Origin of the sequence: Psychrobacter sp. 1044 (assembly GCF_904846525.1) — a bacterium.
Taxonomy (GTDB): domain Bacteria; phylum Pseudomonadota; class Gammaproteobacteria; order Pseudomonadales; family Moraxellaceae; genus Psychrobacter.
This window is the reverse complement of the sequence record NZ_CAJHAZ010000018.1, coordinates 1-57,671: the sequence shown is the minus strand read 5'-3', so window position 1 is coordinate 57,671 and position 57,671 is coordinate 1. Positions and strand designations below refer to the sequence as shown.

The 57,671-nt window shown below is 42.8% G+C and carries 49 protein-coding genes, 1 tRNA gene and 1 pseudogene (1 of these 51 running past the window's edge); 28 read left to right on the top strand and 23 right to left on the bottom strand.

Annotation, left to right across the window (positions count from 1 at the left end; all coding sequences use genetic code 11):
- From thrS to rnr, 4 genes are all read left to right on the top strand, one after another.
- On the top strand, positions 1 to 1,801 hold the 3' portion of the coding sequence (gene thrS, locus JMX82_RS12060; protein ID WP_201540712.1) for a threonine--tRNA ligase. The gene continues 134 nt to the left of window position 1, outside the view; 1,801 of the gene's 1,935 nt are visible here — the last part of the coding sequence; the start codon falls outside the window, past its left edge; its stop codon occupies positions 1,799 to 1,801.
- Positions 1,802 to 1,824: 23 nt separating this feature from the next.
- The gene (infC, locus tag JMX82_RS12055) at positions 1,825 to 2,328 is read left to right on the top strand and encodes a translation initiation factor IF-3 (RefSeq protein WP_045447656.1); all 504 of its coding nucleotides are present in this window, start codon (positions 1,825 to 1,827) and stop codon (positions 2,326 to 2,328) included.
- A 321-nt stretch (positions 2,329 to 2,649) separates the two neighbouring features.
- Positions 2,650 to 3,894 (top strand): toxic anion resistance protein, encoded by a 1,245-nt coding sequence (locus JMX82_RS12050; protein WP_045453830.1) that lies wholly within the window; start codon positions 2,650 to 2,652, stop codon positions 3,892 to 3,894.
- Between the two features lie 141 nt (positions 3,895 to 4,035).
- Positions 4,036 to 6,330: a ribonuclease R gene (rnr, locus tag JMX82_RS12045; protein ID WP_201540711.1), complete on the top strand. Its 2,295-nt coding sequence runs from the start codon at positions 4,036 to 4,038 to the stop codon at positions 6,328 to 6,330.
- Positions 6,331 to 6,417: 87 nt separating this feature from the next.
- Here rnr and JMX82_RS12040 read toward each other — a convergent pair whose 3' ends face one another.
- The 3 genes from JMX82_RS12040 to hisA form a co-directional block, all read right to left on the bottom strand.
- Positions 6,418 to 6,720, bottom strand: a complete 303-nt coding sequence (locus JMX82_RS12040; RefSeq protein ID WP_201540710.1) for a hypothetical protein — start codon at positions 6,718 to 6,720, stop codon at positions 6,418 to 6,420.
- 83 nt (positions 6,721 to 6,803) lie between these two features.
- Positions 6,804 to 8,444 (bottom strand): mechanosensitive ion channel family protein, encoded by a 1,641-nt coding sequence (locus JMX82_RS12035; RefSeq protein ID WP_201540709.1) that lies wholly within the window; start codon positions 8,442 to 8,444, stop codon positions 6,804 to 6,806.
- Positions 8,445 to 8,507: 63 nt separating this feature from the next.
- Positions 8,508 to 9,245 carry a 1-(5-phosphoribosyl)-5-[(5-phosphoribosylamino)methylideneamino]imidazole-4-carboxamide isomerase gene (gene hisA / locus JMX82_RS12030; RefSeq protein ID WP_201540708.1) on the bottom strand — a complete coding sequence of 246 codons (738 nt, stop codon included), beginning with the start codon at positions 9,243 to 9,245 and terminating at the stop codon, positions 8,508 to 8,510.
- Positions 9,246 to 10,357: 1,112 nt separating this feature from the next.
- Here hisA and JMX82_RS12025 point away from each other — a divergent pair.
- The 13 genes from JMX82_RS12025 (at position 10,358) to JMX82_RS11965 (ending at position 25,142) form a co-directional block, all read left to right on the top strand.
- Entirely contained in the window at positions 10,358 to 11,710 is a 1,353-nt protein-coding gene (locus JMX82_RS12025; RefSeq protein WP_201540707.1) for a Na(+)-translocating NADH-quinone reductase subunit A, read from the top strand.
- 5 nt (positions 11,711 to 11,715) lie between these two features.
- Positions 11,716 to 12,951, top strand: coding sequence for an NADH:ubiquinone reductase (Na(+)-transporting) subunit B (locus tag JMX82_RS12020; RefSeq protein ID WP_055125672.1), 1,236 nt, complete (start codon positions 11,716 to 11,718; stop codon positions 12,949 to 12,951).
- The gene (locus tag JMX82_RS12015; RefSeq protein ID WP_201540706.1) at positions 12,932 to 13,828 is read left to right on the top strand and encodes a Na(+)-translocating NADH-quinone reductase subunit C; all 897 of its coding nucleotides are present in this window, start codon (positions 12,932 to 12,934) and stop codon (positions 13,826 to 13,828) included. The genes JMX82_RS12020 and JMX82_RS12015 overlap by 20 nt, the downstream gene beginning before the upstream one ends.
- 1 nt (position 13,829) lies before the next feature.
- The gene (locus JMX82_RS12010) at positions 13,830 to 14,501 is read left to right on the top strand and encodes an NADH:ubiquinone reductase (Na(+)-transporting) subunit D (RefSeq protein WP_055125671.1); all 672 of its coding nucleotides are present in this window, start codon (positions 13,830 to 13,832) and stop codon (positions 14,499 to 14,501) included.
- The gene (gene nqrE, locus JMX82_RS12005; RefSeq protein ID WP_011281361.1) at positions 14,501 to 15,109 is read left to right on the top strand and encodes an NADH:ubiquinone reductase (Na(+)-transporting) subunit E; all 609 of its coding nucleotides are present in this window, start codon (positions 14,501 to 14,503) and stop codon (positions 15,107 to 15,109) included. The genes JMX82_RS12010 and nqrE overlap by 1 nt, the downstream gene beginning before the upstream one ends.
- Positions 15,110 to 15,232: 123 nt before the next feature.
- A complete protein-coding gene (gene nqrF, locus JMX82_RS12000) occupies positions 15,233 to 16,468 on the top strand; it encodes an NADH:ubiquinone reductase (Na(+)-transporting) subunit F (protein WP_055125670.1) in 1,236 nt (411 codons plus the stop codon).
- A 190-nt stretch (positions 16,469 to 16,658) separates the two neighbouring features.
- Positions 16,659 to 17,459, top strand: coding sequence for an SDR family NAD(P)-dependent oxidoreductase (locus tag JMX82_RS11995; RefSeq protein ID WP_201540705.1), 801 nt, complete (start codon positions 16,659 to 16,661; stop codon positions 17,457 to 17,459).
- 142 nt (positions 17,460 to 17,601) lie between these two features.
- The gene (locus JMX82_RS11990) at positions 17,602 to 18,732 is read left to right on the top strand and encodes an FAD:protein FMN transferase (RefSeq protein ID WP_227676725.1); all 1,131 of its coding nucleotides are present in this window, start codon (positions 17,602 to 17,604) and stop codon (positions 18,730 to 18,732) included.
- Positions 18,733 to 18,885: 153 nt separating this feature from the next.
- Positions 18,886 to 19,131 carry a (Na+)-NQR maturation NqrM gene (gene nqrM, locus JMX82_RS11985; protein WP_045453840.1) on the top strand — a complete coding sequence of 82 codons (246 nt, stop codon included), beginning with the start codon at positions 18,886 to 18,888 and terminating at the stop codon, positions 19,129 to 19,131.
- A 433-nt stretch (positions 19,132 to 19,564) separates the two neighbouring features.
- Positions 19,565 to 20,833 carry a CynX/NimT family MFS transporter gene (locus JMX82_RS11980; RefSeq protein ID WP_227676722.1) on the top strand — a complete coding sequence of 423 codons (1,269 nt, stop codon included), beginning with the start codon at positions 19,565 to 19,567 and terminating at the stop codon, positions 20,831 to 20,833.
- Positions 20,834 to 20,920: 87 nt separating this feature from the next.
- Positions 20,921 to 21,745 (top strand): arylesterase, encoded by an 825-nt coding sequence (locus JMX82_RS11975; RefSeq protein ID WP_201540702.1) that lies wholly within the window; start codon positions 20,921 to 20,923, stop codon positions 21,743 to 21,745.
- 12 nt (positions 21,746 to 21,757) lie between these two features.
- Positions 21,758 to 22,477, top strand: coding sequence for an ABC transporter ATP-binding protein (locus JMX82_RS11970; RefSeq protein ID WP_201540701.1), 720 nt, complete (start codon positions 21,758 to 21,760; stop codon positions 22,475 to 22,477).
- A 19-nt stretch (positions 22,478 to 22,496) separates the two neighbouring features.
- The gene (locus JMX82_RS11965; protein ID WP_201540700.1) at positions 22,497 to 25,142 is read left to right on the top strand and encodes an ABC transporter permease; all 2,646 of its coding nucleotides are present in this window, start codon (positions 22,497 to 22,499) and stop codon (positions 25,140 to 25,142) included.
- Positions 25,143 to 25,372: 230 nt separating this feature from the next.
- On the opposite strand, the gene JMX82_RS14390 is transcribed toward JMX82_RS11965, so the two are convergent.
- The 4 genes and pseudogenes from JMX82_RS14390 to JMX82_RS11950 form a co-directional block, all read right to left on the bottom strand.
- Positions 25,373 to 25,666 (bottom strand): tetratricopeptide repeat protein, encoded by a 294-nt coding sequence (locus JMX82_RS14390; protein WP_265089324.1) that lies wholly within the window; start codon positions 25,664 to 25,666, stop codon positions 25,373 to 25,375.
- A 66-nt stretch (positions 25,667 to 25,732) separates the two neighbouring features.
- Positions 25,733 to 25,921, bottom strand: a pseudogene (locus tag JMX82_RS14385) (tetratricopeptide repeat protein); the annotation flags it as partial.
- A 301-nt stretch (positions 25,922 to 26,222) separates the two neighbouring features.
- Entirely contained in the window at positions 26,223 to 27,392 is a 1,170-nt protein-coding gene (locus JMX82_RS11955) for an NB-ARC domain-containing protein (protein ID WP_201540698.1), read from the bottom strand.
- A gap of 47 nt (positions 27,393 to 27,439) precedes the next feature.
- Positions 27,440 to 27,871 carry a hypothetical protein gene (locus JMX82_RS11950; protein ID WP_201540697.1) on the bottom strand — a complete coding sequence of 144 codons (432 nt, stop codon included), beginning with the start codon at positions 27,869 to 27,871 and terminating at the stop codon, positions 27,440 to 27,442.
- Positions 27,872 to 28,332: 461 nt separating this feature from the next.
- Here JMX82_RS11950 and JMX82_RS11945 point away from each other — a divergent pair, with 461 nt between their 5' ends.
- Together JMX82_RS11945 and JMX82_RS11940 are read left to right on the top strand one after the other, a co-directional pair.
- Positions 28,333 to 29,649 carry a valine--pyruvate transaminase gene (locus tag JMX82_RS11945; protein ID WP_201540696.1) on the top strand — a complete coding sequence of 439 codons (1,317 nt, stop codon included), beginning with the start codon at positions 28,333 to 28,335 and terminating at the stop codon, positions 29,647 to 29,649.
- Between the two features lie 109 nt (positions 29,650 to 29,758).
- Entirely contained in the window at positions 29,759 to 30,181 is a 423-nt protein-coding gene (locus JMX82_RS11940) for a hypothetical protein (RefSeq protein ID WP_201540695.1), read from the top strand.
- Between the two features lie 15 nt (positions 30,182 to 30,196).
- Here JMX82_RS11940 and JMX82_RS11935 read toward each other — a convergent pair whose 3' ends face one another.
- The 4 genes from JMX82_RS11935 to hisB all read right to left on the bottom strand — a co-directional run bounded on the left by JMX82_RS11935 (position 30,197) and on the right by hisB (position 33,425).
- Positions 30,197 to 31,309 carry a hypothetical protein gene (locus JMX82_RS11935; RefSeq protein WP_201540694.1) on the bottom strand — a complete coding sequence of 371 codons (1,113 nt, stop codon included), beginning with the start codon at positions 31,307 to 31,309 and terminating at the stop codon, positions 30,197 to 30,199.
- 98 nt (positions 31,310 to 31,407) lie between these two features.
- Positions 31,408 to 31,782 carry a hypothetical protein gene (locus JMX82_RS11930; protein WP_201540693.1) on the bottom strand — a complete coding sequence of 125 codons (375 nt, stop codon included), beginning with the start codon at positions 31,780 to 31,782 and terminating at the stop codon, positions 31,408 to 31,410.
- A 183-nt stretch (positions 31,783 to 31,965) separates the two neighbouring features.
- Positions 31,966 to 32,601 carry an imidazole glycerol phosphate synthase subunit HisH gene (hisH, locus tag JMX82_RS11925; protein WP_201540692.1) on the bottom strand — a complete coding sequence of 212 codons (636 nt, stop codon included), beginning with the start codon at positions 32,599 to 32,601 and terminating at the stop codon, positions 31,966 to 31,968.
- Between the two features lie 158 nt (positions 32,602 to 32,759).
- Positions 32,760 to 33,425, bottom strand: coding sequence for an imidazoleglycerol-phosphate dehydratase HisB (hisB, locus tag JMX82_RS11920; RefSeq protein ID WP_045453866.1), 666 nt, complete (start codon positions 33,423 to 33,425; stop codon positions 32,760 to 32,762).
- Between the two features lie 400 nt (positions 33,426 to 33,825).
- Between hisB and JMX82_RS11915 the strand changes: the two genes are divergently transcribed.
- Positions 33,826 to 34,248 carry a hypothetical protein gene (locus JMX82_RS11915; protein WP_201540691.1) on the top strand — a complete coding sequence of 141 codons (423 nt, stop codon included), beginning with the start codon at positions 33,826 to 33,828 and terminating at the stop codon, positions 34,246 to 34,248.
- A 112-nt stretch (positions 34,249 to 34,360) separates the two neighbouring features.
- Positions 34,361 to 34,436 (top strand) — tRNA-Phe (locus JMX82_RS11910).
- Positions 34,437 to 34,523: 87 nt separating this feature from the next.
- Here the strand turns inward: JMX82_RS11910 and JMX82_RS11905 are convergent.
- A complete protein-coding gene (locus JMX82_RS11905) occupies positions 34,524 to 34,892 on the bottom strand; it encodes a hypothetical protein (RefSeq protein ID WP_201540690.1) in 369 nt (122 codons plus the stop codon).
- A gap of 173 nt (positions 34,893 to 35,065) precedes the next feature.
- Between JMX82_RS11905 and JMX82_RS11900 the strand changes: the two genes are divergently transcribed.
- Positions 35,066 to 35,566 carry a DUF4385 domain-containing protein gene (locus JMX82_RS11900; RefSeq protein WP_060492083.1) on the top strand — a complete coding sequence of 167 codons (501 nt, stop codon included), beginning with the start codon at positions 35,066 to 35,068 and terminating at the stop codon, positions 35,564 to 35,566.
- 165 nt (positions 35,567 to 35,731) lie between these two features.
- Positions 35,732 to 36,433 (top strand): phosphoglycolate phosphatase, encoded by a 702-nt coding sequence (locus tag JMX82_RS11895; protein ID WP_201540689.1) that lies wholly within the window; start codon positions 35,732 to 35,734, stop codon positions 36,431 to 36,433.
- Between the two features lie 45 nt (positions 36,434 to 36,478).
- Here JMX82_RS11895 and JMX82_RS11890 read toward each other — a convergent pair whose 3' ends face one another.
- Positions 36,479 to 38,056 carry a YifB family Mg chelatase-like AAA ATPase gene (locus tag JMX82_RS11890; RefSeq protein ID WP_201540688.1) on the bottom strand — a complete coding sequence of 526 codons (1,578 nt, stop codon included), beginning with the start codon at positions 38,054 to 38,056 and terminating at the stop codon, positions 36,479 to 36,481.
- 370 nt (positions 38,057 to 38,426) lie between these two features.
- On the opposite strand from JMX82_RS11890, the gene JMX82_RS11885 reads away from it, so the two are divergent.
- Entirely contained in the window at positions 38,427 to 40,910 is a 2,484-nt protein-coding gene (locus JMX82_RS11885; RefSeq protein ID WP_201540687.1) for a penicillin acylase family protein, read from the top strand.
- 422 nt (positions 40,911 to 41,332) lie between these two features.
- A complete protein-coding gene (gene hemN, locus JMX82_RS11880) occupies positions 41,333 to 42,874 on the top strand; it encodes an oxygen-independent coproporphyrinogen III oxidase (RefSeq protein ID WP_201540686.1) in 1,542 nt (513 codons plus the stop codon).
- 278 nt (positions 42,875 to 43,152) lie between these two features.
- Here the strand turns inward: hemN and JMX82_RS11875 are convergent, their stop codons facing one another.
- From JMX82_RS11875 to JMX82_RS11850, 6 genes are all read right to left on the bottom strand, one after another.
- Positions 43,153 to 44,544: an esterase-like activity of phytase family protein gene (locus JMX82_RS11875; protein ID WP_201540685.1), complete on the bottom strand. Its 1,392-nt coding sequence runs from the start codon at positions 44,542 to 44,544 to the stop codon at positions 43,153 to 43,155.
- A 164-nt stretch (positions 44,545 to 44,708) separates the two neighbouring features.
- Complete coding sequence (locus tag JMX82_RS11870; RefSeq protein ID WP_045447605.1) at positions 44,709 to 45,569, bottom strand: SPFH domain-containing protein; 861 nt, start codon at positions 45,567 to 45,569, stop codon at positions 44,709 to 44,711.
- A gap of 15 nt (positions 45,570 to 45,584) precedes the next feature.
- Complete coding sequence (locus JMX82_RS11865; RefSeq protein WP_201540684.1) at positions 45,585 to 46,082, bottom strand: NfeD family protein; 498 nt, start codon at positions 46,080 to 46,082, stop codon at positions 45,585 to 45,587.
- A gap of 184 nt (positions 46,083 to 46,266) precedes the next feature.
- A complete protein-coding gene (locus JMX82_RS11860) occupies positions 46,267 to 46,815 on the bottom strand; it encodes a porin family protein (RefSeq protein WP_201540683.1) in 549 nt (182 codons plus the stop codon).
- Positions 46,816 to 47,024: 209 nt separating this feature from the next.
- A complete protein-coding gene (locus tag JMX82_RS11855) occupies positions 47,025 to 47,567 on the bottom strand; it encodes a porin family protein (RefSeq protein WP_045447596.1) in 543 nt (180 codons plus the stop codon).
- A 111-nt stretch (positions 47,568 to 47,678) separates the two neighbouring features.
- The gene (locus tag JMX82_RS11850) at positions 47,679 to 48,224 is read right to left on the bottom strand and encodes a porin family protein (RefSeq protein ID WP_201540682.1); all 546 of its coding nucleotides are present in this window, start codon (positions 48,222 to 48,224) and stop codon (positions 47,679 to 47,681) included.
- 307 nt (positions 48,225 to 48,531) lie between these two features.
- On the opposite strand from JMX82_RS11850, the gene JMX82_RS11845 reads away from it, so the two are divergent.
- The gene (locus tag JMX82_RS11845; RefSeq protein ID WP_201540681.1) at positions 48,532 to 49,764 is read left to right on the top strand and encodes an 8-amino-7-oxononanoate synthase; all 1,233 of its coding nucleotides are present in this window, start codon (positions 48,532 to 48,534) and stop codon (positions 49,762 to 49,764) included.
- Between the two features lie 74 nt (positions 49,765 to 49,838).
- Positions 49,839 to 50,648: a methyltransferase domain-containing protein gene (locus JMX82_RS11840; RefSeq protein WP_201540680.1), complete on the top strand. Its 810-nt coding sequence runs from the start codon at positions 49,839 to 49,841 to the stop codon at positions 50,646 to 50,648.
- 108 nt (positions 50,649 to 50,756) lie between these two features.
- Here JMX82_RS11840 and dnaK read toward each other — a convergent pair whose 3' ends face one another.
- Positions 50,757 to 52,700, bottom strand: a complete 1,944-nt coding sequence (gene dnaK / locus JMX82_RS11835; RefSeq protein ID WP_045447587.1) for a molecular chaperone DnaK — start codon at positions 52,698 to 52,700, stop codon at positions 50,757 to 50,759.
- A gap of 192 nt (positions 52,701 to 52,892) precedes the next feature.
- Entirely contained in the window at positions 52,893 to 53,492 is a 600-nt protein-coding gene (gene grpE / locus JMX82_RS11830) for a nucleotide exchange factor GrpE (protein ID WP_045447584.1), read from the bottom strand.
- A 456-nt stretch (positions 53,493 to 53,948) separates the two neighbouring features.
- Here grpE and JMX82_RS11825 point away from each other — a divergent pair, with 456 nt between their 5' ends.
- Entirely contained in the window at positions 53,949 to 55,352 is a 1,404-nt protein-coding gene (locus JMX82_RS11825; protein WP_201540679.1) for an alpha/beta hydrolase, read from the top strand.
- A 109-nt stretch (positions 55,353 to 55,461) separates the two neighbouring features.
- On the opposite strand, the gene JMX82_RS11820 is transcribed toward JMX82_RS11825, so the two are convergent.
- Both JMX82_RS11820 and JMX82_RS11815 read right to left on the bottom strand, forming a co-directional pair.
- Complete coding sequence (locus tag JMX82_RS11820) at positions 55,462 to 56,604, bottom strand: metallophosphoesterase (RefSeq protein ID WP_201540678.1); 1,143 nt, start codon at positions 56,602 to 56,604, stop codon at positions 55,462 to 55,464.
- A gap of 156 nt (positions 56,605 to 56,760) precedes the next feature.
- A complete protein-coding gene (locus JMX82_RS11815; RefSeq protein WP_227676713.1) occupies positions 56,761 to 57,543 on the bottom strand; it encodes a metallophosphoesterase in 783 nt (260 codons plus the stop codon).
- Positions 57,544 to 57,671 lie beyond the last annotated feature (128 nt).

The window sequence follows — 57,671 nt, the reverse complement described above, 5'->3', positions numbered from 1 at the left end:
TGATGCGCACGACCCTATTGCTCATGATGCTAAGGTTGAAATCGTGACACCAAAAGATGATGACGGTGTCGATATCATTCGCCATTCTTGTGCTCACCTATTAGGTCATGCCGTTAAGCAGTTATATCCTGATGTAAAAATGGTGATTGGTCCCGTTATCGATGATGGTTTTTATTATGACATCTATAGCGAAACACCATTTACGCCTGAGCATATGGCAGCCATTGAAAAACGCATGATGGAGCTAATCAAGCAAGATTATGACGTTATCAAAAAAATAACGCCACGCGATGAAGTCATTAAAATCTTTGAAGAACGTGGTGAAGACTATAAGCTTAAGCTGATTAATGATATGCCAGGCGAAGAAGCGTTTGGCTTATATCATCATCAAGAATATGTCGATATGTGCCGTGGTCCACACGTGCCGAACACCAAATTTTTAAAAGTATTCAAACTGACCAAAATGTCTGGTGCATATTGGCGCGGTGATGCCAAGAACGAGCAACTGCAACGTATCTATGGTACAGCATGGGCGGATAAAAAAGATTTAAAAGCCTATATTCAGCGTATCGAAGAAGCTGAAAAACGTGACCATCGTAAAATTGGTAAAGCGTTAAATCTATTCCATATGCAAGAGCAAGCGCCAGGTATGGTGTTTTGGCATGCGAATGGTTGGACGATATATCAAGTACTTGAGCAGTATATGCGTAAAGTACAGCACGATAACGGTTATGAAGAAATTAAAACACCGCAAATCGTTGATCGTAGTCTGTGGGAGCGTTCGGGACATTGGGGCAACTATGCTACCAATATGTTCACGACTGCCAGCGAAAATCGTGATTATGCGGTAAAACCAATGAACTGCCCTTGTCACGTGCAAGTCTTTAACCAAGGCTTGAAATCTTACCGTGACTTACCATTACGTATGGCGGAGTTTGGTTCTTGTCATCGAAACGAGCCATCAGGTTCACTACATGGTTTGATGCGCGTTCGTGGCTTTACCCAAGATGATGCTCATATCTTCTGTACACAGTCGCAAATCCAGCAAGAAGTTGCTGACTTTATCAAGCTAACTCTTGCCGTTTATGAAGACTTTGGTTTTGATAATATCATTATGAAACTCTCAACCCGCCCTGAAAAACGGGTTGGTAGTGATGAGTCTTGGGATTTTGCCGAAAAAGCTTTGGCCGATGCCTTAGATAGCTCAGGTCTTGATTGGGCTTATCTGCCAGGTGAAGGCGCATTTTATGGTCCGAAGATTGAATTTAGTTTAAAAGATTCTTTAGGTCGCGTCTGGCAGTGCGGTACGATTCAGGTTGACCCAAACATGCCTGAGCGCCTAGATGCCGAATTCGTCAATGAGCAAAATGAGCGTGAAGTACCTATCATGTTGCACCGTGCCATCCTAGGTTCATTCGAGCGCTTCATCGGTATATTGATTGAAAACTATGCCGGTTGGATGCCTGTTTGGCTAGCGCCGCAGCAAGTGGTGGTGATGAATATCACTGATAAACAGGCAGATGCTTGTGAAAATGTGGTCAGCGAACTCAAAAAGTCAGGTTTGCGAGCTATTAGTGACTTGCGTAACGAAAAGATTGGATTTAAGATACGAGAGAAAACATTAGAACGCGTTCCCTATATGCTAGTATTAGGGGATAAAGAAGTCGAATCGGGCAGTGTCAATGTCCGTACTCGTGAAGGTGAAAACCTTGGCGTGATGAGTGTTCCAGAATTTATTACATTAGTACAGACCGCTGTCAGCGACAAAGGCCGACAGACCCCAAAAACAGATGAGGAGTAATACCTATTAAACAGTCAAACCGTTTGAACATCAACGAAGATATCACAGCCAAAGAAGTCCGTCTCGTTAAAGAAGACGGCGAACAGATGGGCGTGGTCGATATCGAAACCGCGATGAAAGCGGCACGTGAAGACAGTCTAGATTTGGTCGAATTGGTTCCTGAAGCCAAACCGCCAGTATGCAAAATCATGGATTATAAGCATTTCCTCTATGATCAAAAGCAAAAGGCGAAAGAAGCTAAAAAGAACCAAAAGCAAACTCAGCTAAAAGAGATGAAGCTGCGTCCTAGTACTGAAGAAGCTGATTATCAGGTTAAACTGAAAAAAATCGTCAGCTTTTTGGAAGACCAAGACAAAGTTAAAATCAGTATTCGCTTTCGTGGCCGTGAAATGGCGCACCAAGAGATTGGTCGCAAGCAGCTAGATCGTATTATCGAAGATACTGCTGAGATTGCTAACGTTGAGCAATATCCTAAGATGGAAGGTCGTCAGATGGGTATGCTGCTTGGGCCAACTAAGAAAAAGTAATCTGTTTATTAGATGGCTGTTAGTCAATATAGATATGTATAACCTTAACCATCAATATACTGCGGGATATTGATGGTTTTTTATTGTGTACATAGATACATATCTCTTTTAAATATGTTTAGTCAGATATAATTGGCTGACTCTATTTTACAAAACCTACCTTCTCAACCATTTGATTACGCGGTAATCTAAAGGTCTATTTTATATTTGCTAATCAGCATTTATTAAAAATTTCTAGTAAGTGTATAAAAATAACGTATATCACGGCCATCAGAGTCGTTGACAAAAACACTACTTTTATCCAATATTGAAGGAAATTTCATGCAAGAATTGACCCCACCAGAAAACGCAACGACGCCAAGTATTTCTCTAACCGCGCCTGAACCTGTGAGAGAAATACAAAAAAGCGAAGCAGATCAAATGGTCAAATTGGATGACAGCCAAATCCCCGAGCTTGATGCCAAGGTCGATGCCTTTGTTGATCATGTGATTAATAATTCTGTGCACAGCGCTGAATTTCAGCAAAATGTGCAATCGATTCATAATCTCGGTACTAAAGAGATTCGTGAATCAGCCCAAGTGTCTAATCGTATGCTCGATTTACCCGCCAAAAGCCTCAATGACAGCTTGTTTGATAATTCCCCTATCGCCAAGTCATTGACTGAGTTGCGCGGCATCGTCGAAGATTTAGATCCCAGTAAAAAAGAGCTGACCAGCTCGCGTAAGTTATTCGGTCTCATCCCATTTGGCAATAAAGTACAGGATTACTTCCGTCAATACGAATCTGCACAGTCGCATATTAATGCGGTGGTTACCAGTCTATATAATGGTAAGGATGAGCTGCTCAAAGACAATGCGATGATTGAGCAAGAAAAAGTCAATATGTGGGAGCTGATGCAATCCATACGCCAATACGTTTATGTCGGCAAAAAGATTGATGAGCAGTTAGAACAAAAGGTTTATGCGATAGAAGCGACCGACCCAGAAAAAGCACGCATTATTAAAGAAGAGATGTTGTTTTATGTGCGTCAAAAAAACACCGACTTTTTAACTCAGTTAGCCGTGAACGTGCAAGGCTATTTAGCGCTCGATACCATTCGCCGCAATAACTTAGAATTGATAAAAGGCGTTGATCGAGCCACCACAACCACCGTATCTGCACTACGGACAGCGGTCGTGGTTGCACAAGCAATGACCAATCAAAAACTGGTACTTGATCAAATTACTGCTTTAAATAAAACCACCAGTAGCTTGATTGAATCGACCTCAGCGATGCTAAAACGCCAGTCAGGTGAAATCCATGAGCAAGCAACCAGTAGCAGCATTGAGCTTGATAAATTACAAAACGCTTTCAATAACGTCTATGATACGATGGATATGATTAGCAATTATAAAATTGAAGCGCTAGAGAACATGAAACAGACGGTCAATACTTTGACCACTGAAGTCGATAAGGCTCAGAAATACTTGGATAAGTCTAATCAAACAACAGTATTAGAAGTGTCGAAAGAGATAGACAGTAAAAAGATAACAAATAGATCAAGTACAGTCGATATCGACATTTGATTTGTTTTAATAGTTGTTGCCTATTAAAGGTGGCCACTTCCTGCTACCAAATACACTTAAGACAATTGACGCAAGATATTGCAACGTCGTTCGTGTTAAGATAGCCATTATTAATAATTTTAAAAATAGATACGGTAATTTATGAGTTGGAACGATCCAAACGCCTCAAGTGAGGCAAAAAGATATGACAATCCTATCCCTAGTCGCGAACTGATACTCAGTACGATTAATGAGCATGGTGAAGTCACGCATCAACAATTGGCAAAAGCCTTTAATATTGATGACCCAGACCAGTTTGACGCTTTAGGCAATCGCCTAAAAGCGATGGCACGTGATGGACAAGTAAACCGCGACGGTCGTCCTTATCGCTATCGCACGGTGACCAAACAAGATGTCGTCAGGGGTACAGTGTCTGCACATCCTAAAGGCTTTGGCTTTGTATTATTAAGCGATATGCCAGATTTATTTTTGCATGAAAAGCAAATGCGCTGGGTTTTCAACGGTGACACCGTAGATGCAGTCGGTACATCGACAGACAATCGTGGGCGCACAGAAGGACGTATCGTTGATGTCGTTGAACGTCGCCAAAATAACTTCATTGGTACATTAGCGCGTGATGAAGATGGCTACTGTGTCGAGCTTGGTAGTCCAAATAATCACCAGCCCATTACCGTTACTGAAGAAAATGTACAAGCGATGAATGCCAAGCAAGGCTCTCCTGTTAAGGTTGATGTTATTGATTGGCCAAATCAGCATGAATTTGCGACGGGTAAAATCACTGAAGTACTGTCTGACGACAATGATCGCGAACTGATTATTGAGACCACCTTACTCAATTATGACATCCCATCAGATTTTAGCGAAGCAGCACTGAAGCAAGCCAACGATTATCAAGAGCCGACTGAAAAAGATTTAAAAGGTCGTAAAGATTTGCGTGATTTGCCGTTGGTGACTATCGATGGTGAAGATGCACGTGATTTTGATGATGCCGTATTTGCCGAAAAACGCTCTGGTGGCAACTATCGTGTCTTAGTTGCGATTGCTGATGTCAGTTATTACGTCACACCAAACTCGCCACTTGATAAAGATGCCTACGAGCGCGGTACGTCCGTATATTTCCCGCATCGTGTGATTCCAATGTTGCCTGAAGTACTCTCTAATGGTCTGTGTTCATTGAATCCTGACCGTGACCGTCTTTGTATGGTCGCCGATATCAAAATATCGCGGGCAGGCAAAGTGACTGGTTATGAGTTCTATCCTGCTGTCATGCACTCACAAGCACGTTTAACCTATAATCAAGTGAACGCTTATCTTGAGAATCCAGAAGATAAGAGCGTACCTACCTCACTCACGGGTAATAAAGACGTCAAAAAATCTGTCGATACCTTACATCAATTGTATGAGCTACTGCTTAAAAAGCGTGAAGAGCGTCATGCAATGGAGTTTGAAACAGTTGAGACCTACATTAAGTTCAATGAGAAAGGTGGTATCGAAGCAATCCTACCGCGTACTCGCGGTGATGCTCAAAAACTCATTGAAGAATGTATGCTGCTGGCCAATACTTGTGCAGCGAACTTTGCACTCAAGCATGAGCTTCCTGTCTTATATCGTAACCATGACAAACCTGATGGCGAAAAATCAATGCGTATTCACGAATACGCAAAGAACTTTGGTTTAAGCTTCCCAGAAGAAAATCCAACGCAAGCCGATTATCAGCGTATTATTGAAGCCACCAAAGACAGACCCGATGCGATTAGTATCCACAGCATGCTGTTGCGCTCAATGATGCAAGCAAACTATGCACCTGACAATATCGGTCACTTTGGGCTAGCTTATGACGAATATAGCCACTTCACCTCGCCGATTCGTCGTTACCCTGATTTAATGCTGCATCGTGCCATCAAAGCAAAAGTGACCAATACCCAGCAGCCAGTGATGGACTTTTCTCTCGAAGCTGCTGGCACGCAAACCTCAGATACCGAGCGCCGTGCCGAAAAAGCCTCGCGCTATGTAGAGTCTTGGCTCAAGTGTCACTATATGAAAGATCATGTTGGTGAAGAGTTCGAAGGTGTGGTCACCACAGTTACAAGCTTCGGTTTGTTTGTCACGCTGACTGACTTATATATCGATGGTTTGGTTCACATCTCTAATGTCGGTGATGACTTCTTTGTTTACGATGAGCAGCAACAACAGCTGATTGGTAAAGACAAAGGGACATTGTTCGGACTGGGCGATCGCGTTAAAGTGAAAGTTGCTGGCGTCAATATGGATCTGCTACAAATTGACTTTGATTTAAAAGCTAAATTGCAATCTAGTGAAATGAATCAAACGAAGAGCGCGCCTTCTAAAAAAAGTACTGATAAGAAAAGTACTGATAGAAGAAGCACCGCTAAAAAGACTGGCAGCCGTAGTAAAGGCGCAAGTAAGAAAAGCTAGTGTTAGCAAACGCTTCGAATAATAAAAAGGCCAACGTCATCGTTGGCCTTTTTTGTGCGTGGTATTTTATAACGACTACTTAAATCATTATTGCGCATTACTCATCTGGTCTAGACGTTCCTTGTCTGCTTCCTGAGCCTGATCTATTTTCGCGGTAGCATTATCGAGAATGGCTTTAGGCTGTTTGCCAAGTGGCTGGCTTGCGACATCTGCTGAGCCACTTTCTACATCATCCGTATTTGGTAACGCTGTATCGGGAGATTGCTCAGATCCTGCGTCACTTATGACTATCTCTCTATTTTTATCACGTTGATTGCCATTAATGAGGTTGAAACCTAGTAACGCAACCATGCCCACTAGGGCGAATATAATCAAGTGTTTCATTTGCATAAAAAATGTCTCGTATTTGAATGATAATCAGATATACGTTTCGTTGCATTTTTTATGCCTAGTTTTTGGCAGGTTTTTGCAAATTATTCTTGCGGGCTATTATTATTCAGTAAATCAGTCTCGTCAGAGCTTTCTGCAATTTCCTGTTCAACTTTTTCCATGAGTTTGTCGTCAGGACGGGCGTTAAGCACCTCATCAGCATTGCGACCTTGTAAAATCAATTTGGCACGAGCCTTTGCTTGTTTTTTGTCCTTATCATCAACGCTATTATCTTCATTCTGGTTTTTATCGGTCACTTTGGGCGTGATTGGCGTAATTGTCATATTAGTATTAGCACTGCTGGCGTTACTGTCCTGCATATGCTCAAACGCTTTTTCTAAGTTACTATTAAAACGCAAACGATAAATCGGTTCAGGCAAGCTGAAGCCTTCATTTTCTAACGCATGCTTGGTCTCACGAATGGCAATACTGCGTGCTTTTGAGAAATCCGTATCTGATTGATCCACCCAAATTTGAAATTCTAAAATGATATTAGAGTCGCCAACATTGGTAATGACAGCCACTGCTTTTGGCTCATCTAAAACGAATGCTAACGTATGTATCGCATCCAGTCCGACTTTGATAGCCGCTAATGGATCATCATTGGCATCAACGCCTAACTCAAAGGTAAATCGACGTTCTGGATTTTTGGTGTAATTTAAAATCGTTGCTTTAAACACTTCAGCATTGGGAATGCGCAACTGGTTGCCATCTAAAGTCATCAGAATAGTCGCACGTGAGGTTAGCCGTACTACAATCCCCTCTTGATTATTAATCAAAATATGATCACGTGCGCGAAATGGTTGGCGAATACTGAGCATGAGCGAGGCAATGTAATTCTCAATAGTGTCTTTGACCGCAAAACCAACGGCAATACCGATAACGCCTGCACCGCCAAGCAAAGTGCCTAAGATGGTTTCGGCGCCTATCAAACTCAGTGCAAGAATCAAACCGAAAATAATAAAAATGACTTTAACGGTTTGTGACAGCAATTCGGCGACAAACGGATTGGGCGTGAGCCGTTGCCACATTTTTTTGCGATTAGACAGCCAACTACCAAACCATGTCACCAATGCAAATAGGACAATGCCGACCAATAGGAGCGGCAAGGCTTTGACCAGATTTTTGGCTTGTGCTTTAAGACCTTGATAAACGGTAGTGACATTGTCTTGAACATCAAGGGTGCGATCAATCCGATCTTCGACGGTGACCACATCTGTCAGACGGTTGGTCAAATTGATGGCTTGTTGCGCTTTTTTCTCGTTCGGCGTCTCTCCGGTTAAGGTGACAACACCTTGCGTAACGCTGACATTGACAGCCTGCAGACCTTCTATTTCAGAAAAAATACCCTGAATACGTTGACGAATGTCATTGTCTTTCTGCGGAGTAGGAGTGGTTTCGATTTGCGCATTATTGGTGCTCTCACCACTGATTATGGGCGGTGGTGCTGGTTCAGGTATGACCACTGGAGATGCTGAAGCTTCCTCTTCTGATGTCGCATCAAGTAAAGGTTTGTCAGCTGCCGGATTTTCTGCTGTATCTATCCCCAATGCAGTGGTGATACCCGTCACCTCTTCACCATCCGCATACACTGGAAAGGCAAAAAGGATGCTTAGTAACAACAGCATTTGACCGCACGCTTTTATAAAATCGCGCATCGTTGAGCGGTCAAAGTCAGTGTTCATAAGCATCCTTTGCTTTTTATAGATTTTCGTACTCATCTTTCTTTATTAAATGTTCAATAATCATTAACTGTCTAAATAAACTTGTGCCTCGCCCAAGTTTAACGTGCCTTCATAGATTGCGCGACCAGTAATGATACCTTCAATACAATCGCCATAAGGTTTCAGCAGTTCGATATCTTTCATATTGGTCACGCCGCCTGAGGCAATCACAGGCAAGCCGCCTTCACGTGCTAAATTGACAGTTTGTTCAACGTTGACGCCTTGCATCATGCCATCGCGGTTGATATCGGTGTAGACAATCGACGATACGCCGACATCTGCAAAGCGCTTCGCAAGCTCAGTCGCCTTGGTATCGGTCACATTTGCCCAACCATGGGTTGCTACCATGCCGTCTTTTGCATCGATGCCTACAATGATATGACCCGGAAATTCGCGGCAAGCCTCAGTCACAAAGCTAGGATCTTCGACCGCTTTTGTACCAATGATGATATAAGTCAAACCAGCCGTAATATATTGCTCAATGGTGTTCATATTGCGCACACCGCCGCCCAACTGAATAGGCAGATTCGGATACGCTTTGGTAATGTCATTCACCACTTGTCTATGAACGGGTACGCCGTCAAATGCCCCATTCAAATCAACCAAATGCAGTCGACGTGCACCTTCCTCTACCCAGCGTGCTGCCATGGCCACTGGATCATTAGAAAAAACCGTATCATCCTCCATACGGCCTTGTTTTAAGCGGACACATTTACCATCTTTTAAATCAATAGCCGGGATAATGACAGGCACAGCACACATATAGCATTCCTTATAAAGCACAACAATAAATATATTTAGAAAAGTAAATTCAAAATCAGGGTGTATTGAACGTTCAATACCCTCTAAACACGCATAAAAAAATCAGTCAAAAATGACTTAATATATAGACGAGTCAAAAGCTATCCATGATAGACCCAAAAGCTGCTTCGATAGATAGAAGTGACCATAAAAAAACTGTCAATCATAACCATAAGTTTTAATACATTGAATCACTGGCAACATTAGATAAATTCAATTACTGACTGGCAATTTTAGGTCAATTTAGCGTATAATCCTAGGTAAATTTTTATTTGTTTCTATGTGATAGTAACCATGCGCTGCGCTTTTTATTAAGTCATTTATGGCTTAGTGTCGCATAGCGGTCAGGATGAGTCGAGCAGCAGCTAAGTGCATCTTTTTGATGTTGGCTGACATATTGCTAAGAAGGGTTATATTAGAAATTTCAACTGGTGGCCTCTAAACAGTCTACTCTACAGCACTAAACTCTAATGACGCTTCTTTCTTTTTTATAGTCTCTATCGTCTCTCTATCACTAGCTAACTATTTTAGAACAGTCATTACTAGCTGTATAGCCGCTTATTGATGTGAGTGAAATCTACTTAATAATGGCTTCGCTAGTTTGTCTATCAACCAGTTTATCATCTATTTCGATAGATCATCTTTTGGCTGCATTCTTATCTAATTGCGTATCTATTAACAAGATACCAAACCAATAAGGGTAGTCAATTGCGCTGGTGTTACAAGCTTTAATTTTCAATGAAACGTATGATAGAGCTATTTTCTACACAATCATTTTCGCTAAAGGCTTGAACGATTGCGTTTGATTTGATGGTTTTAACATACACCTTGGTAGCCAGTCGCCACTTTGGTCATTCGAATAAGACATTAACGTGTTGTTAAGGAGTCTAAGGTCAGCGTTAATACTCTTACTAGTAGTTATGATCATGCGTTATTTTCAGAGATCCTTTGTCACTATCCTACTATAGGAAGAGAGACGTGGGGGCTTTATTGAATGACGCAGATGTTCATGCTACCGATATACCAAACAGGACGTCTGGTATCGTTTTAGACTATGGACTAAGTTTTCGCTTATGATTACCATCAAAAAAGGTTTGGATTTGCCCATCACCGGTGAATCATCCCGCGAGATATCTGAGCACCAACCGACACATGTCGCCGTTATTGGCTATGATTATGTGGGCATGAAGCCTACGATGAATGTCAAAGAAGGTGATATCGTAGCAAAGGGTCAGCCCGTTTTTGAAGACAAAAAACGAGTTGGCGTTATCTATACTGCCCCTGCTGCTGGTAAAGTCGTCGCGATTAAACGCGGTGAACGTCGTGTGTTTGAGAGCCTTGTGATTGCGGTCGACCCAAACGGTGAAGAAGTAGACTTCGAGCGCTATGACTCCCAGCAACTTGCTGACCTAGACGCTGAAGTTGTTGAAACCCAACTGCTTGCCTCTGGCGAATGGACCGCGTTTCGCACGCGCCCTTATAGCCGTGCGCCAGAAATCGGTGCCCATCCTCATGCTATTTTTGTCACCGCTATGGATACCAATCCATTAGCATTTGACCCAATGCTGCTGATTAACGATCAGTTGCAAGCGTTCAATGACGGACTTGCTGTCTTATCGACACTCAGCCCCAAGACCTTTGTTTGCCATCATGGTGATGCCCAGTTGACGCCAGTTGCCAAAACGGCGGCTAATAATGTCACTGAGTATCATAGCTTTGCTGGTAAGCATCCTGCTGGTCTGGCTGGCACGCACATTCACTTTTTGCATCCAATCATGCGCGGCGTGACCGTATGGACGATTGGCTATCAAGACGTGATTGCGATTGGTAAGCTATTCACCAGCGGTCGCTTATATACGCGCCGTATCATTAGTTTGGCAGGTCCTGCGGTCACCAAGCCACGTTTGGTGGCTACTGAGCGCGGTGCTGATATCGCTGCTCTGACCAAAGGACAGCTGGCGGCTGGCGAGAACCGTATTATTTCTGGTTCGGTGTTGTCAGGTCGCAAAGTGTTTGGCAATACGGCTTATCTTGGTCGTTTTCATAACCAAATCAGTGTGCTGCTTGAAGGGCGTGAACGTCCAGCGTTCCATTTCCTAAGTGTCGGCACCAACCGCTTCTCTAAGCTGCCTATTTATATTTCTAAGTTTTTTGGTAATAAGAAATATAACTTTACGACCACGAGTAATGGTTCACCGCGAGCGATGGTACCTATCGGGGTTTATGAAGAGGTCATGCCGCAAGATTATCTGCCGACACAGTTACTACGTGCATTAATTGTTGAAGACATGATTAGCGCCGTAGATTTGGGCGTGCTCGAATTGGACGAAGAAGATTTAGCATTATGCACCTTCGTATCTCCTGGCAAATATGAATTCGGTGATATTTTGCGTGATAACTTGACGCGCATTGAGCTGGAGGGCTAACCACGATGAAATTTTTACACAATATGTTCGATCGTATGGAGCCGTCTTTCACCAAGGGTGGCAAACACGAAAAATACTACGCTATCTTTGAGATGTTTGATACGTTTTTGCGTCAACCAAGCTCAACCACATACTCAGCATCACACGTACGCGACGGTATCGACCTAAAGCGTATTATGATTACCGTATGGTTATGTACTTTCCCAGCCATGTTTTGGGGTATGTACAACATCGGTCATCAAGCACTAACGGCGATTGCAACCCTTGGTTTGCAGCCTGAAGGCTGGCGTACCGTTATCACCAGTATGGCAGGCTATAACCCAGACAGTATCTGGGCAAGCTTCGTTTACGGGGCGATGCAATTTTTACCGATTTATATCGTCACCTTTGCGGTCGGTATTCTCTGTGAGATTATCTTTGCTGTAGTGCGCGGCCATGAAGTCAACGAAGGTTTCTTTGTGACCTCAGTGCTGTTTGCGCTTTGTTTACCACCAGATATCCCTTTATGGCAAGTTGCCCTCGGTATTATCTTTGGTGTCGTAGTCGCAAAAGAAGTGTTCGGTGGTACGGGTAAAAACTTCCTGAACCCTGCCCTATCGGGTCGCGCATTCTTATACTTTGCTTACCCTGCTTATATGTCTGGTGACTCAGTATGGACGGCGGTCGATGGTTTCTCTGGTGCGACGCCACTTGGTCTTGCCGCGTTAGGCGTAGTTCCTCAGGACTTCGTCGACGTCTATGGTAATGCGATTACTTGGGGTGATGCGTTCTTAGGTAATATGCAAGGCAGTATCGGTGAAGTATCAACATTGGCTATCTTAATGGGTGCCGTCGTTCTACTTTGGACGCGTATTGCTTCATGGCGTATTATGGCAGGTTGTGTAGTAGGTCTGATTGCTACTTCTCTTGTCTTTAATATGATTGGTTCTGAAGACAATATGATGATGAACCTGCCGTTTTATTGGCATTTAGTGATCGGGGGCTTCGCCTTTGGTGCCGTATTTATGGCAACCGATCCTGTATCAGCTGCGCATACCAATAAAGGCCGCTGGGCTTATGGTATCTTGATTGGTTTTATGACGGTATTGATTCGCGTCGTGAACCCAGCTTTCCCAGAAGGCATCATGCTGGCCATTTTATTCGCCAACTTATTTGCTCCATTGTTTGATTACTTTGTGACCCAAGCAAACATCAAACGCCAAACAGCTCGGAGGGTTCGTTATGTCCAAGCCCAAAAGTAATAATGCGAAAACCATCAGTGTGGCATTGACGCTATGCTTGGTGTGTTCCGTCTTAGTTTCAGCAGTAGCGGTTGGTCTAAAACCTGCTCAAATTGAAAACGCACGCTTAGACCGTAACAAAAACATCTTGGTCGCCGCTGGCATGTACGATGCCGAGTCTGATACAGCAGATGATGTTGCTGAACGTTTTAAAGATTTCGATGTCGAAATTATTGACTTAAGTAAAGGCAGCTACGTTGATGATGAAGCGCTAAAAGCCGCTGGCATCCCTGATCGTAATGCTTATGACGCAAGCCAAGCGACTAAGAATAAAGCACTGAGTGAAGATTTAGGCAACAATGACCCTGCTGGTATTGGTCGTAAACCCAAATATGCCAAAGTCTATGTTAAAAAAGATGACGCAGGCAAACCTGAAATGGTTGTTTTGCCGATTCAAGGCTATGGACTATGGGGCACTATCTATGGTTTCTTAACCCTTGAAAGCGATATGAATACCATTAAAGGCATCAGCTTTTATGAGCATAAAGAAACCCCAGGTCTGGGTGCTCGTATCGAAGAGCCAGAGTGGCGTGCGAAGTGGAGCGGTATCCACTCATATGACGAAAATGGTAATGTTGCCACTGGTGTGACCAAAGCGGGTACACCAAAAGAGAACTGGGTCGATGGTATCAGTGGTGCAACCTTGACCGGTCGCGGTGTTAGTAACATGATTCAGTTTTGGTTGGGTGAGCAAGGTTATAAGCCTTATTTAGATACGCTACGTAAAGAGAGTGGTCAAGCGATTGATAATGCGGCAGCTACGCAATCAACGCTGAGCGCTCAACCTGAAACCGAACTGGCAGCCAAACGACCAGTAGCAAACGGCAAGGAGGCATAACATGGCTGACACTAAAAGTATTTTAACCTCGCCTATTTTTGATAATAACCCCATTGCCCTACAGATCCTCGGTATCTGTTCGGCACTGGCTGTCACCACAAGCATGGCCAATGCCATGGTAATGTGTGTGGCGTTGACCTTAGTCACGGCGTTTTCAAGCTTCTTTATCTCGATCATTCGTAAGCAAATCCCTTCAAGCATTCGTATTATCGTACAGATGACTATTATTGCTTCCTTGGTTATCTTGGTCGATCAGGTGCTAAAAGCCGTTGCTTATGATGTGAGTAAAGGCTTGTCGGTCTTCGTTGGTTTGATTATCACCAACTGTATCGTGATGGGTCGTGCCGAAGCATTTGCCATGAGCAATCCACCAGTGCCAAGCTTTTTAGATGGTATTGGTAATGGTCTTGGCTATTCTGCGGTTTTGCTGTTTGTCGCGACTATCCGTGAGCTACTTGGCTCAGGTACGTGGTTTGGTATCACCATCCTACAGCCTGTCACTGATGGCGGTTGGTATATTCCGAACGGTCTATTACTGTTGCCACCGTCAGCATTCTTTATTATTGGTTTGTTCATTGCCATTATCCGTATCTGGAAACCTGAGCAGGTTGAAGATGCTGAATTTGTAATGAAGCCGCAGTCTAAAGGCATGGCACATGGAGGCGGTCACTAATGGGACATTATGTTAGTTTATTTATAACCTCAGTCTTTATTGAGAATATGGCGCTGGCCTATTTTTTAGGTATGTGTACTTTCTTGGCAGTATCAAAGAAGGTTTCAACCGCTATCGGTCTGGGTGTTGCCGTGGTCGTCGTGATGGCGATTACCGTACCGCTAAACAACTTACTCTTTCAGTTCATTCTAAAAGATGGTGCGCTGGCATGGGCAGGTTTCCCTGATATCGACTTAAGCTTTTTGGGCTTGCTCAGTTATATCGGCTTGATTGCTGCGACCGTACAGATTCTAGAGATGTTCCTCGATAAGTTCGTCCCTAGTCTGTATAACGCCCTTGGGGTGTTTTTGCCACTTATCACTGTAAACTGTGCCATCTTAGGTGGTGTACTGTTTATGGTTGAGCGTGACTATAATTTCGGCGAATCTGTCGTGTATGGTGTGGGCGCAGGCTTCGGTTGGGCATTGGCGATTACCGCATTGGCCGGTATCCGTGAAAAGTTAAAATACTCAGACATTCCAGCACCGCTGCGTGGTCTTGGTATTACTTTTATCACAGTTGGTCTGATGTCACTTGGCTTTATGTCTTTCGGCGGTATGTCAATTTAGACCGCTAAGCTTAACAGCCTATTTAGCGATTTGACCTATTTAATTCATTTATTCGGTAGGGGTTCAGGAAACACGCAATGACGTCTTTTCGCACCCCTACTCCATAGATTAAGGATACCTACCATGGATTACGCTACGGCGATTGGTGGCGTTGCTATGTTTACCTTGATCATCATGGGCCTCGTTGCCATTATTTTGGCGGCGCGCTCAAGACTGGTCAGTTCAGGCGATGTTACCATCCATATCAATGATAATCCCGATAATGACGTCGTGACCCCAGCAGGCGGTAAATTACTACAAACCCTTGCAAGCGAAGGTATTTTCTTATCTTCAGCCTGTGGTGGCGGTGGTACTTGTGCGCAGTGTCGTTGCCGCGTTATTGAAGGGGGCGGCTCTATCTTGCCCACCGAAGAAGGCTATTTTACTCAAGGCGAAATTCGCAATCATATGCGCTTAGCTTGTCAGGTAGCGGTTAAGCAAGACATGAAAATCGAGATTGACCCTGAGTTTTTTGATGTACAAAAGTGGGAATGTGAAGTTCTCTCTAATGATAACGTTGCTACCTTTATTAAAGAGCTGGTCCTTAAAATTCCAGATGGCGAAGAAGTGAACTTCCGTGCTGGTGGTTATGTGCAGTTAGAGGCGCCACCGCATGAAGTGCATTATAAAGACTTTATCATTGACGAAGAATACCGCGAAGACTGGGAAAAATTTGGTATTTTCAACTATGTCTCAAAAGTTGATGAGCCAGTTATTCGTGCTTACTCGATGGCCAACTACCCTGAAGAAAAAGGCCTTATTAAGTTTAATATTCGTATCGCTAGTCCACCGCCACGCGGTCCTGACGGTATTCCACCAGGCAAAATGTCATCATGGGTATTTAGCCTAGTACCTGGCGATAAAGTAACGGTTTCAGGTCCTTATGGTGAATTCTTTGCCAAAGAGACTGACGCTGAAATGATTTTCGTTGGTGGTGGTGCTGGTATGGCACCGATGCGCTCGCACATCTTTGATCAGCTTAAACGCTTACATACTAAGCGTAAAATCAGCTTTTGGTATGGTGCACGCTCTATCCGCGAGATGTTCTATGTTGAAGATTATGATCAACTCGCAGAAGAGTTTGATAACTTTGAGTGGCATGTAGCATTGTCTGATCCATTACCAGAAGACAATTGGGAAGGTCCAACCGGCTTTATCCATAATGTTCTACTTGAAAATTATCTGAAAGACCATCCAAACCCAGAAGACTGTGAATACTACATGTGTGGGCCACCGATGATGAATGCGGCAGTCATCGACATGCTGCACAGCTTAGGCGTGGAAGATGAAAACATCATGCTTGATGACTTCGGCGGTTAAGTGAGTATCTAAGCAAATGGCTACGTAAAAAAGTATTCTAAAGTGATAAATAAAAAAGAGTCTCAATTGAGGCTCTTTTTTTGGCTTTGATTAAATGCAATTCTTGCATAATAAGCCTACAAATCTAAATAGCAGACCGCCTGCCCTCTACTATATTATTAATTGTTTATTGCCTTAAGAAAGGATTCTTATGAAAACCAACATTAAAGATTTGACCATTTGGATTACTGGTGCTTCTAGTGGTATCGGTGCAGCATTAGCCATCGCCTTTGCCAAACGTGGTGCCACCATTATTTTAAGTGGGCGTGATGAGGCAAAATTAGTAGCAGTCAAAAACCGCTGTAAAAATAGCAAAAATCATTTCATCATCCCTTTTGATATCACCGATGCTAAACAAGCAAAAGACGCGTATAAGACAGCTAAAGCTCAAGCCGGACAAATTGATTGGCTTATTAATAATGCTGGCATCAGTCAACGCTCGCTTATTATGGAAACCACTGAAGAAGTTGAGCGCCAAATTATGGAGATAGATTATTTTGCGCAGACACGTCTGACCAGACTAGTACTGCCAGATATGATCGCGCAAGGTGGCGGCAAAATTGTCATTGTATCGAGCGTGGCTGGTTTATTAGGCACGCAATATCGCGGCGCTTATGGAGCAGCCAAAGCCGCACTTCATATGTGGGCAAACAGTCTGCGTGCAGAACTGTACGAGCAAGGCATAGAGGTGGCGACGATATTCCCAGGATTTATTCAAACCAGTATTTCTATTAACGCCTTGACTGGTGACGGTAGCGCGCAAGGAACGATGGACGAGGCAACCAATAAAGGATTAACCGCAGCTACCTTTGCTAAACAGGTCATAAAAGCCCTGATTAAGGGTGAAGAATATATCATCGTGGCAGGCACTAAAGAAAAACTGGCGACCACAGTCAACCGCCTATCACCACCAAAACTATATAAGCTCATCCGTGAATCAAAAGTAAAGTAAATTTAGTCGTTTAAGCCACTAGGTCTTAAGTCGATGATTGGCGTTATGGGTGACAAGGGGTGTAAAATGGGCGACGCTAATAGAACGTGCCACTCACCCTTTTGCCATAAAAGCCATTATGATTAATATGAGAAAACCAATAATGCAAAAATTAGCCCCACTCTCATTGTCTAGAAAATCGATGAAAACCACCTTATTGCCCGTTATGACTATCAGTGCTGTATTCAGTCTTAGTGCTTGCCAGCAAACGCCGGATTATGATTATCTCAGCGGTGAGACCATGGGAACGAGCTACCATATCAGTTATCAGCTGCCTGCGGATGCGGATGAAGCGGCCATCCAAGCGTCGATTGATAAGCGCTTGCAGCAAATCAATGACAGTATGTCTACCTATCAAGCAGACTCTACTATCTCTCAGTTCAACCAGTTAGGTAAAGACATCCCCCTCACTATCGATGCAGATTTTGCTCACGTGCTTGATGTGTCACGAATCGTCTATCAGCAATCTGGTGGCGCCTTTGATCCTACCGTCATGCCATTGGTAGAGACTTGGGGCTTTGGTAGCACCATGACCGTTGAGCGCTTGCAAAGTCCACCGACAGCACTTGAGATTGCTCAAGCAAAAGCCTTGGTAGATTTTGAGAGTATCATACAAAAAGAGCAGAGTATTTATAAAACCAAAGATGGCGTCGGACTTGATTTCTCAGCAGTTGCTAAAGGTTATGGCGTCGATGTGATTGCCGATGTGCTCAGAGATGACTATCAAATTCGCAACTACATGGTAGAGATAGGGGGTGAAATTGCAACCTCTGGGGTCAATAACCAACAGCAGCCGTGGCAAATTGCGATTGATGCGCCTATTGAGGACAGTACGGTCAGCGAGCGTCAGACAATATCAGCGATTCGTCAACCCATCAATACCGATAATCAGATGTATTTGGCAACTTCTGGCAACTATCGTAATTCCGTCATATTCGACGGTCAGCGCTACAGTCATACGATTGACCCAACCACTGGCAAGCCTATCGCGGGCGGCGCACCATCGGTAACCGTTGCAGCAGACTCAGTTGCCTTGGCAGATGCGTGGGCGACCGCCCTAACTGCGATGCCTTATAAAAAAGCCCTTGCAACAGCCAAAGCACAAGATATAGCTGCCTTGTTTGTTGTTTTAGCTGATGAGGCAAAGGCGACGGATTCTGATAAGAATACTGACCAGTGGCAAGTGGTGCAAACACCAGCGATGCAAGCATTACGCGCTGACAAACAGCCTTAGAACTTAGTCGTAATAGAGCTTAGTCGCAATACTGTAAACGGCTCGATAACCATCAACGAGCCATGCAAAAATTTGCTATACTGGTTTTGCTATACTATTAAGGTATTACCCTAGTAAATAGCCACACTATTTTTAAAAATCGAGGTTTCCTCTATGCTTAGTCAATTGCTTCCCATGCTTGCCATTACCTTTACCGTATTCGTCCTGTTCTTTATCTTTATGGGTATCGGTTATATGGTTAAAAAGAAGCCGCTTAGAGGATCTTGTGGCGGCGTTGCTAAACTAATGGGTGATGAAAATTGCTCGTTTTGTGGAAATGATCCCAATAAGTGTGATTCAATCGTGGCAGAACAGCAAGAAAATGCCCTTAAAGCCGCTCAGCTAGGCAGACCTGTATAAACTAAATTTTATAAATACCGCGTTTGTTACCATACGCTGGTAGTATTTACCTAACATCTGTTCTTATAATAGCGTCTAGTCCTTTGCAAAGGACTGGCGCTATTTTTAATTGTGCCAGCCGCTACGTATCTAGTTAGCCTCACTTTAAGATATTTTGGATATCAATACGGCACGTGCAGGGCCTGTTAATAATAGTAGACTAAATAAATCTAATACCGTATTCAGTTGATAGGCGATTGAAGATAAGCGCGCTTTCAAAATGGTTACTCATATATCTTGTATTCTGCAAGTAATCTCTAGTTCTAATTTACGATTCTAATTGATGATTTTAGTCACCGTCTAGGTGCGTTTTCTTTGGTGTTATTTACAAGCGACGATGCTTCGGCGCTGTTTAATGACGTGTCCTTTTTCTTATTCTAATAGTCGTGCTGCTATGTCTACCTCTACTGATTTGCCACCTGATGTGCCATTACAGTCTCATTCAGATACGCCGTCACCGTTTGAGCTGCCCTCCTCACGCTTCACTTTTTGGCTCATCTTATGTGCCATGATTTTGCTCGCCACCAATATGCGTGCGCCTATTGTTGCTCTCGGCTCTATTGCCCCTGTCGTACAAGATGCCCTCAATATCTCTGAGACGCAGATTGGTTGGCTAGGGGCAGTGCCCATGCTGACTTTTGCGGTGGGCGCACTGATCGCGCCAGCCATTGGTAAGCGTTTTGGGCTTGAGAATACACTCATTGCGATGATTGCGTTATTAACGATTGGTATGATGATTCGCACTGTTATTCCCACTTGGTCTGGGTTTTTGATTGGTACGTTACTGCTGACCTTGGCTATCGGTTTTGCGAATACCTTAGCTGCCCCTGTTATTAAACAGCGTACGCCCCAGCATATTCCACTCATAACAGGGCTATTTAGTCTAACGATGACGGTAACGGCAGGCATCGTCGCTGGAGTCGTACTGCCATTATCTGAGCAAGTAGGCTGGCAATGGGCACTAGGTGGGTGGTCGCTATTGGGCATTTTTGCGATCGTTATTTGGATATTTTTGCGATTGCGGCTTGGTTCCTCTAGTCATCAAGCAATTGTGCCACCTACCTCTGGATCGTCTGACATCTCCATGTGGCGTACGCCTTTTGCTTGGCAAATTGCAGTATTTATGGGGCTGCAATCATTATTATTTTACACCGTTGCCAGTTTCTTACCTTCTATTTGGGTCAGCAAAGGGCTATCTGCAGTGCAAGCAGGACAAATGGCTTCAGTGTTTCAGTTTATGGCACCTGTCTCTATTTTGAGCCTGACGTGGCTGATCAATCGCGGCCGCCCTATTCAGGCGCTGGCGGTGTTTGCAACGGTGCTGAATGTTATTGGTATTTTAGGAATCAATTATTTATCTACCGACCTCGCTTGGTTGTGGTCAGGTCTGATGGGCATTGGATGCTCCGCTATTTTCACCTTGAGTATGATGCTGTTCTCCTTACGTACTTATACGACCAACCAATCTAGTGAGCTGTCTGGTATGGCGCAATTCGTCGGTTATTTGATTGCCTTTTTTGGTCCCTTAGGGACAGGTTGGCTACATGAAGCGACTGGCAGCTGGGATTTACCGCTATTCATTATGCTCATTTTGATGGTTATCAATGTCATCATTGCTTGGGTAGTGAGTCGTCCAGTGATGGTCGATGGCAAAAAGCTGTAATATCAAAAACTACAGTAACCTTAGGATAATATTGGTGTCTGTCTTATTTTGCTACACTGGTTTGATTGCTTATAGGACAGAATAATCATGATGAATTTATCCATTCGTTTCGCTCGACACTTACCAACATTGGCTATTTTAACAGCCGTAATGGCGCTCGGTGGTTGCCAAAAACCATCTGAACGTAGCACCGATAATGGCATTCAAAACAGTACTCAAACTGCCGAACCTCAAACGACCAAATCTGAGCAACCGGCAACATCCACTGCACAGCAAGCGCCATTAACGATCTTGGCATTGGGCGACTCTCTAACAGAAGGTCTTGGGGTGGATAAAGACGACAACTATCCTGCTCAGTTAGAAGATCGTCTACAAGCAATGGGTTACGACAATGCCAAAGTTATCAATTCAGGATTGAGTGGTGAAACCAGCACGGGATTGGTCAATCGCTTAGACTGGGTGTTGCAAACTAAGCCTGATGTGACGATTTTAACCATTGGTGCTAACGATGCCATACGCGGTATCGATGTGGCGACAGTTGAAGCTAATATTCGTACCGCGGTCAAACGTCTACAGGATAATGGCAGTATCGTCATTTTGGGCGGCATGCAAATCTATGACAACCTTGGCTCTGAGTATGTGAAGTCATTTGCAGCGATATATCCTCGCGTCGCCAAAGACATGAACGTGACGCTGATTCCTTTCTTCTTGGATGGTGTGGGCGGTGACCCTGCGCTCAATCAAGCCGATGCCATTCATCCGACCAAAGAGGGCTACGAGATTATCGTCAATGACAATATCTTGCCTATTCTAGAGCCCAAGTTAAAAGAGCTAAGAACAGCTGATGCAGACAACACAACTGAAAATGCTAAAGATGAGACGACAAAAAATACGACAAATGAGACTACTTAACGAGACACTGTAATGACATCATCACCTTCGATTGCCGCGTCAATGCCACAAGCAAACTTTAAAACAGAAGCCCTACTGACTGCTAATAAACTCAACAAAACCGTGCAAGTCGGCGAGCAAACCCTATCAATCATTAAAGATGTAGATATCTATGTCAATGCTGGCGAGTTTGTAATCATCATGGGCAAATCAGGCTCAGGTAAATCTACTCTGCTTGGGCTATTAGCAGCGCTAGATTATCCCGATAGCGGCACCGTTGAGTTGGCAGGGCAAACTTTAAGCAGCCTTGACGAAGATGCGCTGGCGGTCATTCGTCAGCATGATATGGGCTTTGTTTTTCAGTCGTTTCACCTACTGCCAACCTTGACAGTCGCCGAGAACATCGCCTTTCCACTTGATATTGCCAGACGTCCAAACCCAGCACGAGTAGACGAGCTAATTGATGCCGTTGATTTGGGTCATCGACGTTATAGCTTGCCCAATCAACTATCAGGCGGTGAGCAGCAACGTACAGCGGTGGCACGAGCGCTAGTATCGCATCCAAAAATCGTATTCGCTGATGAACCAACGGGCAACCTCGATGAGCAAAATGCCGATCAAGTCATGCAGCTGCTATTGGACTTACGTCAAAAAGTTGGTTCAGCACTGGTGGTGGTGACTCATGACCCTGCACTTGCCGAGATGGCAGATCGCGTGATTACCATGCATGATGGTCGAATTGTACCTACATGAATAACTGGATTGTATCTTAATGAATCGTAAGCCCACAGACAATAAACCACCAGCTGATACAAAAAAGACTGATACCAGTATGCGTCAAGAGTCCAGCTATCCTAGCGGTATCCTCAATCAATTATTTACCCGTATCCTAGGTTTTCAAACACTCGGCTCTCAAGCACTAAGCCGTAGCTGGTGGCAACGCTGGGTGTATCCCGTGTTGTTTCTACTAACCTTAACGTTATCGCTTGCAACTTACCTAACCCTCGACTCGGTGCAGCAGTCTTTCGATCGCTATATCAATGACAATCAGCGCGCGCTCGTTGGTGGCGATTTGATTCTAAACAGTAAGCAAGACTGGCCAAGTGAAGTATTGACGCAGGTAGAAACCATCCCCGATACGCAGACGGTGTATGACTATCAGTTTAGCGCCATGCTGGTCAATGATGAGCAAACCTTGCTTGCCAGCATTAAAGCGGTCTCGCCGTCTTATCCCTTATACGGTACAGCGGAGCTTGCCTCAGGACAGCCGCTGTGGGAGCAGCTAACCTCTGACAGTGTCATCGTCGCGCCAGAAGTGCTCAGTAGTCTACAGGCCAATGTCGGTGACCGTATCACCATTGGCGATGCGCAGTTCAAAATAAGTGATGTACTGACAAAAGAACCTGATCGCCCGCTGACCACCTTTGGGTTTGGTGGGCGTGTCTTAATGCATCAAGACTCACTCGCAGCGACCAACCTATTGGGTCAACGTAGCCGAATAAACTATCGTATCGAGATGGCAGGCGATCCAGAGTTGATAACCACGCAGCGTGATGCGCTCACAGAGATACTGACCAACTATCCTGATATCGAGCTCTCTGACGCAGAGTCCGCAGACACTTCGGTCTCACGTATCTCTGATAATGTACTGATGTTTTTAAAGCTACTGGTCATCGCAGTGTTGCTACTTTCGGCGGTCGCCATGTACGGCGTCATTAGCGCCTTTGTCAGCAAACAGCAGTCAACTAATGCGATTCGCTTGGCATTAGGTGAACCGCTTGGCTCACTCAAGCGCAGCTACTATCAATTGCTTATCGTCACCACTGCCATTGCTTGTGTCGCCGCGATTATACTGAGTCTAGGTTTGCTTAAAATCGGTCAGCCATATTTGGTTGCTATCTTGCCTGCCGATGTTGGCCTAGCCATCAATCCAATTAGTGCGGTCAAAACCATTGTAATTGCTCTAGTCCTGACGTTGCTGATTGCACAGCGTGGTCTTAGCGCACTTAACACAACCAAACCCGCTACTCTACTCAATCAAGGAGCGAGTACGCAAACACAAAACTTGCCTTGGTATCGGCGCGTGCCCTTACTATGGTATGGCTTGGTGCTGGCAGGGTTGTATGCCTTCTTTGCTTATGAAGTTGGTTCACTGTCATTAGGGGCGCAGCTATTGGGCGGGTTGATTGGCTTTGTGGCGATATTTTGGCTACTGGCGCGTGGGTGGCTCTGGCTGCTTGCCAAATTGGCGAGCAATACCAAGGTCAGTTGGATGCAGCGTATCGCCATTCATAACCTTGCGCGTAAAGGCAACCAATCAGCGTTGTTCTTTGTCACCTTATCGCTATCGGTGGCGGTGCTGACGCTCATCACGACACTCAATCACAGTATCAATGCCCAGTTTATTAATGCCTATCCTGAAGATGCGCCCAATTTGTTTTTGCTCGATGTGCAGACCGATCAGCACGACAAGATAGACAGTGTTCTTAAAGTACCCGTCACTTATTATCCGGTCATTCGTGCCCGTGTGGAGACGGCAAATGATGTCCCAGCAAAAGATATCGAGCCTGAGGATGGGTTTGATGACCCTACGCGGGTGTTTAACTTAAGCTACGCCGATACGGTGATGGATACTGAGTATATCACCGACTCACTCACAGACGATGCGCTGTATACGCCTATCGATGATACCGATCAGCAAGTCAAACCCTTATCTATCTTGGACACTGCCGCCAGTATGCTCAATGTCGGTATGGGCGATCAGGTTCGCTTTAACATTCAAGGGATCGAAATCGTCGGGCAAATTACCAGTATTCGCACGCGCTATGAGCGTGGCCCAAGCCCGTATTTCTATTTCTTATTTGAGCCGTCTGTACTGTCCGCTGCTCCGCAGATTCAGTTTGCCACTGCACACGTATCAGAGAATGACATTCCAGAACTACAAGGCAAACTGGTACGCGAGTTCCCTGCTGTCACCACGATTGACGGCACTGCCATTGCCAAGCAAATCCAAGAGCTGGTTGTACAAATGAGCCGCTTGGTCTATTTGTTTACCTTGCTTGCTCTGCTCACTGGGGTCATGGTGCTGATCAGCTCGCTACTGTCCACCTCACAAGATCGCATGAAAGACAGCGCGTCATTTAGACTACTAGGCATGCAAAAGCGTGACCTATATATGCTCAATATCTTGGAGCTGGGCGTGCTTGGTGTTAGCGCGGCGACCTTTGCCGTGATTATCGCCACTGGTGGTGCTTGGCTTGCCGTTACTCAGTGGTTTAATTTACAGTTTAGTATGCCGTGGGCAAATCTAGCTATGGGCGGGGCGGCGTTAGTCTTATTACTATTTGCCATTGCCATTATTTATGTGAAACTGGTGATTGGACGTGGGATTATGGCGCGGGTTCGAGCGATGGTTTAAGCGTATTCAGTTTTAGTTTTATATAGAAAAACCCCTTAATAGGGGTTTTTCTTTCGTTACTACTTACCGATTTAAATAAGTCTTTATAACAGCTTCAATCAGGGTTAAAACACTTATCTAAATCACATCTATAGTAAATAATATTAATACTTGATAAAGGTATCTGTGATTCTTAAATTCATGACTCAAATGAGAATGAGTTATAATAACAGCAATACATATTACTACATCTACTCTTTCAATATCTCTATTAAAAGTTCATGAGTATCTATCATTTCTTTAGCTTCCAATGCATAAAGGGGTAATTTATCTTCAAGAATAGTTATTACCTTTTTACAATAAGTTAGTGCCCCTTTGAACTCCCCCATCATAATATGGACTTTTGTTAAATTAGATAAACTACTAGCACAGTCTATATGCCTCTCATTTAAGTAGAACTCTCGAATATCAAGAGCTTGATCAAATAACTTTATCGCCTCTTTATATTTCTTGTTATCTAAATGTATAAGTCCTAAATGGCTAATGATATTAGCGTAATAAAGAGGATCTTTATCTTCATTTTTTAATTCATCAAAAACACTTTTCGCTTTTTCTAAATAAAAAAATGCTGTTGCATGAGCTTTCTTTTCAGTATAAAGTCCACCTAGATTATTGAGTATAACTAGATAACTTTTCTTATCGATCTCTTCGTACTTCTTTCTAATACTTAGAACTTTCAAATACAATTTTTCTGCTTCTTCCATACTTACTAATTGTTTATTACAATATGCTAAACTGTTAAGTACTGATGCATAAGCATCTTCAAAAGCATAATCTTTATCAGTTTTTTTTCACTTATTTCTATAATAGGCTCAAGAATTGAAAGTGCTGAACTAAAATCACACGTAACAAGCCTAATATTCGCTAAATTAGCTAGAGTATTTATATAGTTCATATTCGAATTACTCAAATATTTTTCAATATGGCTTATACTCTTTTTTAAAGTGTTTTCAGCTATGGTATAAAAACCCTGCTTTTGACAAAATATTATATATTCATTCATTTCTCTAGTGAATATCTCAATAGTTTTGGGTTCTTCAGTTAGGCAAACGCTGGAAGAAAAATAAGATCCAAAGCAGGTAGACATGCATTAACTAACTGCTCTTTTCTCTGCTGTTTAGTTAACTGTAAACCGTTTTTATGAATATCAAACTTACTATAGTAAGATTTCAACCTAACTGTAATAGAGTATAGAAAATCAAATCGCTTATCACTCAAATATGTATTAATAAATTCACTATGTATAGCATGACCGACAACTTCATGTAGCTTATAAAACTGAATATTTGTCTTATTGGCTGTCTCACTAATTAAAACTGATTTTTGTAACCAGCCACTATTTAGCAAAATTACTAGTACACTTTTATCAGTAACAAAACCCTGTCCTAGCCATTCAGAAATTATGTCGAAGGTAACCTCTTTACTTTCCATAAGAGATAAAAAATATAAGATTTCTTTTTGTTCAACTGTGAGTCCAGATAGTGAAAAAAGTTTACCTAAAGCATTATTTACGCTATCTCTACTAAATTCCGAGTGATCTTCATAGGGAACCTTAGTATCAATATGAAATTGATATTTTTTTAATAACTCTAATAATTCATATGGATTACAGTTCTTCCAATAAGTAGTTTTTCCTAAAAGCTGTATAGTTAAAGTGTGTCTTCCAGCTAGCTTAACGATCTCTTTTATATCATTAACAAACTCTATTTCTCGTTCTTTGACTGTTTCACTATGCTTTAAGAATAAATCGATACAATGTTCAATTGAGAGTAGGTCAATATGAAATTTTTCGAACCTTTCGTAATCCTGACTACGTGAGGTGGCTATTATATGGCATGGTAAAGTCTTAAATCCACGCAATTGATTAGAAGATTTATTTAATAAATCTTCCTGCCAAGGTAAGTTATCTAATATTAATAATAGTCCAGTGATCTTATTAAGTGATTGAATAATCTCGTCTAGTTTATTAGAAATGCTATCTTCTGGTAATCTACTAAGCCCAAGTTGCTCAAGCACACTATAATTAGTGAGAAATCCTGTTTCTACATCAATACTACAATCAATGTGAACAATACTATTAAATTCAAAGTATGAATCTTTGTTCCATTTGTGTACGCAATAACTTACTAATTCAGTCTTTCCTATACCACCCATACCGTATAGCAGTATATGACGTTGCCCATTCTGCATAGATTCTGTAATAGCTACCAACTCTGCTTCACGACCTAAAAAACTAGGTTCTACTATTGGTGGTAGCTTTAGGACTTTTTTGTCTCATCATTACCATTATGGTTATGAATAGTACGATTATCTTCAACATAGCTATTAGTACTTATCTTTCTGCTATTACTATTTAAAATATCACCACTACCAGTATTAACAGAGTTATTATCGCCATTCATTTTTATACGGTTGTCAGTTACTTGGTTGAAATTTTGGAAGAAATTTTGGAGACTTTGGTTTCCTTTCAGCTCTTCTATAAAGTCTTCTTTATCCAACTTTTCAGCCTTTGATTTCCAACTTTCATTTTCCACGATATTCATAAGTGCTTTAGCTTGTGGCTCAGTTAAGACAATATTTTTCTTAGTAAAGTATTTCATCAACTCATCAAAAGAAGGCTTTATTGTAGTTATCAAAAAGGTGTATAAAAAGTTAGATATCAAATTTAACGTTATTGTTTCAGTTATCATCTTTGTTCTTTGTTCCTTGTTCTCGTAAATACGTTCATTGAAAAAATTAATGTTTTGCGGATACTTATCCTCTATCATCGCACAAGTCTATATATTTTAAAATGACTTTCTAAATGTGAATTAAAGTTTAAAATTGATTTTTTTAAAGCTTTCCTACCGCCACAAACGTTGACTGGAGGAGCGTTTAAATTCTGATTTTATGAGTAGCTTGATAGAACCATGACACATACATCACCTTGTATAAAAGTGACCGCTCGAACATTGGAACGCCACTGTGCTTAGATACTATCTATATAGAAGGTGTTTTCGCTTCACAAAGTGTATAGACATATAAACCAATATCAGCCATGCAGTTTGCTTATTTATTGGCGGGATTACCTAGCCCTCATTTGCTATACTAGCCTAATTTTTATCAATCAAATCCCTTCTTACAACATCCTCCAAAACAGCATGGTAGCCTTATGAAATTCTCAAAGTTCGGTCAAAAATTTACCCAGCCCACTGGCATCTCACAATTGATGGACGATTTGGGCGATGCGCTAAAGAGCGATCAGCCAGTCAACATGCTGGGCGGTGGTAATCCTGCCAAAATTGATGCGGTCAATGAGTTGTTTTTGGAGACGTATAAGGCGCTTGGTAATGACAACGATGCAGGTGAGGCCAATAGTAGCGCGATCATCAGCATGGCGAATTACTCTAATCCGCAAGGTGATTCGGCCTTTATCGATGCCTTAGTTGGCTTCTTTAACCGTCATTATGATTGGAATCTAACGTCAGAAAATATCGCCCTGACCAATGGCTCACAGAATGCGTTTTTCTACCTGTTTAATCTGTTTGGCGGCGCTTTCGCTGATGAACAGAACCAGTCTGTAGACAAGTCCATTCTACTGCCATTGACCCCTGAGTATATCGGCTATAGCGACGTGCATGTCGAAGGTCAGCATTTCGCTGCGGTATTGCCACATATCGATGAAGTGACTCATGATGGTGAAGAAGGCTTCTTTAAATATCGTGTCGATTTTGACGCATTAGAGAACTTGCCAGCGCTAAAGGAAGGTCGTATTGGCGCGATTTGCTGCTCACGCCCGACCAACCCGACTGGCAACGTACTGACGGATGACGAAATGGCGCATTTGGCCGAGATTGCCAAACGTTATGACATCCCGCTTATCATCGATAATGCCTACGGTATGCCCTTCCCTAACATCATCTATTCAGACGCGCATTTGACGTGGGATGACAATACGATTCTGTGCTTTAGCCTGTCTAAAATCGGCCTGCCCGGTATGCGTACGGGTATTATCGTAGCCGATGCGAAAGTGATCGAAGCGGTCAGCGCGATGAATGCGGTGGTGAATCTAGCGCCGACACGTTTTGGTGCAGCGATTGCCACGCCATTGGTAGAAAACGATCGTATCAAGCAGTTAGCTGATAATGAGATTAAACCGTTTTATCAAAAGCAGGCGACCCTTGCCGTGAAGCTGTTAAAAGAAGCATTGGGTGATTACCCGTTGATGATTCATAAGCCTGAAGGCGCGATATTCTTATGGTTGTGGTTTAAAGACTTGCCGATTACCACGGTTGAGCTGTACGAGATTTTAAAAGAAAAAGGCACGCTCATTGTACCAAGTCAGTATTTCTTCCCTGGTGTCGATGTTAGCGATTATCAGCATGCGCATGAATGTATTCGTATGAGTATCGCGGCGGATGAGCAGACGCTGACTGATGGTATTGCAGCGATTGGTGAAGTGGTGCGTGAATTGTATGATCAGAGATAGGTTTTGCAAGTGAGCTGAGGATTATAATTAGATCTAGTGTAAAAGTATTCGAAAGTCTCTACGCCAGTTACAGCCATCACATTATTTTAGGAATAACTAAATGAGACTTATGTCAGCTATAGTCTTACTTCTAATGTCTGGTTGTAGCGCTGTACATTCCGATGACGCCGACTATAAAGTTTTGATTCATGGCAATGAAGAATGCAACTATGACTATGGTGTAGAAGACTTTTGTGACGAATATAATCAAATATCCTATAAAAATACTGACAAGACTGTTAATTTTGATAAAGATAAAGTTTTAGTATTTCCGGAAGATAACTTTGGTTATTTAGTTGTTATCAACCCAGAAACTCAAATAGCTTATCCTTTTAGATACTTAGTTAATTATAAAAAACTAAGTTTTTCTAAAGATTCTAACGAATTCTGTATAGAGGGAGATATTTCTGCTTATCGTGATGAGGATAGTGGATACTTCTGTTTTGAGTTTACTGAAAATAACTTTGAGCGCATTTACGATGCTACTCGTTAGTATTTAGCCTAACAATTATAAATCCACCTTTATCCTAATATATTGAAACTCATCATTGATATGCCCATCTTCTTTCCAAAAGGCAGCGCTATGATTAACCGCTAGGTATAGGAAACCATCTTTTGCCCAAAATATATTTTCTGGTTCAACAATAGGCATCCAATGCATAAAGCCTGCACCCATAATCGGGATGGTGTCTGTTCCCTTAATTTTATACAGCTCTAGATCGGTGTATTGCTCATATGGGTTGGTATAGGCTGAGATGATATATTTTTTATTGGGAGAGATATGAGGATAATCTATAAATACCTGCGTCATCTCACCCGAATTTTTATCAATCATCTCGTAGTTCGAGCTTTCCCAGTAGTTTCCTTCTATTAAATGTTGGTTTAAAAAATCGATACTACCGATGTAATCAAAACGCTCATCGCCGTCATCACCATTATCTTTATCAACAAACTTCACTGGTTTTTTTGCAGTTGGAATGGATATCACACCATTTCTCTTTTTAAAACTTTTATTTTTTGATAGAAAATCAACAGCAAGTGGACGTTTTTTCTCAAACAAAGCCTTATCAATCAGCTCTATTTTTAGGTAGTCGTTAAGTGCTTTGCCATCTTCAAAATACTCGTAGTCTTCGCCAACGGATAGATATGCTAGTATGTTTAAATCTTTGGACGTTAGCGAGGCGGGCATAGTAGAACCCGTTTGCTCTTTTTTCACAAAGACTTTTTCCCATTGACTAATACTTTTATCAATAACACCGTCATTGTTCTCATCGTATTGTCTATCAATACTATCTCGTACCGTATACCAATCCTTTCTATCTTCAATGACGTCTAGTTTCTCACCAAAGGTATAGCTTTTCACCTTTCGAGCAGCGCCGCTTGGTAACTGACGTGCGATTGCCCCATCTTTTGCTGTCACATAAATGTATTTCAATACAGTCGTATCATCGTAGTCAATCTCGATACCACCACGATTATACTGCGCCAAAAGTGCTGCCGATATGGGTTTGTTTAGGTCAATGATGACATTTTGATTTGCCACTGCTGAATGATAGCTAAACGTCGTTAGGCATAGAATGATAGAAGAAAAAATATGAGTAGGTATTTTAAATGAAGACATAATATGGTCTGCTATATATTTTATATTATGAATTTTACACCATAAAATCCTACTTAAGTTTGCTTTTTTAACGACTTAAAGAAAATTACTTTAGTATATTAGCGCTGCTTTAATAGCTTAGTTAAGGGGTTGGACGAATGAAATATCTTCGTCCATTTATTTAAGGCATAAAGCACATAAGGCAGCATGCAGGTATTGATCAAATCGCGGAGGCTGGCGACCAGCTGTTCGTGGCTTAAGCCAGCCATGCCTGACGCTTCAATCGTATTTCGATTATCTAAATACTCGCCCAACAGTGCAATGCCCGTCACGACGACTAAAGCTAAGAATGATCTGATGCTTTGGTTTTTAATGATAGGACGCAGCACAAGCAGACACAAAAGATAGATGCCGACGCCGACATAGATATGTAAGGCATCTTTGGCAAGGCCAGATACTTCAATAATATTGATTTTAAAAGCGGTAAAATCCACTAGAGTATTCCAAATATAAGCAAGTAGAAAACGACTGAGAGTATCACTAAACCATGACGGCTAAACTATAATAGCTAAAGAGTGGCAGCTACAAAGTGATGGCTGAGCATAAAAAAGGCAGATTATACAATTGATAATCTACCTTCTACTAAATTAAATATTCACTTCACATTTATCGTCTATTTACACATTCCACTCGACGAAATTTTTCAACAACTGCAAGCCAGCAGTATGACTTTTTTCTGGGTGAAACTGGGTGGCAAATAAATTATCTTGGATGACACTGGCACAAAACGGTTGACCATAGTCACATATCGCTGCCACTTGTGAGCTATCAGTAGGCTCGCAGTAATAGCTGTGCACAAAGTAAAAATGCGCGTTGTTTTGAATACCATGCCACAATGGATGGTCAAAATCCATACCGCTAATGGTGTTCCAGCCCATGTGCGGTACTTTTATAGTTGCGCCCTGCTTGTCTTTCCACGTAGGGTCAAATGCTTCTACAGTGCCGTTTAAGATACCCAAGCAGTCTGTACCACCATTTTCAGCGGACTGCTCAAACAATGCCTGCATGCCCACACAAATAGCCATGACAGGCTTGTTAAACACCGCATGGCGTATGACGTCATCAATCCCTGCTTCATGCATGCCAGCGATACAGTCACGCATCGCACCGACACCGGGGAAGACAATCTTGTCTGCCGCAGCGACGACTTTTGGGTCATTGGTGATAGAGACGTCTGCCCCGACTACCGATAGTGCTTTACTAGCAGAGTGCAAGTTGCCCATGCCATAATCTAATAGTGCTACTTTAGTCATCAATTGGTTCTCATTTTAGATATTTTGATTACTATACTATTTATATTATTGGCTATTACCAAGGTGTAGATAAGGTTTTTCTACAAGGAAGTCAAGCGCAGGCTGTACAACTAGTACGCCAAGCTTGACTGACACCGTAGAAGAGCCTTAAATGCGCCTTAGAAAGCCTCTTTGGTCGATGGCAATGTATTTAACGCACGCTCATCATATTCGCAAGCCATACGTAACGCACGAGCAAACGCTTTAAAGGTAGACTCGATTTGGTGATGGCTGTTTTTGCCTTTTAGATTGTCTAAATGCACCGTCATCCAAGAATGGTTCACAAAACCATAAAAGAATTCACTAAACAGGTCAACATCGAAATTACCGACATGCGAACGGGTAAAGGGAATGTCCATGTGTAAACCCGGACGTCCTGATAGATCGACGACAGCGCGGGTCAATGCCTCATCTAGCGGCGCATAAAAGTGCCCATAACGACGAATGCCCTTTTTATCGCCCAATGCTTTGTTAAATGCTTGCCCAAGGGTAATACCAGTGTCTTCAACGCTATGATGGTCATCGATAAAGGTATCACCGTTGCATTTAATCTCTAAGTCAAACAAACCGTGACGCTTGATTTGGTCAATCATATGATCCAAAAACGGTACGCCAGTATCTACAACTCCTTGACCCGTACCATCAAGATTGACGGTACAAGTCACTTGGGTCTCAGCAGTAATGCGCTCAACGGTCGCAATACGTTCAGGGCGACCATGTAGATTTAGGTTTTTTGGTGCATTTTGCTCAGGTGTATCAGCAGTCGTCATTGCATTGGCTGTCATGGCTACTCTCTATCAGTTTTTATCAGTGAAAAGCGGTCAATAAATAAGGCAAAACATGTTTAAATATTTTACTAGTGTCTGGGTCAGCGCTAGCAAAAAATGTAGTAGAAAATGATATATACAAAAGATATCAAGGTATTAGAGTTTGTACGTACTAAATATCATCTAGCCTCATCATAGCAAACCCTAACATTTACTGCCACGACCAAGCGGTAAACCACGCACAAAATTACCTCATTCTGCTAAAATAGTGTGTTCAGTATTATTAATCATGATTTGCACTGACTTTTAGATATCATATTCTACAGCCTACTTTCTATGACTTTTGCCGTGTTATAACTTTGTGCTGTGTCATACTGCTACTTTATACGATAAAAACCCTCTGCTTATAGGAACTGCTATGCCTTTAGAAGCGATCGCCATTAATAGCTTGGATGCACCACTTATCAAAAAACCTGCGCGTGACAATGAGCTAGCAGAGCGCTTGCAGGCATTGTACGATAGCGATGACGCGCAGCCTGACGGTCTCGAGGTATTGAATATCGTTGAGCAGGGTTTTAAGCGCGGGCAATGTCTGTATGTCGGTATGTTTAATGACAAGCCTATCGCTGCGGTTGCCTGTTTTGATGATGGGCAAACCGACGCCAAGCGTCTGCAATATTTAACGGTACATCAGCAAAATCGCGGTCGCGCTATCGATGCCAAATTCATCAAACTGGTCTATGATGCTGAGATAAAAAAAGGCGTCCGTGAGTTTGTCCCTGCCGATGCGGATATTCACCGTATCATGAGCGAGTATGATTTACTGCGTGTTAAAGACTAAATCGAGAGCAGAAACAGTTAATTTTGCCAATATTTGATTATTTATCTTCTATTATGCAAAAACTACTTGACAGCAACGTCTATATTTAGTTTAATAGCGCCTCAACGAAGACGGCTCGATAGCTCAGTCGGTAGAGCAACGGATTGAAAATCCGTGTGTCGGCAGTTCGAACCTGCCTCGAGCCACCATTCGTTTAAGAATTCTAAAAAGCCCCGAACATTGCTGTTTGGGGCTTTTTTTATGCTTATATCCCGTTCTGAAATAAGTCTAATAGCTTATGACAAACGTCTTCTTAACAACACCTCGCAACGTTCACGCGAGTCTAAGTCATAAACCGTCGCGCGGTAATCGATACCATGACGCCCTTCAAAAAATATCACCCGATCGCCCACTGCTAAAAAACAAGACGTGCGCGCATCATAAATGAAACCATCAATCACGAACGCCAAATCACGATCTATCTCACGTACCGTATAAGTTTCTCCTTGCGGAATCAACCGCTCAAACCATGCGCTATGGGCAGCATTGGTGCTTAATACGCTGATGAGCAGCAGCACCGATATCATAAATATACTTTTTAACGACATCGTAAAAATCGAGCCAGCTAGACTGATGCTATTGAGGATGTTTTTATTAACTGTCATAACTTTAACCTACTCAGACCTGCTCAATGATTGATTCTATTCTCTATGCTAAACGCTTACTATCACGGTTGCATAACATTTTTGTGCTGTTTTTTAGACAGCGGCGCTCAGTATACTCGATAGCATTGATAATGATAAATTTGACAGATGACGAATACTAATAGGGAAAAGCGATGAGAGCGTTCGATTACGATTTGGATTATAAAAACCTAGATTTACGCGCGCAGCCAGAGCTGTATCGGGTCGGGCGCGGCGAGCAAGGCGTATTACTGGTAGAGCCATACAAATCCGAAATCCTGCCACACTGGCGCTTTGCGACCCCTGATATTGCGCTTGAGAGCAGCGAGACAATTTATCAGATGTTTTTAGATTATCTGGCGGCCGATGACTTTGTGGGTGCTGATATGGCGCGCAAATTTATTCAAATGGGCTATACCCGCGCCCGTCGTTATGCCAATCACAAAGGCGGCAAAAAATACAAAGGGCCAGTGCCCGATGATAAAAAAGGTCAAAGCGGCGCACATGGTCGCGAAGAGTTGCCACGACAAATCGAAGACCCAGTCAAAGCAGAGTCAGCGCGCATATTTAAACAAAAATGGGACGAGTGTCGTGAGAACGAAGATTATTTAAGAATGAAAGCTGAGCATCGCGAACGTTATAAAGAGGTTGAATAAGCATGAAACATATCAATAAAACATTACCCTTAGTCTGAAAAGATAGAAATATCTATAATGACAGACTGTTAAATAATTGAATTCATGATTTGCTGTGCTAAGGTAATGAGGGCTTGGAGCTAATACTCCAAAGAAGTATAAAATTGATAGCGTGGGCAAATAATAATGACTGTAGATATTAAGCAACTTTTGATTTTTGATTTCGATGGCACGCTCATTGATAGTGTGCCAGATTTGGCTGATGCGACTAATGCGATGTTAAACATGCTGGGCAAAGAGACTTACCCTATCGAGACCATACGAAACTGGATAGGCAACGGCTCAAGATTGCTGGTAGAGCGCGCACTAGTAGGTAAGGTAGAGGTGTTAGAAGGCGAGTTTACGGTCGAGGAAGCCAATCACGCAGAGCACCTGTTTTTTGAGGCTTACAAAAATCTCAGTGGTAGCAAAACCGTTGCTTACCCAGATGTCGATAGCGGACTAAAAAAGCTAAAAGCGGCAGGATTTACGCTGGCCTTAGTGACCAATAAACCGATTCGTTTTGTACCGAAAATATTGCAATCCTTTGGCTGGCAGGACTTATTCAGTGAAGTATTAGGCGGTAATAGTCTCTCAACTAAAAAGCCTGATCCAGCACCGCTACTGCATGTCTGTAAAGCGTTGAACGTCACTCCAGAACAAGCTGTGATGATTGGCGATTCTAGAAACGATATCTTAGCCGGACAAAATGCTAATATGGATACGCTTGGATTGTCTTATGGCTATAACTATGGGCAAGACATTCGTGAGTTAAACCCTACCGAAGCCTTTGATGATTTTGCGGCATTAGTAGAATATATTTTCAAAAATTATAAGATAGACAGCTAAAATTTGAACATTAGAATGATTCATTTAAGCCATTCTTTGAAATCATTATTTGCTCCGATAACTGAGCGCCTCAGACACATGAGCGCTTGTAATATCGATACTGTCAGCCAAATCAGCAATGGTACGCGCCACTCGCAATACTCGATGATAACCGCGTGCCGATAAATTCAGACGCTGCTGAGCGAGCTGTAATAGTTGCTGTTCACCCTCTCCTAGTTGGATATATTTATCAATCTCGCTAGGGCTAAGCTCATTATTGACCTTTTGTTGCCGCTGCATCTGACGTTTATGTGCGGCAATGACTCGAACGCGCACTTGTTCGGAGGTTTCGCCAGCTTGAGCATTTTGCAAGTCGGCAATTGGCAGCGCAGGTACAGTGATATGCAAATCAATGCGATCTAATAGCGGCCCTGAAAGTTTGTCTTGGTAACGTTTAATCTGTTCAGGTCGGCAGCGACAACACCCTGAGGTATCGCCATCATAGCCGCATGGACATGGATTCATGGCAGCGACCAATTGGAAATTTGCTGGAAAAGTCATCTGCGAGTTGGCACGGCTAATAGTGATTTGCTTGGCTTCTAATGGCTGACGCAATACCTCGAGCACACTCCGATCAAACTCTGGCAATTCGTCAAGGAACAATACGCCTTTATTGGCAAGGGTAATTTCACCCGGTTTTGGTCGTGAGCCACCACCCACCAAAGCCACGGCTGATATAGTGTGATGAACCTGCCTAAACGGTCTTGTCCCATAATCGTAATCGCTGTCTGCCACTGAATAAGTGCTGGCAACCTCTAATGCATCTTCATCACTCAAATCCGGCAATATGGTCGGCAGCCGTGACGCCATTAACGTTTTGCCTGAGCCGGGTGGCCCTGTAAATAACAGCGAATGACCACCAGCAGCGGCAATCTCTAGCGCGCGCCGTGCATGATGCTGTCCTTTGACATCAGCCAAATCCACTTGATAGCCAACATGCTGCTGTGCTGGACTGGGTTGTACAACGTCCAAAGATTCATAGGCTGCGCTTGGATTGGCTAACGACTGTAAGTGGTCACAAACTGTCTTTAAGCTTTGCGCGGCTAGTATCGTCACGCCATCCACACGGCTAGCCTCAGCACCATTATCAATCGGTACGATAAGCTGCGGTGTTTGTGGTTTTGGCTGCGGTTCGCTCAGCTCCTGTTCAGTGATATTTGCCACCTGCAATACTTTGGATGCCAGCGCCTCAGCTTTGATCGCTCGTGCCACCGCTAAGCTGCCTGTCACTTGCCGTAAATTCCCATTGAGCGCTAACTCACCGATAAACTCAAACCCTGATAATACTTCTGGATCCAACTGATCACTGGCTGCCAAGATTCCGATAGCAATCGGTAAATCAAGACGCGAGCCATCTTTAGGCAAATCAGCGGGGGCTAAATTGATAGTAAGACGACGATTAGGAAATTGAAAGCCAGAGTTCAGAATCGCAGAGCGTACACGGTCTTTACTCTCACGTACCGCCGCCTCCGGCAAACCGACGATGGTCAATGCTGGCAACCCTTGCGACAGATGCACTTCAATAATGACCTTGGGCGCATGCAGTCCGACGACTGAACGAGTATAGACTTGGGCAAACGACATCAGCATTTTCCTAATATAGGGAATAATTGATAATAGAGTATTATGTATCAGTGCGCAAATGTCGTGTTTCCTTGTCTCATTTTATTTACTAGCATAGTTATCAACAGTTGTTATATGATAAACGGATGCTCTTTCGCTCAGTCTTATTCGGCTATGCTGCCCCAAAGATTATCCAAAGATTCTCACGCCTGTTAACCACGTTATTAACGTATTGGATAATTTTAATCGCGCTACAAAGCATTAAAGATTAGCAAGAGTATTGGCAATAAAAGGATTTTATTGATCATATAAAGTTTGCTGGCGGCTTTTTGCTGCAGATTTATATAACACCTACTTTATATAACACCTACTACCATGGACGGATAAGCTTATGAGCATAAAGACGCATAATCGGCGTGTGCCCACACTCACGCTACTGACAGTAGCAGTCTCTTTAGGACTATTCGGCTGCTCAGACAGCGACAATAGTTTCAATGACGATGATGTCATACCCCCTTCCACTAATTATGAAGCCGATATTCAGCGCACTGAGTTCGGTATACCACACATCACCGCAAAGGATTACAAAGGCCTTGGTTATGGCGTCGGTTATGCATTCGCAGAAGATAATTTCTGCTCACTAGCGCGTGAAGTTGTAGTCGCTAGCGGTCAGAGTATGCTGTATCTAGGTGCTGACGGTAATTTGGCTAGCGATGCTTTTTATACGTGGTACAACACTGACAAGCGAAAAGCTGAATTTTTAGCAGCTCAAGACCCTGAAGTCATTGATGCTGTGACAGGTTATGCAGCAGGCTATAGCCGTTATCTACGTGACAAAGGCGTGGCTAATATCGATCCTGCTTGTGCCAATGCTGAATGGGTACGCGAGATTACTCTCGATGATTTATTGACGGTCTACGGTAAAGCCAATCTACGTGGTGGCTTATCTAATTTCGTCGGTCCCATTGTAGCAGCGGCACCGCCCTCTATTTCTGGCATTCAGGGTAGCTCAAGAATGCGTAGTGTTCCAGTCGCAAACCCTGTCGTAGAGTCAGCACCTGCATTCAATATGGATACGATTAATGCGATGAGTGGCGGTAGTAATGCCTATGCCTTTGGTAAGGAGGTGACTGGTACTAGTAGCGGGGTCATGTATGGCAATCCGCATGAGCCATGGGATGGCGTCCAACGCTTCTATCAATTTCACTTAACGATGCCAGGTGAGCTGGATGTGATGGGTGCGGCTCAACAAGGTCAGCCTTTCCCTAACATCGGTTTTAATAAAGACGTGGCTTGGAGCCATACCGTATCCACTGCCAAACGTTTTACGCTTTATCAGCTTAGCTTAGTTGATGGATATCCTCTCAAATACAATTATACTAATAGCGCTGGTGTGACTGAGCAGCGCGATATCGAAACCGTTCCTGTCACTATTCAGCTACCAAATAATCAGACGCAGGTTCACAATATTTATGTCTCACAATATGGACCGATGTTAGCGGTCAATTTACTCAATGGTCAATTACCAGCATGGGGCGCTAATAATCTAGCTTATACTATCCGTGATGCCGCCTCTGAAAACCCAAGAGCACTCAATCAATGGCGTAGTATGAATAAGGCTACGAGCGTTGAGGACTTAGTCGATAGAATGCAAAGCGTCCTTGGTCTTGGGTTTGTTAATACTATTGCTACCGACCGTAATGGTAAGGCACTCTATGCTGACATCTCAACTGTACCAAATGTGACCAAAGCTAAGCTTGAAGCTTGTAGTAGTGCTGCATCTGGCCCCTTCCTTGGTGCGTTAATTGCCTCTGACTTGCCAGCACTGAACGGTAGTACCGCTGCCTGTGAATGGGGAGTTGATACAGACTCACCGCAAGCAGGTATCTTTGGGCGCTCAAACTTACCTTTCTTGATCCGCGATGATTATGTTGCTAACTCGAATGATAGCTATTGGTTAAGCAATTTAGAGCAACCACTGACTGGATTTTCACCGCTCCTACGTCGTCGTTTAGCTCCCTTCTTAGGTGCTACTCCAGCAGCCGGTGTTCCCTTACTTATGCGCTCACGTATGGGACTGGTTCAAATACAAGATCGATTCAGTAATAAAGATAACTTGGGCGGTACTAACTTCAATTTAAACAATATGCAAAAGGTCGTCTATGGTAACCGCAGTTATGTCGCTGAGTTGGTACTCGACGACGTATTAGCAGATTGTCGAGCGAATGCTAGCATGCCTTTGACAGGTGGCTCTACTATTGATGCAACCAATGCTTGTAATATCTTGAGTAATTGGGATCGTCGTAATAATTTAGATAGCAAAGGCGCTCATGTCTTTAGAGAGTTTTGGCGTAATGTGGACTTTAATGAAACGACGGATACGATATTCAGTGTTAAATTTGATGCAAAAGACCCAGTCAATACGCCTCGTGGTTTAATTATTAGTGCGGATACACGTACTGCTTTAGGAGATTCCATTAAGTTCTTCCAAGATAAAAACATCGCTCTTGATGCGTCTTTATCTGATTTGCAGTATATCGTTGATGCTAATAAAAACGACGAGCGTATTGCTATGCATGGTGGCTTTGGTCGTGAAGGTGTATTCAATGTTGCAGAAACGAGAGGCACAAGCGCTAATGATGGCGCAAACTACCTCATTAATTTTGGTCCAACATATATGCAAAGCGTTACCTTTGATAGCGGTGGCCCTGTAGCAGAAGCCTTACTAGGTTACTCGCAAGCTTCTGATACTACTCGACCGTTCCATCGTGACCAGAGTCGTCGCTATTCAGCTAAAGAATGGATTCGCCTACCCTTCAATGCTAATGACGTTAGCAAGCAAGCCGTTGGCAATAAAATCCAGCTAAAAGAATAAGTTTGACGTAACTTAAATTAATGATAACTTAAATTAGGGATAAAAAGACCTCAGATATATGCTGAGGTCTTTTTTATTCTATGGAAGCAGCCTGTTTGAATATCGTCGATTCATCATGATGCTAGCACTTAGCCAGCTAACCGCAAGAGGGGTATGAGTATAATTGCCAAAACCAAATTGACTTATCATAGACAGTTTGTATATAAGAAAACTCGCCGACCACCCCACTGCAAACAAGGATTTGTTATACTAGTGCTTATTGATAGCTATCAAGTTAGCAGCATATAGCGCTGTGAAAATTATTATTGATAACAGACCTATTATGGTTATTAACCATCTATCAAACACCTACTGGCTTTCAGATATTTGGTCGTTAGAGATGTAAGAACAGTAATACTCAAGGTCAAAACGAGGAGTACCGCATGACAGAACATTCAGAATCAAATACTCAGCAACCTTACAATCGTGCAGGAGAGCAACCGACCACGACACGCCCTGTTATGCAATCAGAAAGTCCTTATGCCAGTACGCGTGGCAGTATGATGAGTAAGCAGCTACCTGCCTTTGATGAAGCGATTATTAATAAATACAATCGTTCAGGACCACGTTATACCTCTTATCCGACCGCTTTAGAGTTCTCACCCATCTCTGTTGGTCTTGAGGCAAAGATCCTTCAGAACCGTGAAGCTCGTGCACCACTGTCTTTATATTTTCATATTCCTTTTTGTCGTCACCTCTGCTATTACTGCGCTTGCAATAAAATTATCACCAAGAAAAATAGCGACTCAGGCGATTATTTGCAGTATGTAATCGCTGAGATTAAGCACAAACGCCGCCTGCTACCTGTCCCAGAAGGTAGTAGCAAACCCCTCGTTAAACAGCTGCATTTGGGTGGGGGTACGCCAACATTTTTGCGTGATGAAGAAATGGTTCAACTGTGGCAGTTTTTACAAACTCAGTTTGAATTCTTACCTGAAGACAAAGGCGATTACTCTATTGAAATTGACCCACGTGAGCTGAGTGGCGAGACATTGAAAGTATTGCGCAACCTTGGCTTTAACCGTGTCAGTTTAGGTGTACAAGACCTCGATGAAACGGTACAAATCGCCGTCAACCGTGTACATTCAGCAGAGCTCATTGAAAATGTGTTAAATGAGGCGCGGGATCTAGGTTTTCACTCTATCAATATCGACCTAATTTATGGCTTGCCGCATCAAACACCCGCAACCTTGAATAAGACGGTGCGCCGTATCATCGAGATGTCGCCGGATCGCTTGTCTGTATTCAATTACGCGCACTTGCCAGAACGTTTTAAGGCCCAGCGCCAGATTAAAGAAGCCGATTTGCCAGACCCAGCAGCCAAGCTGACGATGCTTGGCAATACCATCAATACGCTGACCGAAGCTGGCTATCAATATATCGGTATTGATCACTTCGCCAAGCCTGATGATGAATTAGCCGTGGCGCAGCGTGAGGGCAAACTGCATCGTAACTTTCAAGGTTATACCATCATGGGCGATTGTGATTTATTGGGCTTCGGCGTCTCCTCTATCAGTCAAATTGCCAATGCCAATACCCGCTATATTTTGCAAAATGATACAGATTTGTCAGTTTATCAAGCGAGCATCGATGCTGCACAAAGTAACTCGGCTGCCATGCCTGCGGTAAAAGTCATCAAAACATCTATCAAAGATCGCTTGCGTGAATATGTGATTATGAATCTACTCTGTCACGACTATATCGATTTTAAAGACGTCAATCAAAAATTTGGTATCGATGCCATCACTTACTTTATCAATGAGATTCAACAGCTTGGCGCCATGCAAGAAGACAAGCTCATCGATATGGACGCGGCTGGTATTCGCGTACTACCAAAAGGTCGCTTATTAGGTCGTAACGTCGCCATGGTATTTGATGAATACCTTGAGAAAAAACATAAGAATCGTTTCTCAAAAGTTATTTGATTGAGTGATTCCACAAATTAAAAGCAGTCATAAAAAAGACCTCACTTGAGGTCTTTTTTATGGTGTTTAATAAAGCTGATGATTGACGAAAAATACCTCTAGGGCGTGTCCTCGTTTCAAAAATGGTGATAAAAATGAGATAAATTGCAGTCAAACGAGGAAAATAGCGCAGATAATATCGGGATATTAACCAGCTATTTAACGATGTTTGGCAAAATTTAGCCATTTTTAGCCCGTTTAGGTATGATCAATTGAATTGAGGACATGCCCTAGCCTACTCAGTAGCCATCACCACATTCAGAAGGCATCACCATATATAGCCTATTTGCATCTTCTATCGTTTTTTCACTGTCCAAATATTTTTGCTCAATTGTGCTTTTAGCGTTGGCAATCATTGAATCCGTCATCGCAAAGTCATCGTCGTTTAGTAGACCCAATGAGCCATCTTGACGCAACCACAAACCTTCTAACTTATCATGCGGATACTCTACAGTCGCGAGAACGTCGACCACCAAGGTTTTCTTGACTGGTTTGATTGCTAATTCCTTCAGCAATTGCCAATTTTTTTCATCGGCTGCAATAAGCTGCTCAAGCGTTTGTCCATTGATCGTTAAACCCAATACATGATCTTGCTTGATATTATCTGTATTTAAAATATTCTCAATATCAGTCGCCTGCGAGAGGTCAATTTTATAAATGAGCTTTTGCGCAGACTTGTCTTGCAGCGGAAACTTGCGATCATGTTCAATCAAATAAAACTCGTGATTGTTAATCGCAACGATACCCGAAGTCACATGGTGAGCATGATCGAGACGATACAAATACTGTGCTATTTGACCAGAGTATAGATTGATAGTGACGATGCGCGTCAAACTAGAGACACGACCTGACTGATCAGGGTTGTCCATAGAAGACTCCATAATACCCACCAGTGTGCTCTGATCTGGAATAATCGTTAATGCCTCCATACCACGATTTGCACGACGTTTGGTAAATTCTGCTGGTAGTAAAATCGGCTGACCATTAGCCATTACATTATTGCGCTCATCGCTCGCAAAGGCATTGATACGCTCAATCTCCACCCCCTGCGCATTATAATGAACCAAATGAGGACCATACTCATCACTGATCCAAAAACTACCATCCGTGAGCGCAGCAAGACCTTCAGGATCTAAACCATTGATATCGTTTTTGATAGGATTGGTCACTGCATCAAAAGGTAGATTGGGATTCATGGTCATCGGCTGGCCGTCGACATCGTAAGGGACTTCATTAGTTCCGCCGAGTGCTTGTGGATTCGGTAGCCCAGAGATAGGATTGCCATTTGCGTCCTTTAGCAGTATCTCTTTGATCTTAATAATTTGCCCAGTTGCTTGTAGCTCAAACAGTCCGATGCGCGGTGTATAGTCAGGTACTAAAAACTGTTTACCCGTGCCTGCACTACCTTCGAAATCCGCATTGGGACCGCGATCGGTGAGCACATAAAATTGCTTGGCATTGGTTGGATGAGCCGCTGCATCTGAGCCAAAACCACCCCCTCTAATCTCAAGCTTCCTCTCAGGATACCCAGCATTGATATGCGTATCATCGAGCACGGTATAAGGTAGTGCCGTGCCTTGGATAAAGTCTTTTGTTTGAATGATTTCTGTATTAATATTTTGTATCGTCATTTTTTATCCCTGATATATATTTTATTCTTGTTAAACGAACCATATGAGTTATTTATTAGATGTAGCGTTCAGCACAATTGACAGTCGAAAAAATAGCCAGCGCCCAATAAGCTCACTGACCATTTTAAGAGTTAATGCTATAACACATGGCTACACATTACTTATTAAACCTTAAGCTTGTCACCCACCATACCTTTGATAGTACTTAAAATATCAGCAGGTAATACCACCATTTTTGCATTGTCAGACTCTGCCAGCTCACGAATCGCCTTAATATATTGCTCACCAAGTAAGTAGACAATAGGCATCTCTTCCTCGCCCATTGCATTAGTAATCAAGCGAATAGACTCTTCAGAACCTCTCGCCAATACCACTTGTGCTTCGGCATCACGACGTGACGCCTCTAGACGTCCATCTGCTTCCAAGATAGCCGCTTGCTTTTGACCATCAGCACGAGTCACTGTCGCACGGCGTAGACGCTCTGCCGCCGCCTGCTCTTCCATTGATGCTTGCATCGTTTGCGATGGATTAATATCTTGAATTTCTACTGTCTTTAGGGTGATACCCCAGTCCGCAATATCTTCTGATATCGCATGCTTTAGTTTCATTTTGATTTCATCACGGCTAGACAATGCACTATCAAGATCCATCTCACCGATAATTGAACGTAGTGACGTCTGCACCAAATTACGAATACCATATTCATAATCTTCAATGCCATAAACGGCCTTATCTGGGCGCACGATATTTATATAAGCCACGGCATTGGCAATGATAACAACGTTGTCTCGCGTAATGACCTCTTGTGAGGGAATATCAAGAACAATGTCTTTGGTCGTCACTTTATAAGCGACATCATCAACGAAAGGAATAATAAGGTTGAGACCCGGCTCTAGTGTTTGGCTATATTTGCCCAATCGCTGCACCACCCACTTATAGCCTTGCGGCACGATTCGAACGCCTTTGAAAACCGTAAAGACAACCAGTGCAACCAAAACCACCATGACAATGCTGAAGCTTTCCATAATTCTTCCCTATTATTATAATTGCATATCTTTATTAATCGCTGCCTGCGATTTCATACTGCTCACAATCAGCTCATTACCGACAATATCGGTCACCACCACTCGATCGCCGACCGCCACTGGCTCACCCGTAGTGCGGCACATCCACTCGGCTGCCCCAACAATAGGAACACTGAATCTGACGGTGCCCGCTCTATCTGGCTGCGGCTGGACGATAATCATGCCAGTTTCACCAACGATAACACTACCACCCAAGCCTGCTTTGGTGCGATCTACTGATAAGGGTTTAATAAACTTGAACCATGCCAGCAAGAATATGGCAGAAAGCACCAACCAAATAATAATTTGCACAGAGACAGAAATAGGCATTAGCCACGAAAGCGCGGCAACGATGATGGCAGCAGCACCAAACCAAAGGCTGGCGAATGTCGGCACAAACATCTCAATGATCAGCAATATAAAACCTAAGACTAACCAATGCCAAGGTTCAATCATCCACAGCATCTCCATCATCACTACATTCCCTATCTTTATCATTCTAACTTTTAATGTAGCACATTTTTGGTGTTAATAATTTCTTAAAAATCATCAATATATGATGTGTATACTTCGGAAAATATGAGAAAAACATACTAAAACTTAGAGCATAAAAAAACGACCGCCAAAGCGATCGTTTCTTTTTTCTTTAATCAACTTATTAAAACTTAATGTGAGCACCTAAAGTCAATAGAGTAATATCTTCAGCGACATAATCATATTCAGCTTCAACGCTCATGCTAGGGTTAAAGTTATAACCCAAACCAATACCACCAGCAATACCACTATCGCTATCGCTTTCACTAACAGTGTTTCCAAGTACGTCACTTAAAGACGCATCAATCTCAGCTTTAGCAAAACCTAACTTGCCTTTGGCATATAAACCAGTATTAGGGAATTGATAACGGTAAGTACCGTAAGCACCATAAGTTTTAAGGTCATATTCACCTTTAAGAAGTCTGGTACCTGTATCAACATCAGTGTCACTAGAGCCTACATATTCAACTTCAGCACCAAAGTTAGGATCAAAGTTATAACCAGCATAAATACCATAAGCAGTAGGATCATCTAGATCATCAGCATCTACCATGAACTTACCAGCTTTTACGCCAACATACGGCTGACCTGCATAGTTAACTGCCGCTTGCGCGCTGACACTCAATAAAGAGCCAACTGATAGGACGATCAAAGCTTTTTGTAAAGTATTCATATATCTTCCTGTTAAATAAAACTAAAAATACCATCTTAATGAAAATAACAGAGCATATAAGTTAGCTGAACTATTGTCGAATTCAAGATATTAACAGAATATTATTTCGAATGCACTCTTTTTTAGTGACGCTTACAGTGCTTTTTATCGTACAGAAAAACGCACCTCGAAGGGTGCGTTTTTTAGTTATCATACTGCTAATCAAAAACTTAGAATTTTAGCTGAGCACCAACAGTCATAAGATCTGCGTCGCTACCTAACATGTCATATTCAGCTTCAACACTGAAGTTTGGGTTAACCGAATAACCAAGGCCTACACCACCTGCAAGGCTGGTATCATCGTTAGAAATAGTTTTTCTATTAGAGTCTTCAACGATATAGTTACCTTCGATTTCAGTCTTAGCAACACCTAGCTTACCTTTGGCATATAGCGCAGTATTTGGGAACTGATAACGATAAGTACCATACGCGCCATAGCTCTTGGCATCGATATCACCGTTATAATAATCGGCATCGCCTGAACCTACATATTCTGCTTCGATACCAAAGTTAGGATCAAAGTTGTAACCACCATAGACACCATAAGCGGTTGGCTTGTCAGCGCCGTTTACATCTAAGTCAAATTGACCGACTTTTACACCAACGTATGGCTGACCAGTGTAACCGTTGCCATAAGATACGGCAGCTTGTGCACCCATGCTTAATAAAGAACCAGCTGCTAATGCAAGTAACGTTTTTTGTAAAGTTTTCATAGTATTCCCCTAGGGTTATATTTTTAATTATTTGTCTGTAAAGTATCTGGATGAGAAAAGATTATTGTTGCCATCTTCTCTCACTCATTTAGCTGATAAATCGTTTTGGCTTTAGAACTTCAACTGAGCACCAACAGTAAGTAGCTTGGCATCGACATCACTGTCCATCATTGAGTATTCAGCTTCGACACCAAAGTTAGGATTCACTGAGTAACCAAGACCTACACCACCAGCAAGACCTGTGTCGCTGCTAGATTTCGAAACTTTAGCTGGACCAACGGTGTAATCACCTTCTACTTCAGTTTTAGCAACCCCTAGCTTACCTTTAGCGTATAAGCCAGTATTTGGGAACTGGTAGCGTGCCGTACCATATGCGCCATAAGTTTTGGCATCAAGATCACCATTTTTGTAATCAGCATCATCTGAACCTACATACTCTGCTTCGACACCAAAGTTTTGATCGAAGTTATAACCACCGTAGACACCATAAGCAGTTGGATCATCTGCATTTTCGATATCTAGATCAAACTGACCGACTTTGACGCCGACATACGGCTGACCAGTGTAACCGTTGCTATAAGAAGTAGCGGCCTGTGCGCCAACAGTTAACAAAGAACCAGCTGCTAGTGCAAGTAGCGTTTTTTGTAGAGTTTTCATTATTAGCTCCTTAAAATCAATTTGGACAAACAAGTTATCTATTTATATTGGCTTTTATAGCCCTATCGCCTTGTTTGCTAACGATGGGTATATAGTAACAAACTATTTCAAGTCGTCTGTCAGTGTTTGATGGTATGAGAGTTAAGATTTGCAAGTATTTATCAGTGCTTGGGTTACAAAGGCAAAGATATGAAATCTTTTGTTACAACCACTGAGTTTATGCAATAATCCCTACTCATTTCATCGCCTTTCTAACAGAAATAAGCATAAAAAAATAAGAGATACCGAATATTTTAAGGTAAAAATAATGACTGGACGTATAACTAGCCGCCTACAAGAAGCGCTTACAGCACTCAAAGCCACCCAACAATATCGTCAATTACCCAATCTCCAACATCATGGGCGATACGTTATTAGCGAGGGTAAAACCTTACTCAATATCGCCAGTAACGATTATTTGGGCTTAGGCGGCGACACCGAATTACAAAACGAATTTCTCAGTCAACTAACACTGCTATCAGTCGCACAAATGCCTAAAATGAGTGCGACGTCCTCACGTTTGCTCACTGGAAATGATGCACAGCTACAAGCGCTAGAGTCTGAGTTGCAGGAATGGTATCAAACCGCTATCGGCAAACGTGATATCTCTGCCTCAAAATCGGTGTTGGTATTGAATAGCGGCTATCATGCCAATCTTGGTATATTGCCAGCCCTGACAACCTTGCCAGTCAAAACACTTATTCTGGCTGACAAACTGGTACATGCCAGCATTATCGATGGGTTGCGGTTGAGCCAAAGCAAACTTGTCAGCTATCGTCGTTATCGTCACAATGATTATGAACATTTGGCTATGTTTATTGAGCAAGCAGCGCCAGACATTGAGCGCATCATTATTGTCACTGAGAGCATCTTTAGTATGGATGGTGATCGTGCGGATTTATGTCAACTGGTACAATTAAAAGCTAGCGATGCTCGTATCGAACTGTATGTCGATGAGGCTCATGCCATCGGTGTATTAGGTCATACAGGATTGGGGCTAGCGGAAGAAACGCAGACATTGGCTGATATTGACTATTTGGTCGGTACTTTTGGCAAAGCGTTTGCCTCGGTGGGTGCTTATATCATGTGCGATGATGTCGTCAAGCAATGGCTAATTAACCGCATGCGTCCACTAATTTTTAGTACTGCACTACCCCCTATCAATCACGCATGGACGCGATTTATTTTAGCAAAAATGCCAATGCTAAATAATCAACGGGCGCATTTAGCGCGGTTGTCTACCAAGCTTAGTCAAGCCATCGACCCAAGATACCGTGTGTCCCAGAACACCCAGCATCCACACTATGAATCACCGATTGTGCCTTACATCTTGGGTGACAATGCCAGCACGCTTGCCAAAGCACAACAATTGCAAGCAGCAGGTTTTTACGCCCTGCCTATCAGGCCACCCACTGTGCCTGCAAACACCGCTCGTATCCGTTTGGTGATGAATGCCCAGCTGACAGATGAAGACTGCGAACAATTGATACAACAATTATAAATCTGTTGTTATACATCAGCGACGTCAGTCCTGCTATCGATTGATAATTGGCTCACTTGGATATAATAAACCGTATGAAAACACTCGCCACGCCTGATAACTTTAGCACCAGAAAACAAACCATCGCTCGCCATTTTGCCAATGCCAGCGACTATGATCAGCATGCCAATGTTCAGCAGCAAGTCTGTCAATATTTAATAGACAAACTCACTCACACTGAACACGATAGTGTGCTTGAAGTCGGTGCAGGAACTGGTCAAATGACCCGTCTACTCGCAGCACACATTCAAAGTCAATATTGGCTGATCAATGAATTATGCGCTGAACAAGCGGCTACTTTACAATCCATATTGCCCAATGCTGACATAGCAATTGGCGATGCTGAAACGATGGGCTTTGAGGATGAGCATAGCTTGATAATCAGTGCCAATGCAGTGCAGTGGTTTGATGACCCCTTAAACTTTGTTGCGCAATCAGCACGCCGCTTGCGAGCTGGAGGTCAACTACTGTTTAACACTTTTACGCCAAATAACTTTTTGCAAATAAAGACTTTAACGGATCAGGGTCTTCACTATCCCGATATCATTGAGTGGCGATTGGCACTGATTAGTGCGGGTTTTGAGAAAATTGAACTGTCCACTCAGCGTTTCGAGTTACCGTTTGCCAGTCCTTACGCTATCTTAAAACATATGAAGTTGACGGGCGTATCGACCAATCATACGCAAGTAAAAGCCAACAGTACCCAGCCCTTTATGTGGACCAAAGCACGCTTGCAACAGTTTGAGTCTGATTATTGGCAACATTTTTCGGCGCAAGATGACGACGGTCAGCCTATCGTTCATTTGACTTATGAAGTACTGATAGTGAGTGCCTTTAAATCATGAAGACAAGATATAGACTGGTAGGATATTTCTTATAAATAACAGCCATAAAAAAACGCACCCCGAAGGATGCGTTTTTTGTTTTAACTGCGTTTAGTTACTAAATCACAATTATTTTTTGTCTTCGTCTACTTCAGTAAACTCAGCATCAACGACGTCATCATCAGCTTGGTTACTATCTGCTGCATTGTCCGCGCCTTGTTGGAACTGGCTTGGATCCATGCCCTCGCTACCTGCGCCTGCGTCAGCATAAATCTTCTGACTAACTGGCAAGAAAGCATTGTCTAATGCTTCAAGCTTGGCTTTGATGTCATCATGATCATCTTCTTTCATTACCGCTTCAAGCTCAGAGATAGCAGCTTCTACTGTTGATTTCTCTTCAGCAGTTACCTTATCTTCAGCGTCTTTCAACGCTTTTTGTACCGCATGAATACGACCATCTGCTTCGTTACGAACTTGCGCTAAGTTAGCGAATTTTTCGTCTTCTGCAGCATTGGCTTCTGCATCACGAACCATTTGCTCGATTTCTTCATCCGTCAAGCCAGAATCTGCTTTGATCTGGATGCTTTGCGCTTTACCCGTACCTTTGTCAGTTGCTGAGATATTCATGATACCGTCAGCATTGATGTCAAAAGTAACTTCAATTTGCGGTAGACCACGTGGTGCTGGTGGAATATCCGTCAAATCAAAACGACCAAGCTGTTTATTTTGGTTAGCGATTTTACGCTCACCTTGATAAACCTGGATGGTCACAGCTGGTTGGTTGTCTTCAGCCGTTGAGAATACCTGTGATTTCTTAGTAGGAATCATAGTGTTTTTCTCAATAACTGGTGTCATGACACCACCCATCGTTTCGATACCAAGCGTTAGTGGCGTCACATCAAGTAGCAATACGTCTGTTTTTTCACCAGACAATACCGCGCCTTGAATCGCAGCCCCTGCCGCTACTGCTTCATCAGGGTTCACATCTTTACGTGGCTCCTGACCGAAGAACTCTTGTACTTTTTGCTGTACCAGTGGCATACGAGTCTGACCACCAACTAAGATAACATCATCGATGTCACCAATTTTTATGCCAGCATCTTCAAGGGCAATCTTACAAGGACCCATGGTACGTTGTACCAACTCTTCAGTTAAGCTCTCAAGTTTTGAGCGACTGATAGTGACCACCAAATGCTTAGGACCATTGCTGTCTGCAGTAATATAAGGCAAGTTCACTTCAGTACTTTGGGCACTTGATAACTCAATTTTCGCTTTTTCTGCCGCTTCTTTTAGACGCTGCATCGCCAATGAGTCACCTTTCAAATTGACATCTTGGTCTTTTTTGAATTCATCAACCAAATAATCAATCAATGCTGAGTCAAAGTCTTCACCACCAAGGAATGTATCACCATTGGTTGCTAAAACTTCAAACTGCTGCTCGCCATCAACGTCAGCGATTTCGATGATTGATACGTCAAAAGTACCACCACCCAAGTCATAAACAGCAACAGTGCTATCGCCTTGCTTCTTATCCATACCGTACGCAAGAGCCGCAGCTGTTGGTTCGTTGATGATACGTTTTACATCAAGACCCGCAATTTTACCCGCGTCTTTTGTTGCTTGACGTTGTGAGTCATTAAAATAAGCTGGTACGGTTACAACCGCTTCAGTAACAGTTTCACCAAGATAGTCTTCTGCTGTTTTTTTCATTTTTTTCAAGATTTCAGCAGAAACCTGTGGTGGTGCTAATTTTTTACCGTTAATTTCTACCCATGCATCACCGTTATCTGCTTTAGCGATTTTGTAAGGTACCATGCCGATGTCTTTTTGCACGACTTTGTCATCAAAACGACGACCAATCAAACGCTTAATCGCAAACAACGTGTTGTTTGGATTGGTGACCGCTTGACGTTTGGCTGACTGACCCACCAAAATTTCATCGTTTTTATAAGCAACGATAGATGGCGTTGTACGAGTACCTTCAGCATTTTCGATGACTTTAACTTTGTCACCTTCCATCACTGCGACACACGAGTTAGTCGTACCTAAATCAATACCAATTACTTTACCCATAATTATTTGCTCCTAATTTGTTTTAAGTATTTATCTATTCAGACCGTGGTTGATCTCTTGTTGCTATATATATCGGTTTACTTATGGATTTTTTCAAGTCAATCATGATGCAAAATTTGTCTTTCGTGTGACTTTTTGTGAAAACCCTTAATAATAGTAGGGTTTAGCACACTAAAAATCCAATTTTTAGTACTACTGCCCAACACGTACCATGGCTGGGCGTAATAAACGACCGTTCAAGCTATAACCTTTTTGTAATACAGTACCGACAGTATCAGCCTCTGCTTCTTCATCGATACCGACAGCTTCGTGCAAATCAGCATTAAATTTCTCGCCTTGTGGGTCAACCATTTCGACGCCGTTCTTATTTAATACGTCCAATAACGCTTTGTGCGTCAGTCTCACCCCTTCTGTAACAGGGTCATCGGCATGGGCGCTTTCGATGGCGCGTTCTAAATTATCGACCACTTCTAGTAGCTCTTTGGCAAATTTCTGCAAGGCAAAACGCTTACTCTTATCCGCCTCTTGCTCCATGCGTTTTTGTGCATTGTAAGCTTCGGCATTGGCACGGGCGGTGACTTCTTTAGCTTGCTTCACTTCACCTTCTAGTTCAGCGATGCGCGCTTTAAAGGTGTCGAGATCGATTTCATTTTCGATGGTCATCTCTTCACCTGAGTTATGCTTTGGATCAAACTCTTTCATGGTTTCTTCTAAAATACTGTCACTGTGTTCAATATTGTCATGTGCCACATTTTGCTCAGGCGATTCGTGGTTGGTATTTTGCTCGCTCATGATAGCTCCTTAGAATTTTAATAATGAAGATTTATATAAGACGCAACAAGCTCACTATTTGCTAGGGATACTGTGCTCTCATTAAATAATTAACCCGTCTTACACATTGTTGTTATGAGTACCTTCTACTAGCTGTTTGATAAAGGTGATGGAGCTAAATTTCAAGCCTAAGCCAAGGGAATTTTTCTAATTTACAACAAATATTGCCTAAATCTGGATTCAAGTGCTCAAAACATAATGTCATAGGTGGTAAATGGTTATCCATGTTCGTTAACACAAGCTACAAGAAAGCAGTACTTATTCCAAAAAACTTACCATTGATACATAAGCCATTACCAAACAATACTCAACTTTATTTTTGATTACTCTATTATTGCTACAAATAGTATGGCTCATGTCAAAGTGAACGCTCACATATATGACAACGCATACTGACAATCATTAACGAGAAGTGTTATGTCTAAATCAACCGTGTTATCAATCAATGCGCTATTAAATAAAGCGCTGATGACGATAAAGCTCGCATCAACAGATCGTATAGATAAGGGTATAAGAGAAGAAAATGGCACTCAAGAGAATCGTTTGACCGTCAAACAAAAAGTGCTTAGCTATAACCCGTTGACGACTTGCCAGACGCATACCTTGCACTATGCCATGAAAGGAGTCGGCTATCTGCCAACGCCACTATTAGAGAGCTTGGTTGGGTATTTGAAAGGACCGACCTCAAAACAATATCTGCACGCCGATGCTCACCTGCGTTTGATTCTCGCGGTGAATAGTAAGCTTAAAACGCCTCTTGAGCTGACACCAATGCATGAGCTGCGCGAAAGGTTTGCCGCTGACGCCGTGGCGATGCAAGCGCCGCAGGTATGGCAGCAAGCAAGTGACAATATCATCGGCAACATGAAACGATTTACGAAAAAAAATCAGAAGCTTGTGCATTGGGAAGACAAAGTGATTGCCAACGCTGATGATGGCGATATGACCATTCGCTGTTATCAATCAGACGCGAGCTCTCATGGCTTAGGGTTCAAAAAAGCGGATACTCATAATTCTGATGAAACAGTGTTGTTATATTTTCATGGGGGTGGATTTTGTATTGGTGATGTCAACACCCATCATGAGTTTTGTCACGCGGTTTGTGAGCAAACGGGCTGGCCGATAGTCAGTGTTGATTATCGCTTAGCACCTGAGCATCCCGCACCAGCCGCATTAAAAGACTGTATCACTGCCTACGCTTGGCTGGCGGAGCATTGCCATACCTTAGGCGCTTTACCCTCGCGAATCGTACTAGCAGGCGATAGTGCTGGCGGCGGATTGTCCACTTTGATTGCCCAACAACTCACTGCGCCCTCGCAAATCGCATGGTCAGATCTGGGCATTGCAGGTCAAAAAATGTTCGATTTATTAGAGCGCTTACCAAAGCCGCTTGCACAAATGCCTTTGTATCCTGTGACGGATATCGAAACGGATTATCCAAGTTGGGAGTTATATGGTGAGGGATTATTATTGGATCATGCCGATGTGGCTGTATTTGATGCTGCTTGTTTAGATAACAGCCCCTTGCCACGCCAGCATATCCTTAACTGTCCGATGCTTGGTGATAATAGTAAAGTATGCCCGACTTACATTGTCGCCGCAGAATTAGACGTATTACGTGATGAAGCATTTGCTTATGCAAAGCAATTAAAGGTGCATGGTGTAGCAGTCGAGACTCATACCATTCTTGGTGCGCCGCATGGTTTTATTCATTTTATGAGTATTCATCAAGGTATCGGACAAAAAACAGGCGATATTATTAAAGGGTTTGCGAGCTTTGTGCGTGACGTTATCAATACCCAGTCACAATTAGCGGCATAGTTATCAACACAGTTGTATAAGAAGGTGCTGGTTCATTTATAAAATAGAATGGTGCTGCCACTATTTAAACGTTACTTTTTTAAGCATTGTTTTCTTAAATATTACTTGCTTAAACGTTATCTTCAACATGACCATTCAAAGTGATCAGCCAAATCTCTGAGCGCGAACCCAAGCGAAATGGGATACCCCAAAAGCCGTAACCAGATGACACCACAAAGTGTCCTTTGCCAATGGCTTCATAGCCATAACCCAAGCGGTTGATGGCACTGACAATGAAGTTGGCGGGGAATATCTGACCGTTATGAGTATGCCCTGAGAGCTGTAAATCAATCGGCATTTGGCTGTGCTCAGCAATATCACTTGGTCTATGATCTAGCAGTATCACTGGCTGTGTAGTATCAACTTGAGCCAGTAGATCGGTTGTGGCTACCCGCTGTCTTTTATGGTTATCAAAACGCCCAACCAGCCAGATTGGTTGACCTTCATGCTCGATACCGATTACTTCATCATTTAACAACTGCACCCCAGCAGCACGCAACGCTTGGACAATCGGCTGCTCATGCCCGTATAAATCATGATTGCCTAAAGTCGCATAGATCCCATATGGCAGGCTTTTGCATAACTCCGCCAAGTTTTTTGCCATATTATAATCAGTAAATGCCTGTATATTGTCATCCATGATATCGCCTGGCATCAGCAGTATGTCTGCTTTATGCTGCACAATAAGATGATGCAGCCTATCTATTGCACCGCTGCCAAACAGTCTCCCGATATGCAAATCGCTAGCGACCGCAATACGTAATGGCTTAGCCAAAGGTTTATCAATATCAATAGATAACTCACGTACCAGAGGCGCATAAGCACTATATAGGGCATAGAAAAACAACCCGATAAATATTGCCAATGCCAATATGCGCAACCCAAAATCGACGGTAGCCGTTGTAGCGAGCGCATCACCAGTTAGCGATGTGACCAACCAATATCCACCATAAAATAGGCTGGTAACTAAAGCCGTCAATAGCATGAAATGCATGACTAACATCCAACCACTGATCCAGCGATAGCTATTTTTAAATGCTCTATTGACACTGAGTAGAAGCAAACCGTTGGTAATAACGAATACAATAACCCATACCGAAGTTTGCAAACCTGCTGTCTGCCAAGGCTGTAACCACCATTGCACGCTTAGAGCTGCACCGACACTAAAGAGCTGTAATAGCACAAAAATGGTGATGAAAAATGCGTAGCGCATGAAAAATCCTTGATTATGATGTCGTCGATGCAGTATGTTTTTAGCTGACAATACGAGCAAAGTCGCTATTAGCCAGCCTAACAGCAAATAAAAGCCTCTACCATTTAGATATGGTAGAGGCTTTATCATAGGGGTAACACTGTTTATTTAAATAGCTCATACACCAGACTGCAACGTAATTATCCAAATCTCAGAACGCGTTCCCAGTCTAAACGGTACTGGACCGATACCATAACCAGAGGTCACCAAAAACTGCGTATCGGCTATTTTTTTGCTGCCATAGTTTAGTGGTGTCAACCAATCCATCAATAGCGTTAGTGGAAATATCTGCCCGCCATGGGTATGCCCAGACAGATGCAAATCGACTGGCAGGGCGCTGACCTCATCCATCGCGCTAGGACGATGTTCCAAAAATATCACTGGTTTATCTGTCTCTACTTGCGTCAATAATTCCTCAGCTGACAGTCTGGTACGATCAATATCATCTGAACGCCCCACCAGCCATACTGAATCATCTAATAGCACACTCTCATTATCAAGCGCTTTGATGCCAGCCTCTTCCACCGCCTGTGTGATCTGTTGGTCATAACCGAAATAATCGTGATTGCCTAAAGTCGCATAGACGCCAAGCGGTGCTTTTAACTTTGATAATTGTTCACGCATATTCGTATTATCGTAAGCAATGGTATTGTCATTCATAATATCACCAGCGATCACCACGACATCGGGATGTTGCGCATCGATAAGGTTTACCATTTTTTTTATCTGTCGATTGCCAAACCATCTACCCAAATGCGTATCAGAGACAAGCGCAATATCCATTGGTTTAGCCAGCGGTTTATCACTCGTAACAGTTAAACGATGTACGACGGGTGAATAAGCATTAAATATCGCTAAGCTAACAATGGCGATATAAACTGTAATGGCAAAGGTTCGCAAGAGTATTAGACGAGGTTTTCTCTTAAAGAACTTATAGACAATGAGCGCAACTATAGTGCATTAAGTATAAAAATGTTATAAGATAAAACATCTCAACAGATATACTCAATTATCATGACTTACTCACT

Bases quoted from the DNA above. Each gene is read 5' to 3' on its own strand.
- JMX82_RS12050 (WP_045453830.1), top strand. From the start codon at position 2,650: ATGCAAGAATTGACCCCACCAGAAAACGCAACGACGCCAAGTATTTCT.
- rnr (WP_201540711.1), top strand. From the start codon at position 4,036: ATGAGTTGGAACGATCCAAACGCCTCAAGTGAGGCAAAAAGATATGAC.
- JMX82_RS12040 (WP_201540710.1), bottom strand. From the start codon at position 6,720: ATGCAAATGAAACACTTGATTATATTCGCCCTAGTGGGCATGGTTGCG.
- JMX82_RS12035 (WP_201540709.1), bottom strand. From the start codon at position 8,444: ATGAACACTGACTTTGACCGCTCAACGATGCGCGATTTTATAAAAGCG.
- hisA (WP_201540708.1), bottom strand. From the start codon at position 9,245: ATGTGTGCTGTGCCTGTCATTATCCCGGCTATTGATTTAAAAGATGGT.
- JMX82_RS12025 (WP_201540707.1), top strand. From the start codon at position 10,358: ATGATTACCATCAAAAAAGGTTTGGATTTGCCCATCACCGGTGAATCA.
- JMX82_RS12020 (WP_055125672.1), top strand. From the start codon at position 11,716: ATGAAATTTTTACACAATATGTTCGATCGTATGGAGCCGTCTTTCACC.
- JMX82_RS12015 (WP_201540706.1), top strand. From the start codon at position 12,932: ATGTCCAAGCCCAAAAGTAATAATGCGAAAACCATCAGTGTGGCATTG.
- JMX82_RS12010 (WP_055125671.1), top strand. From the start codon at position 13,830: ATGGCTGACACTAAAAGTATTTTAACCTCGCCTATTTTTGATAATAAC.
- nqrE (WP_011281361.1), top strand. From the start codon at position 14,501: ATGGGACATTATGTTAGTTTATTTATAACCTCAGTCTTTATTGAGAAT.
- nqrF (WP_055125670.1), top strand. From the start codon at position 15,233: ATGGATTACGCTACGGCGATTGGTGGCGTTGCTATGTTTACCTTGATC.
- JMX82_RS11995 (WP_201540705.1), top strand. From the start codon at position 16,659: ATGAAAACCAACATTAAAGATTTGACCATTTGGATTACTGGTGCTTCT.
- JMX82_RS11990 (WP_227676725.1), top strand. From the start codon at position 17,602: ATGCAAAAATTAGCCCCACTCTCATTGTCTAGAAAATCGATGAAAACC.
- nqrM (WP_045453840.1), top strand. From the start codon at position 18,886: ATGCTTAGTCAATTGCTTCCCATGCTTGCCATTACCTTTACCGTATTC.
- JMX82_RS11980 (WP_227676722.1), top strand. From the start codon at position 19,565: ATGTCTACCTCTACTGATTTGCCACCTGATGTGCCATTACAGTCTCAT.
- JMX82_RS11975 (WP_201540702.1), top strand. From the start codon at position 20,921: ATGATGAATTTATCCATTCGTTTCGCTCGACACTTACCAACATTGGCT.
- JMX82_RS11970 (WP_201540701.1), top strand. From the start codon at position 21,758: ATGACATCATCACCTTCGATTGCCGCGTCAATGCCACAAGCAAACTTT.
- JMX82_RS11965 (WP_201540700.1), top strand. From the start codon at position 22,497: ATGAATCGTAAGCCCACAGACAATAAACCACCAGCTGATACAAAAAAG.
- JMX82_RS11950 (WP_201540697.1), bottom strand. From the start codon at position 27,871: ATGATAACTGAAACAATAACGTTAAATTTGATATCTAACTTTTTATAC.
- JMX82_RS11945 (WP_201540696.1), top strand. From the start codon at position 28,333: ATGAAATTCTCAAAGTTCGGTCAAAAATTTACCCAGCCCACTGGCATC.
- JMX82_RS11940 (WP_201540695.1), top strand. From the start codon at position 29,759: ATGTCAGCTATAGTCTTACTTCTAATGTCTGGTTGTAGCGCTGTACAT.
- JMX82_RS11935 (WP_201540694.1), bottom strand. From the start codon at position 31,309: ATGTCTTCATTTAAAATACCTACTCATATTTTTTCTTCTATCATTCTA.
- hisH (WP_201540692.1), bottom strand. From the start codon at position 32,601: ATGACTAAAGTAGCACTATTAGATTATGGCATGGGCAACTTGCACTCT.
- hisB (WP_045453866.1), bottom strand. From the start codon at position 33,425: ATGACAGCCAATGCAATGACGACTGCTGATACACCTGAGCAAAATGCA.
- JMX82_RS11915 (WP_201540691.1), top strand. From the start codon at position 33,826: ATGCCTTTAGAAGCGATCGCCATTAATAGCTTGGATGCACCACTTATC.
- JMX82_RS11905 (WP_201540690.1), bottom strand. From the start codon at position 34,892: ATGACAGTTAATAAAAACATCCTCAATAGCATCAGTCTAGCTGGCTCG.
- JMX82_RS11900 (WP_060492083.1), top strand. From the start codon at position 35,066: ATGAGAGCGTTCGATTACGATTTGGATTATAAAAACCTAGATTTACGC.
- JMX82_RS11895 (WP_201540689.1), top strand. From the start codon at position 35,732: ATGACTGTAGATATTAAGCAACTTTTGATTTTTGATTTCGATGGCACG.
- JMX82_RS11890 (WP_201540688.1), bottom strand. From the start codon at position 38,056: ATGTCGTTTGCCCAAGTCTATACTCGTTCAGTCGTCGGACTGCATGCG.
- JMX82_RS11885 (WP_201540687.1), top strand. From the start codon at position 38,427: ATGAGCATAAAGACGCATAATCGGCGTGTGCCCACACTCACGCTACTG.
- hemN (WP_201540686.1), top strand. From the start codon at position 41,333: ATGACAGAACATTCAGAATCAAATACTCAGCAACCTTACAATCGTGCA.
- JMX82_RS11875 (WP_201540685.1), bottom strand. From the start codon at position 44,544: ATGACGATACAAAATATTAATACAGAAATCATTCAAACAAAAGACTTT.
- JMX82_RS11870 (WP_045447605.1), bottom strand. From the start codon at position 45,569: ATGGAAAGCTTCAGCATTGTCATGGTGGTTTTGGTTGCACTGGTTGTC.
- JMX82_RS11865 (WP_201540684.1), bottom strand. From the start codon at position 46,082: ATGATGGAGATGCTGTGGATGATTGAACCTTGGCATTGGTTAGTCTTA.
- JMX82_RS11860 (WP_201540683.1), bottom strand. From the start codon at position 46,815: ATGAATACTTTACAAAAAGCTTTGATCGTCCTATCAGTTGGCTCTTTA.
- JMX82_RS11855 (WP_045447596.1), bottom strand. From the start codon at position 47,567: ATGAAAACTTTACAAAAAACGTTACTTGCATTAGCAGCTGGTTCTTTA.
- JMX82_RS11850 (WP_201540682.1), bottom strand. From the start codon at position 48,224: ATGAAAACTCTACAAAAAACGCTACTTGCACTAGCAGCTGGTTCTTTG.
- JMX82_RS11845 (WP_201540681.1), top strand. From the start codon at position 48,532: ATGACTGGACGTATAACTAGCCGCCTACAAGAAGCGCTTACAGCACTC.
- JMX82_RS11840 (WP_201540680.1), top strand. From the start codon at position 49,839: ATGAAAACACTCGCCACGCCTGATAACTTTAGCACCAGAAAACAAACC.
- dnaK (WP_045447587.1), bottom strand. From the start codon at position 52,700: ATGGGTAAAGTAATTGGTATTGATTTAGGTACGACTAACTCGTGTGTC.
- grpE (WP_045447584.1), bottom strand. From the start codon at position 53,492: ATGAGCGAGCAAAATACCAACCACGAATCGCCTGAGCAAAATGTGGCA.
- JMX82_RS11825 (WP_201540679.1), top strand. From the start codon at position 53,949: ATGTCTAAATCAACCGTGTTATCAATCAATGCGCTATTAAATAAAGCG.
- JMX82_RS11820 (WP_201540678.1), bottom strand. From the start codon at position 56,604: ATGCGCTACGCATTTTTCATCACCATTTTTGTGCTATTACAGCTCTTT.